General features: G+C 53.5%; 42 protein-coding genes and 1 other RNA gene (2 of these 43 cut by a window edge). 18 read left to right on the top strand and 25 right to left on the bottom strand.

Translation table 11 applies throughout. The annotated features are described in order from the left end of the window. Positions 1-2, top strand: a 2-nt sliver of a protein-coding gene (locus PLIM_RS02975; protein WP_013108839.1) for a CoA-binding protein. The gene continues 388 nt to the left of window position 1, outside the view; a 2-nt sliver of its 390-nt coding sequence is all that appears in the window; the start codon falls outside the window, past its left edge; only part of the stop codon is in view: it crosses the left edge, with 2 bases visible at positions 1-2. Positions 3-46: 44 nt separating this feature from the next. Here PLIM_RS02975 and PLIM_RS02970 read toward each other — a convergent pair whose 3' ends face one another. From PLIM_RS02970 to PLIM_RS02960, 3 genes are all read right to left on the bottom strand, one after another. Next, the gene (locus PLIM_RS02970) at positions 47-3,235 is read right to left on the bottom strand and encodes an efflux RND transporter permease subunit (RefSeq protein ID WP_013108838.1); all 3,189 of its coding nucleotides are present in this window, start codon (positions 3,233-3,235) and stop codon (positions 47-49) included. Then, entirely contained in the window at positions 3,232-4,773 is a 1,542-nt protein-coding gene (locus PLIM_RS02965) for an efflux RND transporter periplasmic adaptor subunit (RefSeq protein WP_013108837.1), read from the bottom strand. The genes PLIM_RS02970 and PLIM_RS02965 overlap by 4 nt, the downstream gene beginning before the upstream one ends. Before the next feature lie 71 nt (positions 4,774-4,844). After that, positions 4,845-5,567 (bottom strand): TetR/AcrR family transcriptional regulator, encoded by a 723-nt coding sequence (locus tag PLIM_RS02960; RefSeq protein WP_052301475.1) that lies wholly within the window; start codon positions 5,565-5,567, stop codon positions 4,845-4,847. 346 nt (positions 5,568-5,913) lie between these two features. On the opposite strand from PLIM_RS02960, the gene PLIM_RS02955 reads away from it, so the two are divergent. Together PLIM_RS02955 and PLIM_RS02950 are read left to right on the top strand one after the other, a co-directional pair. Continuing rightward, positions 5,914-6,690, top strand: a complete 777-nt coding sequence (locus PLIM_RS02955) for a Spy/CpxP family protein refolding chaperone (protein WP_013108834.1) — start codon at positions 5,914-5,916, stop codon at positions 6,688-6,690. Between the two features lie 414 nt (positions 6,691-7,104). After that, positions 7,105-8,289 (top strand): hypothetical protein, encoded by a 1,185-nt coding sequence (locus PLIM_RS02950; protein ID WP_013108833.1) that lies wholly within the window; start codon positions 7,105-7,107, stop codon positions 8,287-8,289. 332 nt (positions 8,290-8,621) lie between these two features. Here PLIM_RS02950 and PLIM_RS02945 read toward each other — a convergent pair whose 3' ends face one another. Continuing rightward, positions 8,622-8,912, bottom strand: a complete 291-nt coding sequence (locus PLIM_RS02945; protein WP_131818374.1) for a hypothetical protein — start codon at positions 8,910-8,912, stop codon at positions 8,622-8,624. 67 nt (positions 8,913-8,979) lie between these two features. Between PLIM_RS02945 and PLIM_RS02940 the strand changes: the two genes are divergently transcribed. The 3 genes from PLIM_RS02940 to PLIM_RS02930 all read left to right on the top strand — a co-directional run bounded on the left by PLIM_RS02940 (position 8,980) and on the right by PLIM_RS02930 (position 11,813). Next, complete coding sequence (locus PLIM_RS02940; protein WP_013108831.1) at positions 8,980-10,029, top strand: bifunctional heptose 7-phosphate kinase/heptose 1-phosphate adenyltransferase; 1,050 nt, start codon at positions 8,980-8,982, stop codon at positions 10,027-10,029. Positions 10,030-10,146: 117 nt separating this feature from the next. Beyond that, the gene (locus tag PLIM_RS02935) at positions 10,147-11,115 is read left to right on the top strand and encodes a sugar phosphate isomerase/epimerase family protein (protein ID WP_013108830.1); all 969 of its coding nucleotides are present in this window, start codon (positions 10,147-10,149) and stop codon (positions 11,113-11,115) included. A gap of 2 nt (positions 11,116-11,117) precedes the next feature. After that, positions 11,118-11,813 carry a hypothetical protein gene (locus PLIM_RS02930; RefSeq protein ID WP_148226953.1) on the top strand — a complete coding sequence of 232 codons (696 nt, stop codon included), beginning with the start codon at positions 11,118-11,120 and terminating at the stop codon, positions 11,811-11,813. 38 nt (positions 11,814-11,851) lie between these two features. Here PLIM_RS02930 and rsgA read toward each other — a convergent pair whose 3' ends face one another. Together rsgA and PLIM_RS22305 are read right to left on the bottom strand one after the other, a co-directional pair. Beyond that, complete coding sequence (rsgA, locus tag PLIM_RS02925; protein ID WP_013108828.1) at positions 11,852-12,979, bottom strand: ribosome small subunit-dependent GTPase A; 1,128 nt, start codon at positions 12,977-12,979, stop codon at positions 11,852-11,854. Positions 12,980-13,045: 66 nt separating this feature from the next. Beyond that, positions 13,046-14,611, bottom strand: a complete 1,566-nt coding sequence (locus PLIM_RS22305) for a flagellar basal body rod protein-like protein (RefSeq protein WP_013108827.1) — start codon at positions 14,609-14,611, stop codon at positions 13,046-13,048. Between the two features lie 384 nt (positions 14,612-14,995). Between PLIM_RS22305 and PLIM_RS02915 the strand changes: the two genes are divergently transcribed. After that, a complete protein-coding gene (locus PLIM_RS02915; protein ID WP_013108826.1) occupies positions 14,996-16,072 on the top strand; it encodes a DUF1559 domain-containing protein in 1,077 nt (358 codons plus the stop codon). 53 nt (positions 16,073-16,125) lie between these two features. Here the strand turns inward: PLIM_RS02915 and PLIM_RS02910 are convergent, their stop codons facing one another. The 3 genes from PLIM_RS02910 to PLIM_RS02900 form a co-directional block, all read right to left on the bottom strand. After that, on the bottom strand, positions 16,126-17,415 hold the full coding sequence (locus PLIM_RS02910) for an RNA polymerase sigma factor (RefSeq protein ID WP_013108825.1): 1,290 nt from the start codon (positions 17,413-17,415) through the stop codon (positions 16,126-16,128). A gap of 58 nt (positions 17,416-17,473) precedes the next feature. Further along, positions 17,474-17,830 (bottom strand): YciI family protein, encoded by a 357-nt coding sequence (locus tag PLIM_RS02905; protein ID WP_013108824.1) that lies wholly within the window; start codon positions 17,828-17,830, stop codon positions 17,474-17,476. A 141-nt stretch (positions 17,831-17,971) separates the two neighbouring features. Beyond that, complete coding sequence (locus tag PLIM_RS02900) at positions 17,972-18,970, bottom strand: aldo/keto reductase (RefSeq protein WP_230849380.1); 999 nt, start codon at positions 18,968-18,970, stop codon at positions 17,972-17,974. 196 nt (positions 18,971-19,166) lie between these two features. On the opposite strand from PLIM_RS02900, the gene PLIM_RS02895 reads away from it, so the two are divergent. Continuing rightward, a complete protein-coding gene (locus PLIM_RS02895) occupies positions 19,167-19,757 on the top strand; it encodes a class I SAM-dependent methyltransferase (RefSeq protein ID WP_013108822.1) in 591 nt (196 codons plus the stop codon). Positions 19,758-19,786: 29 nt separating this feature from the next. Here the strand turns inward: PLIM_RS02895 and PLIM_RS02890 are convergent, their stop codons facing one another. From PLIM_RS02890 to PLIM_RS22295, 3 genes are all read right to left on the bottom strand, one after another. Continuing rightward, positions 19,787-21,076, bottom strand: a complete 1,290-nt coding sequence (locus PLIM_RS02890) for a purple acid phosphatase family protein (RefSeq protein ID WP_013108821.1) — start codon at positions 21,074-21,076, stop codon at positions 19,787-19,789. Positions 21,077-21,487: 411 nt separating this feature from the next. Then, a complete protein-coding gene (locus PLIM_RS22300; RefSeq protein ID WP_013108819.1) occupies positions 21,488-23,305 on the bottom strand; it encodes a serine/threonine-protein kinase in 1,818 nt (605 codons plus the stop codon). Between the two features lie 63 nt (positions 23,306-23,368). After that, entirely contained in the window at positions 23,369-24,067 is a 699-nt protein-coding gene (locus tag PLIM_RS22295) for a peroxiredoxin family protein (protein WP_013108818.1), read from the bottom strand. Positions 24,068-24,120: 53 nt separating this feature from the next. Between PLIM_RS22295 and PLIM_RS02875 the strand changes: the two genes are divergently transcribed. After that, positions 24,121-24,633: a hypothetical protein gene (locus tag PLIM_RS02875; protein WP_196349518.1), complete on the top strand. Its 513-nt coding sequence runs from the start codon at positions 24,121-24,123 to the stop codon at positions 24,631-24,633. Between the two features lie 29 nt (positions 24,634-24,662). On the opposite strand, the gene PLIM_RS02870 is transcribed toward PLIM_RS02875, so the two are convergent. Further along, positions 24,663-25,961, bottom strand: coding sequence for a replication-associated recombination protein A (locus tag PLIM_RS02870; RefSeq protein ID WP_013108816.1), 1,299 nt, complete (start codon positions 25,959-25,961; stop codon positions 24,663-24,665). Positions 25,962-26,300: 339 nt separating this feature from the next. Next, a non-coding RNA gene (ssrS, locus tag PLIM_RS23455) (6S RNA) lies at positions 26,301-26,499 on the bottom strand. Between the two features lie 548 nt (positions 26,500-27,047). Between ssrS and PLIM_RS22290 the strand changes: the two genes are divergently transcribed. The 3 genes from PLIM_RS22290 (at position 27,048) to PLIM_RS02850 (ending at position 31,162) form a co-directional block, all read left to right on the top strand. Continuing rightward, positions 27,048-29,708: a protein-disulfide reductase DsbD family protein gene (locus PLIM_RS22290; protein WP_196349517.1), complete on the top strand. Its 2,661-nt coding sequence runs from the start codon at positions 27,048-27,050 to the stop codon at positions 29,706-29,708. Positions 29,709-29,755: 47 nt separating this feature from the next. Beyond that, on the top strand, positions 29,756-30,472 hold the full coding sequence (locus PLIM_RS02855) for a hypothetical protein (RefSeq protein WP_148226952.1): 717 nt from the start codon (positions 29,756-29,758) through the stop codon (positions 30,470-30,472). Between the two features lie 87 nt (positions 30,473-30,559). Next, positions 30,560-31,162, top strand: coding sequence for a YdbT family protein (locus PLIM_RS02850; RefSeq protein WP_013108812.1), 603 nt, complete (start codon positions 30,560-30,562; stop codon positions 31,160-31,162). Here the strand turns inward: PLIM_RS02850 and PLIM_RS02845 are convergent. Further along, positions 31,109-32,998: a hypothetical protein gene (locus PLIM_RS02845; RefSeq protein WP_041401003.1), complete on the bottom strand. Its 1,890-nt coding sequence runs from the start codon at positions 32,996-32,998 to the stop codon at positions 31,109-31,111. The two genes, PLIM_RS02850 and PLIM_RS02845, sit on opposite strands and share 54 nt — an antisense overlap. Before the next feature lie 369 nt (positions 32,999-33,367). Between PLIM_RS02845 and PLIM_RS24335 the strand changes: the two genes are divergently transcribed. After that, positions 33,368-33,832 (top strand): hypothetical protein, encoded by a 465-nt coding sequence (locus tag PLIM_RS24335; RefSeq protein WP_013108810.1) that lies wholly within the window; start codon positions 33,368-33,370, stop codon positions 33,830-33,832. Positions 33,833-34,050: 218 nt separating this feature from the next. Here the strand turns inward: PLIM_RS24335 and PLIM_RS22285 are convergent, their stop codons facing one another. Then, positions 34,051-34,950, bottom strand: coding sequence for a hypothetical protein (locus PLIM_RS22285; protein WP_013108809.1), 900 nt, complete (start codon positions 34,948-34,950; stop codon positions 34,051-34,053). A gap of 484 nt (positions 34,951-35,434) precedes the next feature. Between PLIM_RS22285 and PLIM_RS02825 the strand changes: the two genes are divergently transcribed. From PLIM_RS02825 to PLIM_RS22280, 3 genes are all read left to right on the top strand, one after another. After that, on the top strand, positions 35,435-36,919 hold the full coding sequence (locus PLIM_RS02825) for a hypothetical protein (protein ID WP_013108808.1): 1,485 nt from the start codon (positions 35,435-35,437) through the stop codon (positions 36,917-36,919). A 330-nt stretch (positions 36,920-37,249) separates the two neighbouring features. Further along, a complete protein-coding gene (locus PLIM_RS02820) occupies positions 37,250-40,168 on the top strand; it encodes a hypothetical protein (RefSeq protein WP_013108807.1) in 2,919 nt (972 codons plus the stop codon). Then, positions 40,135-41,073: a leucine-rich repeat domain-containing protein gene (locus PLIM_RS22280; RefSeq protein WP_013108806.1), complete on the top strand. Its 939-nt coding sequence runs from the start codon at positions 40,135-40,137 to the stop codon at positions 41,071-41,073. The genes PLIM_RS02820 and PLIM_RS22280 overlap by 34 nt, the downstream gene beginning before the upstream one ends. A 47-nt stretch (positions 41,074-41,120) precedes the next feature. On the opposite strand, the gene bioD is transcribed toward PLIM_RS22280, so the two are convergent. From bioD to PLIM_RS02790, 5 genes are all read right to left on the bottom strand, one after another. Beyond that, on the bottom strand, positions 41,121-41,858 hold the full coding sequence (bioD, locus tag PLIM_RS02810) for a dethiobiotin synthase (RefSeq protein ID WP_196349516.1): 738 nt from the start codon (positions 41,856-41,858) through the stop codon (positions 41,121-41,123). 32 nt (positions 41,859-41,890) lie between these two features. Next, positions 41,891-44,572, bottom strand: a complete 2,682-nt coding sequence (locus tag PLIM_RS02805) for a DUF1549 domain-containing protein (RefSeq protein WP_013108804.1) — start codon at positions 44,570-44,572, stop codon at positions 41,891-41,893. A gap of 131 nt (positions 44,573-44,703) precedes the next feature. Further along, the gene (locus PLIM_RS02800) at positions 44,704-45,312 is read right to left on the bottom strand and encodes a sigma-70 family RNA polymerase sigma factor (RefSeq protein ID WP_013108803.1); all 609 of its coding nucleotides are present in this window, start codon (positions 45,310-45,312) and stop codon (positions 44,704-44,706) included. Between the two features lie 323 nt (positions 45,313-45,635). After that, the gene (locus PLIM_RS02795; RefSeq protein ID WP_013108802.1) at positions 45,636-46,955 is read right to left on the bottom strand and encodes a DUF1501 domain-containing protein; all 1,320 of its coding nucleotides are present in this window, start codon (positions 46,953-46,955) and stop codon (positions 45,636-45,638) included. A 117-nt stretch (positions 46,956-47,072) separates the two neighbouring features. Further along, complete coding sequence (locus PLIM_RS02790; protein WP_013108801.1) at positions 47,073-48,953, bottom strand: DUF1549 and DUF1553 domain-containing protein; 1,881 nt, start codon at positions 48,951-48,953, stop codon at positions 47,073-47,075. 573 nt (positions 48,954-49,526) lie between these two features. Here PLIM_RS02790 and PLIM_RS02785 point away from each other — a divergent pair. Continuing rightward, a complete protein-coding gene (locus PLIM_RS02785) occupies positions 49,527-50,675 on the top strand; it encodes a VWA domain-containing protein (protein ID WP_013108800.1) in 1,149 nt (382 codons plus the stop codon). A gap of 630 nt (positions 50,676-51,305) precedes the next feature. Here PLIM_RS02785 and PLIM_RS23995 read toward each other — a convergent pair. From PLIM_RS23995 to PLIM_RS02760, 4 genes are all read right to left on the bottom strand, one after another. Continuing rightward, positions 51,306-51,665 carry a hypothetical protein gene (locus PLIM_RS23995; RefSeq protein WP_148226951.1) on the bottom strand — a complete coding sequence of 120 codons (360 nt, stop codon included), beginning with the start codon at positions 51,663-51,665 and terminating at the stop codon, positions 51,306-51,308. Positions 51,666-51,909: 244 nt separating this feature from the next. Further along, positions 51,910-52,269, bottom strand: coding sequence for a cyclic-phosphate processing receiver domain-containing protein (locus tag PLIM_RS02770; RefSeq protein WP_013108798.1), 360 nt, complete (start codon positions 52,267-52,269; stop codon positions 51,910-51,912). A gap of 327 nt (positions 52,270-52,596) precedes the next feature. After that, positions 52,597-54,054: a DUF1501 domain-containing protein gene (locus tag PLIM_RS02765; protein WP_013108797.1), complete on the bottom strand. Its 1,458-nt coding sequence runs from the start codon at positions 54,052-54,054 to the stop codon at positions 52,597-52,599. Positions 54,055-54,060: 6 nt separating this feature from the next. Further along, on the bottom strand, positions 54,061-57,252 hold the full coding sequence (locus PLIM_RS02760; RefSeq protein WP_013108796.1) for a DUF1553 domain-containing protein: 3,192 nt from the start codon (positions 57,250-57,252) through the stop codon (positions 54,061-54,063). A 21-nt stretch (positions 57,253-57,273) separates the two neighbouring features. Here PLIM_RS02760 and PLIM_RS02755 point away from each other — a divergent pair, with 21 nt between their 5' ends. After that, on the top strand, positions 57,274-57,671 hold the 5' portion of the coding sequence (locus tag PLIM_RS02755; protein ID WP_230849379.1) for an AraC family transcriptional regulator. Its footprint extends 460 nt past the window's final position; 398 of the gene's 858 nt are visible here — the first part of the coding sequence; it begins with the start codon at positions 57,274-57,276; its stop codon lies off the right edge, out of view.

Here is a 57,671-nt window from a genome sequence, read left to right as displayed (position 1 = left end):
GATTCGTGATGGCCACAATCCAGCACGTTTTCTTGGCTCGAGCAGGTCAGACAGGGAATGAGGTGCCCAACCTTTCCGCTGGATCGCTGACAAGATCGGGCGTCTTCGATTTTTGGCGTAATCCCACGGGCCACCACCGTGCCGACAGAATCGCCAGATCATCCCAGATCGAATAGGCGACAGGTGTCAGAAGCAACGTCAACAGCAGTGACAAAGCCTGTCCCCCCAGGATCACTTTCGCCATCCCGGCCCGAGCGGCAGCTCCCGGGCCTTCCCCTAAAGCCATCGGAATCATCGCGGCTACCAGCATCACGGTCGTCATCATGATTGGACGCAGCCGCGTTCGATTCGCCTCGATGATCGCTTCATCACGCGGCACACCCCGTGCCCTGAGCACATTGGTATAGTCCACCTGGAGTATCCCGTTTTTCTTCACAATCCCAAACAGCATGAACAAACCAAACATCGCGTAGATATCCAGGTTAGTCCCCAACAAAATTAAAGACAGAATCGCAAACGGGATTGTGAGCGGAAGTGATAGCAAGATTGTAATGGGGTGGATAAAGCTTTCGAACTGAGCCGCCAGAATCATATACATGAATATGATTGATAGAATAAACGCAATAAAGAAGTATCCCATCGCATCGCTCATATCACGCGCCTGACCAATGAACTCCCAGCGATAATCGGCTGGGAGATCCATCGATTTCACGAATGCCGTCAGTTCATCCACCGCTTTTCCCAGGGCAAAACCTTCGAGGTTCGCCATGACGACGACTTGCCGCTGACGGGAAAATCGTTCGATGGTGCTGGGGCCAAACGCATCTTCAAACCGGGCGACGTTCGCCAGTTCGACAACACCGGTCGATGTCTTGGTGGAAGGAACGGTCAATCGCCCAATTTCCGCAGCGCTGGAGCGATGGTCCCGCTCGGCTCTCAGCCAGACATCGTATTGCTGATCGGCTTCTTTGTATTTGGAGACAGGCAGCCCACCCACGAGGACGTTCCCTGTCGTCGAGATTGCCGCCACAGAGACGCCCAGTTCCGAGGCCCGTTCTCTAAGTGGAATCACGCGAAGTTCGGGCTTACGAAAGGAAAGGCTGGTATCCACATCGACATAATGCTTGCGCTCTTTCATCCAGGCGATGATGCGATCGGAATACTCCTGCAGCTTCTCCATGTCCGGGCCACGTAAATTCAAGTCAATGGCCACCTGCCGGATTCCGGTTGCCTGAATGACCGCCACATCCTGCACGGCGGCCCGTAGATCCGGGTATTGAACGAGCAGCCTTCGGGCGTCACTCATCACATCGAACTGAGAAAAATCTCGCTCGGCAATCGGGAGAATTCGATAGTAAATCGTCGCTTTATTGACCTCTCCCTGACCTTTGGTAATCCGCCCGGTCGTATCGCCAATTGTGATGAACGAATCAGTGATTCCCGGTAACTGGCGAATGCGCAGGTCGAGTTCAGTCAACACTTCATCGGCCCGCTGCAGAGTATAGTCTTCTGGAAGATTGACTGAAACTTCAAACTCGCTCTGGTCATCTTTGGGCACAAAGTCTTTCCCAACCGCCACAAAGAGGACTGGTGTCGAAAAGAGAACCAGAATGGAAGAGGCCACAATCACCCAGCGATGTCTCATCGCCCAGCGGAGAATCGCCACATAAGCAGCCACAATCCTTTGCCAGAACCAGCCGCCTTCCCCATGATGACCGGTTTCCAGCTTCAAAAAGCGTGAGCAGAGCATGGGTGTCATCGTGAATGAAATGAGCATACTCATGAGAATGGAGAAGCCCACCACATATCCGAAGCTGGAGAAAAATCGCCCCACGATCCCGCCCATAAAGATCACCGGGAGAAAGATCACCAGCAGCGACATCGTTGTCGCGACCACAGCCAGTGCAATCTCTGCGGTGGCCGATCGAGCCGCCTCCATGGCTGAGAGCTGATACTCCTGCATGTGGCGAAAAATGTTCTCGTGAACAACCACCGCATCATCGACCACAATTCCGACTGCGAGAATCAACCCCAACATGGTGATGTTGTTGACGGTAAAGCCCATAAAATCCATGAAGGCAAATGTCGCCACCATCGAAGTTGGAATCGAGAGTGCGGCAATCAAGGTCGTTCGCCAGTCGCGCATAAAGAGCAGGATCGTCAGGCTGACCAGAACTGCCGCCAGTACCAAGTGCACCTGCACTTCATGCATCGAGTTTTCAATAAACCGAGACTGATCACGAATCACCTTGAGCTGAATATCCGCGGGCAAAATCGCCTGCAGTTCGGCAATGCGTTCTTTAATTTCGTGAACGACCTTGACGGTGTTCGTGCCGGATTGTTTCTGAATGATCAGGCTGACGGCAGCATCGCCCGCTTGGGAAACATTTTTCCCATCAGCGGCTCGCGTCCACAGCCGACTTAAGCCCCGTGGTTCTTCGATGGAATCTTCCACACGCCCCACATCACTGATGCGAACAGGCTGACCACCGCGATTGGCGATGATCAGGCTCTCAAACTCCTGGGGAGTGGCCATACGGGCCATGGTTCTCAAGACGACTTCGCTTGTTCCGCGATCAACACGCCCCCCGGGTTGTTCCTGATTTTCACGCAGCAAAGCCAGTCGCACATCTTCGATCGTCAGGTTTGGGAACTTCTGCAATCGATCAGGGTCGATCCAGATATTGATCGCTCGCTGTCGGCTGCCCACCATCGCGACTGAGCCCACTCCGGGCACAGTCTCCAGGATTTCCTTCACCTGCCGGCGGGCAATCTCGGTGATTTCTCGTTCATCGCGTTTGCCTGAAATCGCGACCGTCAGTACAGGTGTCGCATCAACGGCGAATTTGTCGATGATCGGCGCGTCGGTTCCTTCGGGCAATTGCGAAAGAATCGTGCGAACTTTCGCATCGACTTCCTGGGCAGCAATATCGCCATTTTTGTCGAGATCAAAGCCAATCACGACTTGAGAAGAGCCTTCTTTCGTCGTCGATTTCAACTCATCGATCCCGGCGACCGTATTGACAATCTCCTCAATGGGTTTGGTGACACCAGTCTCCATCTCCTCCACGCTCGCTCCGCGAAGCGTGGTGGTGATCGTGACCATCGGGACATCCACATTCGGAAACAGCTCCACCCCCAACCTGGGATAAGCGGCTAACCCGAGAATGACAGGCGCTGAAACCAGCATGGTGGTAAAGATCGGACGGCGAATGCAAAGTTCCCAGATGGTCACTGGTGGGCTCCTTTCGCTGGAGCAGCAGTTGCCTCAGAAGTCGTATTCGGTGCAGGCTCACGCAGTGTGATGGCGATTCCATCGACCAGTTGTGACTGACCGGATGTCACGACGGTTTCACCTGGCTGAAGATCACCCGTCACTTCCACATAAGGAACGCTTTTGCCATCAACCTGCTGCTCGATGCGTTCGCCAAGAATCACGAGAACTTCCCGCACTGTTTTTTGCGGCGTCACTTTGAAAAGCTTGACCACCCCGGCAAACCTCACAATCGCTGATTCAGGTACCACGACAGCCGTCGGGCGGTGATCCGTCAGAATCTGAGCGACAGCAAAAGATCCAGATTTCAGGCGGCGATCTTCATTCGGGATCGCCACTTCAACTTCAAACGTCCGGCTGCTTCTCTGAATGGTCGGGTTCACGCGTTTCACCTCGCCGGTGAAGATCTCACCAGGGTAGGCTTCAATGGTTACCCGCACTTTTTGCCCGGTCTTGACCTGTCCCATGACTCTTTCAGGAAGTGATACCTTCAGCTTCAAAGGATGTTCGATCACCAGAAGAAAGACGGGGGAAATCTGAGTCACGACAACATTTTCGCCTTCCGAAGCATGACGCTCGGCCACGGTCAATTGTGGCGAACAGGGAACTTTGACATCACCTTCGAGGCAGGTCAGTGTCGGGACCACCACCCGCGTATCTTGCAGTCGCTTTTCAGCCGTTTTTAGAAGTGCAATTTTCTGGCGAATGGCGGCTATCGTTTCTCCAGCCAGCAATCGTTGCTGGCGAGCCTCGACCTTGGCCACTTCGTAATTTGTTTCGGCTCGTTCCAGGTCATCCTGAGTCGTGACTTTTTGAGAGGCGAGTTGTCGCACTCGCTCCAAAGTGCGAAGAGAATTCAGTTCCAATAACATCGCCTTCTGGACGGCCGGGACAGCCTCGACGTTAAAGTTTTGCCCCGGCGGTTCCTTCAAACCCAGTTTCGAGAGTTCCAGATCCAAAGCACTCTGGCATTCCTTGACCGTCAGCAGGGCATCCTGAGGATCGATCTCCATGAGCAGATCACCCGGTGCGACGAGATCACCCACTTCTTTGTGGATTGCCAGAATTCTCCCACCAACTTGCGGGCTGAGGCTGATTTCTTCAAATCCTTCGAGCGTGCCCACCGCTTTGAGCATCCGCTGCACATTGGCGACCAGGGCAGGGCTGGTCGTGACAATCACGGCCGGTTTTGCCTTCGCGGCCAGATCAGGTGAATCCTGAGGATTTGATCCTGGAGATGCAGCCACAGAGTGAGTGCTTTCCCCCTCACTGAGGCGGGTTTCTTGAGTTACCAATAGCGATTGAGAATCCCGAGGAGTTGTCGTCTTTCCCGAGGAAAACTTTTCTCGCCAAAACCAGTATCCCACCAGCGAGACGACAGCCAGCGTTATGACGATCACGATGCCCCGGGTCAGGGACGATCCCGGCTTTGCGGGAGTTGCCGGGTGAATCATAGCGGGCGGAGGATTCGGATCGGTGATCTGGGCAGTCGCGGTCACGTCAATTTCCAAACAGTGTGGCAATGAATCGAGTTTTGCAATGAATACAGTGTGGCAATGAATGAGGAGACTTAGTTTCTATGTGAGGCTGGCGTTGAACTCGGAGGCTCTTTGTTATCGTTCGGGTGACGTAATGAGCAGAGAGTGTTCATGTGGGTCCTCCAGACCTCCCATCCCTCGCCAGTCAGTAAGCCTCCATAGAGCAGATCCATAATTTCTTGAGCCTGCTCCTGGGGATTGGCGATTCTTCCGGCCATGTAATTGGAAAACATGGTGCCATAGATGAGATCTCCCACGACCCGCCGAACTTTTTCGAGAGGCATGGAGCGCATGACCCCTTGTTCCATGAGTGCTGAAACAAGTGCATCCCAGCGGGCACAGGAGGGATCGTCTTCGAGATCGAAGTACGTGGGGCGTCGATGCTTGAAGTGTGATCTTTCAATCACCATCAGTTCGACGACATCCGGATTCTGCTGAAAGAACTGCAGGTAAGCTTCGATGACGAGGGACATCTGCTCAATGAGAGGAGCGTCGCGTGGTACCATGCTTTCGAGGGTCGTTGTGAATCTCGTAATCTCATGCTTCACCGTAGCGAGAAAGAGGTCCTGCTTCGTGGGGAAGTAGCGGTAGACCGTCCCCTTACCGACACCCAACCTCTGAGCAAGTTCCTGTAAATCGGTCGGCGCGTATCCTTTTTCTGCAAAGAGAGCCGCCGCCGCCTGAAGGATCTCCTCTTCGCGCTGCTTACGCAACTGGGGATTCGCAGGGCGTCCGGGCTTGATGGGTGAGTTCATGGGGACACCGACAGGGAAGAACTTGACGAACAATTATTAAACGGACTCGTCCGTCACATAATATCGCCGATCCGGTTCACGTCAAGAGGGCGTGATCTGCTCAATCACTCCACTAAAGAATCGGAAGCGATTGAGCTCGACAATCGACAAGAGGCAGGAAATCGCAAAAAGCCGAAGAGATCGTCGGAACTTCTGACAGTGACCTGTGTTTGACAGAGAGAGCCCTTGCCCACAGCAGATGTGGCTCGCAACAAGCATGGCGCTGGTTCCTCTGATGATTTGTGTGAATCGTCAGTCAAATAGCGGGTTTCAAGTCAGGTTCTTCACAGGTTTTCGGGAGTGTGTGATGTTGAAGATTGAACAAATTTTGAAGTCAGCGGGCCGCGTTGCCGTAGCAGTGGCTGCAGTGAGCTGTCTGTGGATTTCCACAGCTTCAGCACAGCCTCCAGGCGGTGGTCAGCGTGGTGGTTTTCAGGGTAGCATGGGTGGGGGAATGGGTGGCGGCCCTATGGGTCTGCTCATGATGCCCGAAGTTCAGACCGAACTGAAGATTACCGATGACCAGAAGACTAAATTCCGTGAAACGATGCAGGGGATGCGAGAGGGCATGGGAAATCTTCGCGATATGAGCCGCGAAGAACGCGAAAAGGCCATGACTGAACACACCAAAAAGATGACGGATTCCGTCAAGTCGATCCTCACACCCGAGCAGTTCACCCGCCTCGAACAACTTCAGGTTCAGCGTGCTGGAGTTGAAGCCCTCATGATTCCAACAGTTGCTGAAAAGCTGGCACTGACTGCCGATCAGAAGACTAAGCTCGAAGAAATTCGCACCTCATCGCGTCCAAATCTCGAAGGTATGCGCGATATGAGCCGCGAAGAACGCACCAAAATGATGGAAGAAATGCGTACCAAACGCACGGAAGCTCAGGCGAAAATGATGGAAGTTCTCACAGCCGAACAGAAGACAAAACTCGAAGAACTTAAGGGAGCTTCATTCACCTTCCCCGAAAACCCTGGCTTTGGAGGTCGTGGTGGTGCACCCGGACAGCCAGGTCAGCGTGGTCAGGGTCGCCCCGGTAATCGGCCAGCTCCTGCCGCGGCGCCTGCCGATGATCTCTAAGAATCAATTGTTTATCTCTTCGCCTACCGACTGAGCGACAACCTGAAGCCAGTGGTTTCTCTGACATAGAGACCACTGGCTTTCTCCTTTAACTAACCAACGACACGATTATTCATAAACAGGCTATTAATAACATGACTATTGATAAGCTGATAAATGCCAGCAGCGATTAATAATCAGCCAATACCGTCACCGAAAGTTCTTTCAGTGCTCCTTGCGAACTCGAGGGCAAATTGCTCTAGTTTAGATGTCATAAACTCAAATTGCTCAACATTCGTAAATCGTCGCTTCTTGGATCTCAACCCCGTCATTTTCTACGGGACTATCCGATCAGTCTTCAGCGAGGTTTGCCCATGGTCGTCCACGAGAGCTTCTGGCATTCTGATCACAGGGTAATGATTCTAAGGACACGTGATGCGGCATCGAGCAACTCCACTGGTGATGTTATTGACATTGATCCTCGCGATATCTTCAGCTTCCGCAGAGCAGCGAGGGCGCGGTGGGGAAGGCGGCGGTGGAGATAAGTCGGGTGGCGGCCGCCCGGGTGGATCAAGCTCTTCTGCAGAGAAATCTGGCAGCAAGCCGCCGGGTGGCGCCTGGTCTTCACCTTCAGGTAAAAAGCCTGGCACCAGCCAGGGGGATTTGCCGGGCAATGAGGACAAGAAAAATCCTTTCAATGCCAACAACCCACAGGGGGCCGCAGCGGCAGCTAATAAAAACAAATCATCCAATCCGAGTGGTGCTGAAGATGCAGCCGCAGGTGCTGCCGCATCACGTCGAAATCAGCCCACGGCTTCTGGAGCGGAAGGCGCTGCCGCTGGTGCGGCTGCTGCCAATAAAAATCAGCCGACAATGTCCGGTGCCCAGGGAGCTGCTGTTGGCGCTACGGCAGCTAAAAACAATCAACCAGCCGTATCCGGCGCAGCGGGCTATGCAGCTGTGAGGGATTCCTTCGATCATCCCAGCCTTTATACACCCGAATGGCATGGAGACAATCAGGCGGCATGGACAGCGTCGAACTGGCCAGCCAATGCCGCCTATACCAACGCCAGCCACGCGGCAGTGGCAGCGCACTGTGGCTACCAGACGAACGCTGCTGTCTCCTACGGATACGGCGACAACGTCAATTATGAAAACCAGATGGTTGTCGTGAATGGCCAGGTGGCAGGGAGTGCTGCAGCATACAGTCAGCAGGCAGCGCAAATGGCCAACAATGGACGAAACGCGACGACAACACCTGCTGATGACTGGTTGCCGTTGGGCGTCTTCGCCCTGGTTCCTTCTGAAGACCAGCAGCCTCAGTTGACAGTGCAGCTGGCGATCAACAAACAGGGAGTGTTACGAGGTAACTATACAGAACTCGTTTCCGACCACACTCAGCTGATTCATGGAATGGTTGATCCACAAACACAGCGGGCTGCATGGACTGTCGGTGATTCCGAGGGTTTCTATATGGAAGCGGGCCTTAAGAATCTGACCGATGGTGATGCTCCCGTTCTCATTCATCGACGTGGCAAGACCGAACGCTGGGTGCTCGTCAGTTTGCCTCAACCGCAAAGTGCAGCAGCCAATTCCAACAATCCGGGAAATGGAAACTAAGCGGCCGATCATATCGAGCGTCAGGCCAGCCCTTGAGAACGCTCACCCACTGACGGCTTATTGAATTTTTGATCCGAGTAATCCATCTCCCGGCACCCAACTTTGCGAGGCTGCCGGGAGTTTTTCGTTTCTAGCATTCCCGGGAGGCAAAGAGTCTTTTAAGTGGCCGTGGGTTCTTCCATGCGTGAACTATCAACCAGACCCGCCTACAGGTTAAAGATCTATGGGCAAAAAACATGCAGCATCCATCACTTCGCTCAGCAGAGTGTCGCTCAACGAAAGTCCTTGGGCCGATCCTGCCATAAAGTTTCTTGAGCTCTCAAAATGGCAGTTCACTCCCAGCGCCATGGTTCGATCACACCGGCAGCCAGCAGCCCACCGATCAGTGCAAAGCTCATGGCAATCAAGCGGACAGTCATCACGGCTCGATCCTCACCCAGACGACTCTTCAGCCATTGACCCTTTCGGGTTTCAGCCACAATCCACACAGCGCGCTGCAGGAAGAAGAGGCTCATCCCGATCAGTGCCAGACCCATCGCCAGTTCTTGAGAAATCACGCGGTCACCTTTCCGGGATTCTGCTGCTCCGATTACCATAATCGAGAGCAATCCGTTAATCTTCACGCATATCTTGCGCTATTTGATGTGGATCCGTCATCCATCGACAGTCGCCTTCATTCGGAATTGAAATATGAACATCGAGGATCTCCAAAAGCTCTTTTGCGAGTTCCCCTTGCGGCGTATTGCAGTTCTGGGAGATTTCTTTCTCGATAAGTACCTTGAGATTGATTCCGGCCTGTTAGAAACAAGTCAGGAAACAGGTCGCAAAGCCCATCAGGTGGTGGGAGTCCGCCGTAGCCCCAGTGCTGCGGGGACAGTGATCAACAACCTGGCCGCTCTAGGTGCCGGGGAACTTTATGCCCTGGGAGCCATTGGTGATGATGGCGAAGGGTACGATCTCCATCAAGGGTTGAGGAAGCTGGGTTGTTCGACAGATGGCCTGCTGCGTTGCCCTGAAATCCGCACTCCCACCAGCATCAAGCCGACAGAAATTCATATCCCGGGCCTGCAGGGAGAAATGCACCGTTACGATGTGCGAAATCGTCATCCGACACCGCAATCGGTCATCGCCCAACTTACGGCGGCACTCACACACATTTTGCCGCGAGTCGATGCGTTGATCATTATGGATCAAGTGGAAATTCAGAACACAGGCGTCATCACATCGTCGATGCGAGATGTCCTTGCTGAGTTGGCACTACGGTTTCCCAAAGTGACTTTCTGGGCCGATAGCCGACGGAATGTGCGCCACTTCCGCAATATCATCATCAAGCCCAATCAGTTCGAAGCGGTCGGACGATTCAAGCCACTCCCTGGCGACGAGCTTGATGAGAAAGATTTGATTCCGGTCGTCCCTCGCTTGCGGGCCGAAACCGGTGCGACCGTTTTTGTGACTTTGGGCGAAAAAGGGATCATCGTGAGTGATCCCAAACAGCAGCTCATCCCGGGGTTGAAGGTCACAGGTCCGGTTGATCCCACAGGTGCAGGCGATGGGGCCACAGCGGGTGCGGTGCTGACTCTGGCTTCTGGTGGTTCTGTAATCGATGCCGCCATTGTGGCCAATCTGGTGGCGGGGGTGACTGTCCAGCAATTGGGAGCAACGGGAACTGCGACTCCTGCACAGGTTCTCGCAGCATTTCGTCAATGGCAGGAGCAACACGGCTCACTTTCGTTCAAATAATTTGGATTCGCGACCCGCTGGTTGTCATACTTTGACTGGTCAAATGCGTTCTTTGCCGTTTGTACGATGGAAATCTGCAGGTTCGCTCACACTGAAACATCACCAGGGAATACCCGCATGCCAGAAAACCTCCCCATTTCTTCCCGCCGGCAGTTTTTTGGCGATTTCACACATGGTTTGACAGTCGCTGCGGCTACCGCGGCTGGCTTGTCTGCATCATCAGGTTCACTCCTGGCCAGCGAACCTGCGGTTCCCGCCAATGAGCTGCTCAAGAAGAAGACCCGCTTGTCGCTGGCGGCATACTCCTGGAATGCCCGTCTCGCGAAAGCCTGGGATGAAAAGACTCCTCCCAAGGGAGCGACGATCCCGACGTTCATCGACTACTGCGCTTCGCTCGGCCTCGATGGCTGCGAATTGACAAGCTACTACTTCCCCAAGGATGTCTCGCCTGAGTACCTCTACGCCTGCAAAAACCAGGCATTCCGTAAAGGCCTTGATATCACGGGGACAGCCATTGGGAACGATTTCTGCCTTCCCGAAGGCCCGGCTCTCGACGCCCAGATGGCGATGACAAAGCAGTGGATCGACAACTCCGTTCTGCTGGGGGCACCGGTGATTCGTATCTTCGCCGGGAAAGTTGCTAAAGGAGACACCGAGGAAATTGCCTTCGAACGCTGCGTGAAGGGGATCACCAAAGCGGTCGAATATGCTGCCAGCAAAGGGGTTTGCCTGGCACTGGAGAATCATGGCGGGATCACTGCCACACCCGAACAACTCCTCAAAATCTACCACGCTGTTCCCGCTTCTCCTTTCTTTGGAATCAATTTTGACAGCGGGAACTTTCGGACGGCGGATCCTTATGCCGATCTCGAAAAAATTGCCCCCTTCGCCATCAATGCGCAGCTCAAGGTGGAGATGTTCAAGACCGACGGCAAGAAGGAACTGGCCGATATCCCACGCATTCTTTCCATACTGAAGAATGCCGGCTATCAGGGCTATCTCATCCTCGAATACGAAGCCGCCGAAAGCCCCGACGAGGCCATCCCCCGCTACGTGGAGACACTCCGAAAACTGCTGGATGCCTAGATGTGAAGGTATGGGGCACACTACTAGGTTTTGGATGGATTTGTACTGGGCTTTTGCGACGTATCTTCCTGAGCATTGAAATGCCAAATCCTAACCACTCATCTCTTAACATCGATGATCTACTGATCGATAGTTTCACACTGAAACAAGATCTGCCTCGTTTTGTCATCCAGAAGCCGCCGAGCGTGAATGATGCCTGTTCTGGCTACCAATTGGCAGCCGGAGGGAAGAGTCAGTCTTTGAATCTTCTTTTTTGGTGCATTGTTCTGGCAGCTGCGATTTCATTCATCGCCATTCAGTTCAGCTCAATTGCTCATTTCGAAAGCCGGATTCTGTTTTTTGTTTTAACAGGTATCATGGTGATATGGATCTTTCTGCCAAACCGTAGAAACAAAAAATATTTCACGATGATGGCAGAAAAGGGGCTAGGCATATTTGAGGTTGGAACCACTGTTATTGCTGATGAAGCTGTCTGGCTCATCTATCCGGACTCTACTTCACGATTTGCATGGCAGCGATTTGATCTTTTTCAATCGAACCGGGATGCTATTGCACTAAGAATTCGCGGTGGACCTACATTTGTAATCCTGACACGCTCCCAAGTGGATCATCCAGAGGACTGGGAAGGCCTCTCCAATTTCATTGGCGGGCAGTTTCAGAAATACTCTTCCAAGTCGAATATGACAGCGACGAGTTAATGAAGGTTTGCAACGGCTCACTTCTGCAATCAAGTATTTCAGGCGTCGTCGCCGAGCATCATTCGCAGATAGCTCTCGTAGCGTACTCGTGGGATCAGATCCATCTGCACAGCCCGGATCACGGCACAATCTTCTTCCCGATAATGGCGGCAACTGGGGAAGCGGCACAGCGCCACAAAGGGGCGAAACTCGACAAAATAGCCTTCGATTTCTTCCGGTCGAACATCCCAGAGTTCCATCTGCCGGATGCCGGGCGTATCGACAACCCAGCCACCTTCAATCAGTGGCAAGAGTTGTGTGTACCGCGTTGTGTGTTTGCCTTTCTGCGTGACTTCACTCACCTGGCCGGTCTGGAGAGACAATCCGGGCTGAACAGCATTGAGCAGGCTCGATTTCCCGACACCGCTTTGCCCGGCGAAGACCGTCTGTTCATTTTTGAGCAGTTGCCGCAATCGATCCACACCGTAGCCAGTGGTCACGCTCGTCATCACGACGTCGCAGCCAATCTGGGAATACCAACCCAAAAGTGAGACCAACTCGACGGGATCAACCAGGTCGATTTTATTGACGCAGACAATCGGGTGTACGCCTCCCTTACCGGCACTGACAAGAAAACGATCGATGAGCGCTGGCTTCAGATTCGGCTGCGCTGCCGAGCCCACAATGAGCATCTGGCTCACGTTCGCCACCAGAATGTGTTCGCGATTCTGGTGCCCACGGGAGAGGACTCCTTCGCGGGGCTCGACTCGCTCGATCACACCCGTTGTCTCATCAGAGGCTGTGATCCAGACCTTATCGCCCGCCACGACGGCATTCCGGGTTTCGCGGGCGACTGTTCTGACAATGCGCCGGACACTGCACATGAATCGGCGGCCATCTTCAACCTGGACAGTGCATTGAGTCGATCCCACAGAAGAGAGGACTCGACCATAAAGTGCCTTCTCGGGATCAATCTCGAGCACAATCCGGTTGCCATCCAGCGTGGCACCGCTGATGGTGCGTTTGCGGCTCATTTCATTGCGGCCGCGAACACGCTCGCTCGATTTCAATTCAAAAACGCGGTCCGCATCGACTTCCACATCTCTGGTGAAATCATTCTTGCGTTGCCGCGTGCTGCGATTCTTCAGCAGGTTGGCCCGCAGTTGAGGTTTCGGCTTTTTGGCCATAAGTGGCAGATCCCGCAAAAAACCGATCTCTATGAATTCACTCCACAGAGGAACACAGGGGTAGATTCATTCATTTCTTGACCAGTTCAATCTCGACAACGATTCTTCCCAGGCAGTTCGCAGCAAACTGATCTGATCATCCAGATCCCGATGAAACTGCAATTCCAATTCGGAGTTCACGTTAGATTGTTCCAACCGGCCAGCAATCAGTTTACCAGATCGAGCCGTCTCAGCGGTATGGAAGGTCAAGTTTCCCGATTTGCCAGTTGTTGCAAACAAGCCGGGAAGTTTTTCCAGAAGCTGAGTCGCATCGGGGACTGTGGCCATCGTGATGACACCCAGCGATGAAAGCTCACTCCCCGCTGTGGCGGCTTGAACGTTGCCAGTCTCTTCAATCAGCAGTTGTGTGCAGCCTTCAGGCGCGACGATGGGCGGGTCCAACGGATAAGACCTTGTGCCAATCTCGATAGCGAGCTGCCTGTTTTCATTCCAGACGAGATGGCCCACCCGTGTCAGCAGTTGTTGTTGATCATGTCGCACAACAAACCAACCGTAGCCTTGAATCGCGAGGTCCAGGGGTCTTTCGGTAATGATCCATTCGCCGGGTGTTGGGTCGATGGTCGTACTCAAAGTCGGCACTTGATCTGCCAGTGGAGTGCCATGGCTTTGGAGTTGGACCACCCGGCGGCGATAACCAATTGTCTTCGCCTGAGCCATGTTCTGGCGGTGAATGTGCTGTGCTGCGCGAAGGACTCGAATTTCTGGAGCCACCGCTTCGATCACATCGGCTGTGCGCAAGACCTCACCGCTGGAAGGAGCAGGAATCTGGTGGCTGCCAAATTCTCCGGGAAATGTTTCATCGGGCTGCGATGGGATCGCATTCGAGTCCCGGCCCGACGGTTGATCCGAGTTTCCGGGAATCCCAGGATTCTGAGAGCCGATTTCCAGGGAAGATTTTGGCAATCCCACAGGGAATTGCTGCCTCAGCCGAATGAGATCTCTCAGCGATTCCACAGGGACGTCCTGGAACTGCTCCACCCAGATATTGAGTTCGTCTTCGCTGGCGTTCGGCAACTCCTTTTTGATGACGTCGAGACGTTGTTGGCGAGCCGCCATTTCACGTGGTGAACGAGGAGCGCTGTGATCCAATGGAGCTTTAGGAGCTTGGGAAGGTGAATTCGGCACTTGCACCGGGGTCTCCAGAGGAAGATCCGGCAAGGTCGCGGGTTCTTTCAGCGGTAATTCATTGGGAGGGCCACTGTCTGCCTGAGACAGAGGCAATGGCGATGCGTGAGGTTGGAACGGCGCAGGTTCGGAAATGCGTGGTTCGGTTCCGCCAGAGGAATGATTCGTCCGCGATCCCGTACTGGCGAGCAGTCTGCTGCCAGAAAGTGCCGCCTCCTTCTCCGAGAGCTTTGCCGCCTGACGGCTTTCAGCAAACGCTGCGGCACGCGCGTCCTCGGCTGGTCGATGCCTTGGGGGAAAGCTCTCGGCATGAGGCCATAGATTCAGCAACGCAATATGCACCCCAATTGTGGATGCACAAACAACAAGAACCTTCGTCAACATCGACGATTGGGAAAACTGGGTAACCGGAGAGGAATCTTGTGGACTCGGTGATTCGTTGCTCATGCAGGGATTCTCCGAGCAGATCTATCAGTTCAGGTCGTTGGCAGAGTCTAAGGATTTTGATCAGCACGGGAATCAAATGCAGCGCTGAGTCAATATGAAAACACGGAATTCTGTGGTGACAATTCGCCGTAAGTCATTTCCCGAAAGAATCTTTCGCCAATAACTCTCACGCATTTTAGCAATTCAATCAACATTGATGAAGGTCGAAGTTCCTGCAATCTGCGACCTCCCATCAGGGAAAACTCTCAAAATGCCAGCAAACACACCGACACATTTTGATGTTTTCGCCTGTTGAATTGTCGTGGTTTCCGATACAATAGGTTAGTGGTTCTACGGCTCTTCTTGCCGACTTCTCTTTTAATCCCATCGACAAAGGCTAGTTTCATGTCAAGACGTTCTGGATTTACGCTCATTGAACTCCTGGTGGTGATTGCAATTATCGCCATTTTGATTGCCCTGCTGCTTCCCGCTGTCCAGCAAGCCCGAGAAGCAGCTCGCCGTACACAGTGCCGTAACAATTTGAAGCAACTGGGCCTGGCACTGCACAACTACCACGATGTTTTTGGCTCTTTCGTTTACCGCAAAGGTGGCACACGCGGAAACGGCGATGCTTCTCGAAACGACGGAAACTACAACCGTCGTACGGGCATGATTTCCTTACTTCCATACCTCGACCAAACTCCATTTTACAATAGCATCGAAGCAGGCAATCCAGCTGCCACCCCTGTTCCGGTAGCACCTGGAGGTGCTGCACCCTGGGCAGGCTGGAGTGGTTACAACATGAATATCGCGGCACTCAAGTGCCCATCAGATCCATTCGAAGTTCGTCCCCGTGGCACAGTGAGCTATGCCTTCAACATGGGTGACTTTATCACCAACAACCGAGACGAAACCCGCACGAATGGTTTGTTTGCCTGCAATGCAACGTACGGTGTTCGCGATGTTACAGATGGTACGAGCAATACTCTGGCATTCGCCGAGCGTTGCATTGGAAACATTGACTGGCAGTCTCAGAATAGTGTCGATGTTCGGCGTGGTACTTTGGGTGGGGTAGCGACGATTACCACAAATCCTGGCTCGTGTGTGACTTCGGTTGCTGCTGTCAGTGCGAATCGTCGTTTTACAACGTCGACCAACGTCAAAGGGAAGTTCAGCTCATTCTGGGCTGATGCTCAGGCTGAGAATGTGGGCTTCACCCCGATTCTCTCTCCGAACTCCCCTTCTTGTACAAATGACACCAACACCACGTCTGATGCAGCCAGCAGCGTTCTCTCTGCCAGCAGCTATCACACAGGTGGTGTTCATGCTTTGATGGCTGACGGTGCTGTCCGATTCATCTCCGATAACATCGATGCTGGTGGCCTCGGGGCCAACGCCAATACACTCGGCGGGCCCAGCCCACATGGCGTCTGGGGTGCACTGGGAACTCGTGCTGGTGGCGAAGTCACTGGTGATTTCTAATTAGCGACTTCTAATCGCCGATTTCTAACGTGACACTCAAGTCAGTCTCACAATTAGAGATTGGCGGCCTTCCTGGCCAGAAAATCTTTCACTGCGGCATCTTCCGTCAGGCCCATGGCGATCATGAGATCACTGTGGGCCTGACTGTTTTGGCCTTGCCGTCGAGCGAGTTCCGCTGAAACCACCCACCAGGGCTGATAAGTTCTGCATGCCTCGCGCGGAATCAGAGCGAATCGTTCCTTCGCCTGTTCCATCTGGTTCGCTTGCAGTAAAGCCCCGACTTGAGCCACTCTCGCACCCAGAGAGGGTGCAAAGCTCAGCAATCCCTCATAGAGCACGGCAATCGCTGGCCAGTCCACAACCGCCTGCCCCGAAGTAAAGTGCCGCCGGGCACAATGGGCCGATTGAATCGCCGCTTCCCATTGAAATCGACCCGGGGCTTGTTGTTGAAAAGCGGCACTTAGAGTGGCTTCGGCTTCATCGAGCATTGCCCCGTCCCAGAGTTCCGGCGATTGTTCGAGCAGCGGAACATACTGGTCTTCGCTTCCACGCCTGGCGTCACGCCGCGCCTCACAGAAGAGCAGGAGTGCATACAGCCCTGCCGCTTCGGCAGATTGAGGTAATATTTTTTGAACCACTTGTGCCAGCCAGATGGCTTCTCTGGCGAGAGCTCGGGTACCAGACTGACCAGACATCGTTTCATCGAAGGCCGTTCCGTAGGCCGCATAGATGGCACTGAGAACATCATCCAGTCGATCCCGCCATTCGTGCTCAGGTGGCAATTCAAAGGGAATTTTTGCCACTTTCAGTTTGTTTTTTACCCGGACGAGACGCTGACTCATCGTCTGCGGATTGATCAGAAACGCCGAAGCAATTCGGCTCGCATCGATTCCCAGAACGGCCTGCAAAATGAGTGGCGTTCTCATCGAAGGTTCGATCGCGGGATGAGCGCAGGCAAACATCATGGCCAGCCGATCATCCTGCAGAGGAACTTCGGTCGAGTGCATTGCCGATTTCTCCTGCAGGAGAGCCATGACCGGGCTGATGACTTCGCGGAGCACACGATCTCGCAGTTGCGTATGCCTGGTCTCATCGAGCCATTTCCGCTGCGCGACTCGAATCAGCCATGCTTCAGGATCGACTGGTAACCCGCTGTGTGGCCACGTTTCCAGTGCGGTCAGCAGAGCGCTCGCCAGGGCATCTTCTGCAGCGGCCAGGTCATTCGTCTTCCGACAGATGATGGCAATCAGCCGGCCATAGCTCTCGCGGGCCACGCGTTCGACCGCCAGATGCCATTCCCCGGAAGTCACGCGATAATCAGCAGCATTTTGTGAACCACTCATCGCGTCTTCCGGCCTCGAACTTTTGCGATTCGACCTCAATTGCGTACACAAAAACTCATTATCCGTTCATCGGCAGGATCGGTCGCACTTCTGCTGAACCCGTTAGAGCCGCAGGACAACGTGCTGCCCATTCGAGTGCCGCTTCGAGATGAGGCACATCGATCACGAACATCCCACCTAACTGCTCCTTGGTATCTGCGAAGGGACCATCCTGCACATCGCGCTTTCCGTCACGAATTCGCACCGTTGTCGCAGTGCTGATGGGCTGTAAAGCATTACCGCCCGCCATGACACCCGCTTGAACTAGTGCATCCGAATAGGCTTTGTAGGCTCCCCAATAAGCACCTGCCCGCTCTGGATGATTGCGAGCTTCTGTTTCATGAGCTGTTTCATAAACCAAGACGGCATAAAGCATTTTCAGTTCCCTGATCTCTTGGCGAGGCGTTCGAACGCCATCGCCTTCAGTCAATTCTCTGGCGAGATCCACGACCTCACTCAGCAAGATGACGATTGGCGGATGGCCATTTCGACAGGAATTTGATTTTTTTCGAAATGTTTATGGCAAATCGCGACGGGCAATCGCGGACTCAATCTCCATTAACGTTTCATGGTTGAGTTTTCCCGCCATCGCGAACGCGTTTTCCTGAATCTGTTCGGGCCGGTGGGCTCCGCACAGGGCCGAGGTAATCCCCGCCTGCTGAATCGTCCACTGGAGCACCAGCCGGGCGACCGAAAGCTCACACCGCCTGGCAATCGCCTTCAATTCATCCAGCAAATCCTGGTTCCGTTGCCACTCTTGCCCCTGAAAGACGGCATACTTATGGCGGCTGTCTGTCGGAGGGAAAAGATGCTCTCGCGGATAATGACCCGCCAGCAAGCCTTTCATCAGCGGCCAGTAGACAATGCACGAAACGTGGTTTTCCCGGCACCACGGCAACTGAGACTGTTCGATTTCCCGTTGCACCATGTTGTAGCGCGGCTGATATGCCGACAGGGGGCACACCCGATGAAACGCCGACAACTGTTCCAAAGTCGCATTCGAAAGACCGGCACTGCGAATCTTCCCCTGCTCGAACAGTCGTACAAATGCCTCGGCAGAAATCTCGACGGGAACCTGTGGATCCGGGCCGTGGAGATAGTACAAGTCGATGACATCGGTACCGAGTCGCTGAAGACTCTCTTCACATTGCCGGACGATGGTTTCGGGTCGCCCATCTTTCACTTGAACTCGATCTGCACTCCATTGAATGCCACCTTTCGATGCGATCACAATTTTGTCTCGCACATGGCCTAAGGCTTCCGTAATCAATCGATCCGACTCTCCCTCGTAACCGTAGCAGTACGCGGTATCGAAGAAGTTGATCCCGGCATCAAAAGCCGCCTGAAGTGTGGCGAGACTTCGAGGTTTCGTCACGCCTTGTGTTGTAATACCCGCAATTGGCCAGCACCCCATCGCAATGCTCGTGACCCGAATATCGGTGGCACCCAGCGTTCTTAACTCTGGCAGCATGGGGCCTGGCTGTGAGGATACGCTCGAATCTGTTGGTGCTGACATATACTGCTCAACCTCTGGAAAGCGAATCGTGAGAGGCCATCGTAATGAAAATGACGGAAGACCTGACTTCACTTTAAGGAAGCGACGATGCCGCCAGTCTATCATTCGAGCAGCCTGAGAACTCCTGAGTCATCGCGTCGATAGCTCGGATATCTTTCTCTTCTCATCAAGTCAGCGATCCGTCCGAAAGTTTTTCATGCGACCAGTGCCGCTAACCACCCTTGCCCATGAACTGCTCAGGCAGCATCTGCAGCCGGGAGATTTTGCGATTGATGCGACTGCCGGGAATGGCCATGACATGGAGTTTCTCGCCAGAACGGTCGGCCCGGCAGGGTTGGTATGGGCCTTCGATGTTCAGGAGCAGGCGATCGCTGCCAGTGAATACCGGCGGTCTCAAGCGGGGGTGAACTGGGTGCAATTACAACAGGTTTCGCACAGCCAGATGAAAGCCGTGATCCCCGAAAAGTATCATGGGAAGTTGGCCGCCGTCATGTTGAATCTGGGCTATCTCCCCGGAGGCGATAAGTCCATCACTACCACGGCGACGGAGACGATCGCGGCACTGGAACAGGCCTTGATGCTGCTTTCTGCGACCGGCCTGCTGACGGTCATGCTCTATCCCGGTCATCCGGCGGGGGCAGCGGAAACCCAGGCTGTGAGGGAATGGGCTCAAGGTTTACCTGCGTACTTCGAAGTAAAGACCCAGCAATATGCGGAACGTGGCCCCCTCTCAGCAATACTGATGACCATTCACAAACGACCAGAGTCAGCTCTCCACACTCTATGAATCCCGTCACGATGATCAATCGTTGAAGATCATCCTCTTCGGGCAGCACGTTTATTTCTGGTCATGCAGACATCGGCAATCCGGCCATTCTCTTCAAGTGCGATATGAAACCGTTCGTCTCCTTCGAGATGATGCGCCGTCATATGGTATGACGAACTGACCTTGGCCAGGTAGGGCCGCAACTCGGGTTCTTTGAGGGGCCGCAACATCCCCCACGAACCATCACCTAAGTAAGGGACGCCATATTTATCTTTTCTGCCATCGGTTAAAGGATGTGACCGTTTGAAGAGATGGTCGTGATGTTCCAGAACGACATCGACGTTGTAGCGTTCAAAGAGCGGGCACCAGAGTTTTCGCTGGGCAGCCCCCGTTCCCGGCTTATCGCTGTCGATATTGGCAGCTCGATACGATGGATAAGCGGGGACATGATTGGCCACAAAGAGATGTTTTTTGTCTTGTCGTGCGGCCAGTGTTTTTTCGAGCCATGACGTCTGTTCCCCTTCGATGGGCGAAATATGATCGGTATCGAGCAATACAAGGCTGAAGTCATCACCGATATCGTAGACACCGTAGGTCGTATCCGGAAAAAAACAGTCGAAGACCGAGAGGTAGGAGCCCGCCTTTTCACGGGGCTGTTTATAAGCACCATCGACTTCATGGTTTCCTGGACAGGCCAGCAGCGGAATGAGCCGGCCCTGGGGGTCAACCATGTGAGCTCGGTAGTTCTTCAGGAATTTTATAAAGGTTCGGGGCGATTTACCGTTGTCGTAAGCGAGATCGCCGGCAAGGAGAGCAAAGTAAGGTTCCTGCCGGGCTGCAAGTTGATTAGTTCCGATTGCATGGCTGCCTGTTCCCGCATCACCACCTGAGACAAAGTGAAAGGTATCAGTCAGCTTTTTGGGCATGGTTCGAAAGCGGAACGTGGGAGCATCGGCCCCCATACGAAATCGATACTCTGTCCCCGGTTGAAGTGACGAAATACTGGCACGGTAGACTTTATCTTTCGTCATCGGGAAAGGCTTTGTTGTGACCTTGGCGATCTGCCAGTTGTCACTTTCCAGTGGAGAGTAGGCGATCTCAAGTTCGTTTCCGTGATCCTGATCGACCCATTGAATGCAGATGGTCGATGTCGGATCTCCCGGCCATGTGAGAAACATCGTTTCCGGCCCCTCGACCTGCGGTGAGACAGGCATCCCGTCCGCACCGAGAACTTTGCCGTGGGCATAGCGGTCGTCGAATGGGAGTAGATTTGAGGCAGCACTGAAGGCTGCCGCACTGAGCGTTAAGCCAAGAAACTGACGACGATCAACAACGTTCATCGAGAAGACCTCTGGCAGAGAATCTGGTGGGAAGTATCAAGGCCGTTACAGATGGTGGGAACCTGTGGGCTTCTATAGCCGCAATTGAAACAGGCCACAATTCGAGCAAAAAGTGAAGACCTGCTTCAGGAATCTTGCCGAGTTCATGAATTCCGTGCCAGTCGAAAGACTTCAGACGCATGAAGATTTAGCAAATTGGATTGATGATATGCGACTACTCTTTACACAAAGCCCGCAACGACCCGGGCATCTCAATGGAACCCATCCCATACTTTTCAGGATCGAGAACGACCTGATTCATTTCGCTCGATGAGTCGCTGAAGTACGACCGCCTCATACCCGCGTCCGGTGGGTGTGTAATAGCTTCGGGGCTCCGTCAGGTAATCCTGCTTGACCCGGCCACAGGGCGTGTCAAATTGGCGGCCCGAGTTCCTCCAGCAAGATGTCGCTGAACCACGCCGCCCCCTCGGCGTCACCCGGATCCACTTCGGCGACCAGACGGAACTCATTAGATGGCAAGGGGCCGGAAGGGGAACTCCCGAAGAGTTGTCCGTCGAGGTACGCCAACCACTCCCCACCCTGGAATTCGACGCGCAGTTCGTGAACCGAATCGGCGGGCAGAGTGATGAACCGCTCCGCGAAAACTGTCTCCAGACTTCCTGTCGGGAGCATTCGACGGCCCCAGCGGATCGAGTCGGGAGTCGCTTGAAAGACCATCGACCGGGTTTCGCCGTGCCGGGCCGACGGCTCCTCCGGAAATTGCAGCTCAACGATCTGCGCGCTCTGTCTCTGCCATAGGACGGAGAGGCGAAAGCCGTCCAGTCGCATCATGCCACCGTTCACAGGTTTGGCGAGGGGATATCCCAAGGCACCTCTTCCCGATAAGACGAATCCTCCTTCCTCATCCTTCGCGCCGGGTACCCAGGCTCCACGAATCGTACGCCATCCATTGAGCGACGCACCATCGAAACATTGTCGAACCCAGCCCGTAGCTTGCCAATTCCTCGGCCCGGTCAATTTGGGGTTGATCGGCAGAGACCACCAGAACCCGGCGGCGATGGCAGCCAGCCCGACGACAATCGCGGAAATGGTCATCAGGCGGCGAGACCATGCAACGAGTGAATGGCGGTATCGATCCGGGGAGGTTCCTGGTGTGGCAGATGACCTCTGTGGGATCGACGCCGACACTCCGGCAGGGTCTGTCGACTGTTGGATTGTGTCGATTCGATGGAGCAGGGTCGCGTAGTCGTTGGGCCGCTCGGTCTCTTCACGGTGAATCATCCTCTCGACGAGTGAGACCGAATCGGCGGAAAGTCCGGGGCGGAGTTCCCTCAACGCCGCAGGATCCCGAAGCATTTTTCGCGAATAGATCTGCGTCAACGTGTAGCCATGATAGGGGGGGTGGCCGCAGAGCAGATGATAGGCCGTGGCTCCCAGCGCATAGATGTCGGACTTCAAGCCGACCTGGGAACCCATGATTTGTTCGGGAGACATGTAGTGTGGGCTGCCCACGGCGGCGTTTTCCCTCGTCAGGCGGGTTTGCGCGTCAAAATCCTCCTGCAGGAGGGCGAGTCCGAAGTCCGCGATTTTGACGAACGGAACACCCTCAGGGAGGGGATATCCGCTCGGCGGCGTCACCAGCAACAGGTTCGCCGGTTTGATGTCGCGATGCGTGACTCCCCGCTCGGCGGCGTACGCCAAGCCTGTCGCGACCTGACGGATCATCCCCCAGACGATCCTTTCGGGGAGAAACCTTTCCTTAGGGATGAAGACCTCAGCGTCTTGGCCATCAAGATACTCCATGGCAAGATACAGTCGACCGGCATGCTTTCCCGAATCGAAGGCGGTCACGATATGCGGATGGGAAAAGCTGCCAATGGTGCGGATCTCATTTTCAAAGCGGGCGACCGCCGTACTTGAAGCAGATCCGCTCCGCACGAGCTTCAGGGCTACGATGCGGTCGAACGCTAACTGCCGAGCCTTGTAGACGACGCCCATGCCTCCCTGTCCGAGGAGCGACAGCAGCTCATAACCCGGAATCTGATCCAAAGGACTTCTCAGAGCTTCGATGACATCGATCTGGTCATGTGAAAGTCGGCCGGCGTTGAGTGCTGCTTGTGCCGAAGAGATGCCAGAGCTTGCCGACAAAGCTCCCAACTGGTCAGCAACGACTTGCTCCAACAAACCGTTCCGAACCGCGACTGCAAGGAACTCGTCATCCAGTGGCATCTGGCATCAACCTCGCGGAGCTTGCATCGTAGCGATGTCTGGTTCGGAGAAAGCGGTTTAACGCTATGTGCCCACCCGGGCGGCGTTCGTCATCGATGTGTTGAGGGTATCCAGTTGCCGCAGGATCGCCTGGACCGAGGGACGGTCAGCCATACTCTCGCCCACATAAGCAAAGCGAATCGCGCCGGTTCGATCCAGAATGTAGGTCGCGGGTTTCGATAAATCCTGGCGAATACCCAAAAGGTCGACCACTTTCAGCCCCACATCTACTAACAAGGGGAAGGAAGGTTGAGCGCCGGGAGCCAACGCGACCCGTTTGTTCGCGGCTGCCAGAAATTCGCCGCTGCGGGAGCGATCGTTTTCACTGCCGAGCGGATAGATCACTACGACTTCGGCACCGCGCGACTTGATCGCCTCATGGTTGGCGATGAACCTCGAAGTCTGTGTCGAACAGACCGGACAGATCGAACCGGCGTAGCCGCTCGTGACTACGACCACAAGATTGCCAGTTTTAAGAAAGTCACTCAACCGAACGGGTTTCCCGTCGGGCGTCGTGAGTTCGAGGCTTGACAGCTCCACAACCGGGGTGTCCTGACTGATGACCTCGTCGTGGAACGTGATGACGGAGGAATCAACGTCGGCCCCACCCTCGTGGGTTGTCACCGTGGTGGAGGAACGCTCAGGTGCAGTCTCTTTGATCGCGCCACAACCGTAGCCCATCAGCGATATGAAGGTGATCATTAGCGCCAAAACCGCACGCATGGCAGATCCTTCTCATCTGTTGTCGCATCAGATCGTTCTCGTACCACTTGATCGTGTCTGACACTTGTTGTCCCGGCCACGACCTGAGAAGGCTAACGTCTGCCCGTCGTGGTGGCCAGCAGGGGATGTTACTCTTTGGATACATGCGGAACGTTCCACGTTGCGGAGAAAACTGGAATTCGCAGAAAATTGTTGTCACCTGCTTCCGCGTCCAACAGCGGCGAGCCGACAAGACATCACTCGTTCCGGGGCAACCTGCCCGACCCGTGATCATGCAGAGCGGCACCCTGGCAGGCACCCAGTCCGGTGCAGGTCTGTCGGGCGAGGATGTCGATCTTGATAAAGGCCGCGACGGAGTCTTCACCGGCAGGGACAACCGCCGGAGCGGGCGGATCGGCGAAACACGCCTCTGCCAGGACGCTCCCTACGTTCAGAAAGATGATCATCCGCAGCAGGCTCTCCGATGTCATGCAAATCTCCGGCAACGTGGTTTCCAGGCCGAAGTGACGGCCGCCACTCAACAATTTGAACGCGGATCGCAGTGCGTGGCAAAAGTGAAATCTTGATCGGTAGTAATTCTCCGCACCAAAGATGTTTAGTCGCCTTGCCGTTGCCGACGGCGAGAAACCTCCTGTTCATAGCCGCGATCCGTGGGTGTGTAATAGCTTCGAGGCTCCGTCAGGTAATCCTGCTTGACCCAGCCGTCTGGGGCATCGTGAGGATACTGGTAACCTTCACCATGGCCCAGGCGTTTAGCACCGGGATAGTGGCCATCCCGCAAATGATTCGGGACTGGCAGAATGTATTGTTTCTGAATGTCGCTCAGTGCCTGGTTGATCGCATTGTAAGAGGCGTTCGATTTTGGAGCCGTGGCGACATAGATCGCCGCTTGTGCTAAAGGAATTCGGCCTTCTGGCATGCCGATCATCTCGAGTGCCTGAGCGGCAGCCATCGCGACAACCAGTGCCTGAGGATCGGCCATGCCCACATCTTCACTGGCGGCAATCACAATCCGGCGGGCAATAAAGCGGGGCTCTTCTCCAGCTTCCAACATGCGGGCCAGCCAGTAAATTGTCGCATCGGCATCACTGCCACGCATGCTCTTGATAAACGCACTGATGACGTCGTAGTGATCATCACCACTTTTGTCGTAACGAATGGCCTTCTTTTGCAGCGATTCCTGTGCGATTTCGAGGGTGAGTTCCAGAACCCGGGAATCTAACGATTCGACAGCGATTTCGAGAGCTAAAAGCGCCCTGCGTGCGTCGCCATCGCTACTGGCTGCCAGGAAATCAAAGACTTCTTCGGGAACTTTCAGGTTTTTCTGGCCGTAACCTCGCGTCTCATCGGATAAAGCCTGACGTAGAACGGCTTTGATTTCTTCCGTAGAGAGCGGCTTCAATTCAAAGATCTGGCTACGGCTGAGAAGCGGAGCAATCAGTGCGAAGAAGGGATTGGCCGTCGTGGCAGCCACTAAGGAGACAACTCCCTGTTCGACATCGGGCAACAGCACATTCTGTTGCTGCTTGTTGAAATGATGCAGTTCGTCGACAAAGAGCAGTGTTTTCGTGCCGCTCGATTTGAGCCGCTCGCGGGATTCATCAAGAGCTTCTCGCAGTTCCTTGACACCGGTGGCAGCGGCATTGAGTGCGATGAATCGCCGCTTTGAGCTTTTGGCGATGAGTTCAGCGAGAGTTGTCTTTCCGACGCCGGGCGGGCCATAGAAGACGACAGAATGAATGCGATCGGCAATCAACATTCGCCGGAGGAGCGTCCCTTCTCCCAGGACATGTGACTGCCCGATGAACTCGTTGAGGTTCCGTGGACGCATCCGGGCAGCGAGTGGCTTGGCATCCTCAAGATGCGACGCCTCAATACTGGCAAAGAGAGACATGGATCACCTGGCATGTGGAAGACTTGTTCCCTCGCCATTATGGCATGGTCAGTGGAAGAGTCTATGGTGAGGCTTCACGCCAGAGGTGGAGTGAGTAACAAGTGTTGAGGAGCAACTGAATTGGTGGATTAGCATCCACCCAACAAAGACTTGCCAGACGCAGGCCCCACAAACAAAACCAGAGGCTGCCGGTTGAGAGTCATTGGTTGATGGAACTCCCGTTGACCCTGCGTCGGAGGCGGCCCTGCAAACTGAACCAGGGGCTGCCGGTTGAGAGCGATTGGATGATCAATGTTGCCATCAACGCCGCCTCAGAGGCCGCCCCGCAAACAAAAAAGTGCAACCTCCGCGCGAGCCGTGTGAGCACTGATGGTTATCTGAACCCTTAATGTTCAGGTGGATGCCGAACGCCCGGGTTGTGTGAGCCGAGAGGCTGCATTCGCAGCATCGGATATACACGCGGCCAGACGGATCCGACATCCGAAACAATGATTGTAGGGTCAACGCATTCGGCTCATCACGCACACCGCAGGGGATGCACAAACCTTTGCAGGCTGCGAAAATGGTAGCGCGCTGAAGGAGTGCTGACAAGTTCTATCGACAGGCGAAACATGATCTTCTTCAAAAGTTCGATTCTGGTTGAGTTCAAATGAACCGGCTGCAGATGCGGATGGGATCAATTGGCACAACTCATGCATTGTTTGTCGGAGAACTTGTCAGAAACCCAAGGGTTGAACCCATTTTTTGTAAGGTTTACGCTAAACTGAAGGAAATATTGAAAAGTCTGTTCCCGGATTTTCAAACAGAGATCTAACCGGGGGCAGACTGTCATTTTTCAACCTGCCCCAATTGACACATAATCGCTGCTGCCCTCCCCCCATTGCTGAGCGGATTCTGAATATGCCCTATGCCGCAACATCCCAGCCTGCCCAGACTGATCACTGCGATTCAAAGCACGCGGATTATTCCAATCACTCGGAAATTGATTGCCTTGATTTCCATCGACCAAGTGTCGTGAAGGGCCGCCATAACACCAGCCATGGGCTCTGGCAGAGCCTTTGGAAATTGTCTGCCGTGGTTCTCGCGGTGCTGGTTTTCCCAATCACGGCACAGGCACAGTTTGATGATCTCTTTGGCGATTCGGCAGGTGATTCGCTATTGGGTGGAGCTGCCGCCAAACCGGAAGTCTCAGCTCAATTGATACTGCTTCCAGAACAGGCGAGCGGACTCCAGGCACAACACCTCCAGGCACAACTCAGTGTGACCGTCGTGCTGCCGGAAGGGCACTATATTTACGATGTGCAAGGCAAGTTTGAGGGCCGCACCCAGATTCGTACCAAGCTTCCAGAAGGGGTAACTGCGGCTGGTGCATTTGTCTCTGCAAAACCACCACAGAAGATCTTTGAACCACTCTTTGGAGTCGATCTTTTCAAACTTCACGATTCAGCGACATGGACGCAGGTGTTGAATATCGCCCCGACTGTCGATCTCAAAAACCTGGTCATCAGCGGTGGGCTCGAAGGACAATACTGCAGCGCCGGTGAAGGTGGGCAATGCCTGCCAATTATTCCGGCCATCAAATTCTCGACTAAGCTCGAAGGAAACATCCCGGAGCGCATGGCGGCTAAGGCGAGCACCACAACCACAGTCGAACAGCCCGCCCCAGCACAAATGCTTCCTTTTCGTGTGACCGAGCGACTTAAGCGTGGCGTGAAGCCTCAGCCAATCGAATTCACTGCACAGCTGACCCCGGAAAATGCCAAACCGGGCGAGAAGGTCGAACTTGTCCTCACCGCGAAGATCGATCCCAAATACCACACTTTCTCAATGACGCAACCCGACGGATTTGGAGGCTCGGCCACAGTTGTTGATTTCGAACAATTGAATGGCCTTTCGGAAGCGGGCCCGTTTGTGGCAGATCATCCCCATGAAATCGAGCCGGGAGCCGGTGGGCCACTGGAGGTTTATCATGATCGCGTCACCTGGACGAAACCTTTTGTGGTCAACGCAGGGCAAACCCCCGGAGCGTATGGCTTGAAAGCCATTGTGCATTCACAGGCCTGTACTCAGGGCTCGTGTGTGCCCATGCCCAAGTTCAAACTGGCTCTGGGAATGCAGGAACCATCCCGCGCTGGTGTCGAAGCCTTGCCTCAAGAACGCGGCTCTCCTGCTGAAACGGGGAATACAAAAGCACCCGTTCCACCCGAGGAATCCACTCGCGAATCCACGACGGGGACAGCAGAAACCAGCGCCAGTCAGGCGGGTGCTTTAAGTGGAGTGACCTTCTGGGAAGATGATGGCGATGCTCAGGAAGAGTCATCCGCAGCGGCAGGGACTTTGGGTTACCTGTTGACAGCCTTTCTGGCGGGATGGCTGGCTTTGCTGACCCCTTGTGCATTTCCGATGGTGCCGATTACCGTCGGATTTTTCCTCAAGCAGGGGCATGGGAAATCGGTTGGCTTAGCCGTCGTTTACTGCCTGGCCATTATTGGCACCTTTACGTTACTTGGCGTTGGCCTTTCGCTGATCTTTGGAGCCACATTCCTGACACAACTGGCTAATAATCCCTGGATGAATTTTGCGATCGGGGCGATCTTTGTCGCTTTTGGTCTGAGCATGCTGGGATTGTTTGAAATTCAGCCGCCATCGTGGCTGCTCACATACACCGCCAATCAGGAAGCTGCCGGTGGGTATCTGGGTGTAATCTTTATGGCGTTAACCTTCACGCTGACATCGTTTACCTGCACCTTTCCCGTGGCAGGGACAATTCTCGTGGCGGCATCTCAAGGGAACGTGTTCTGGCCGATCCTGGGGATGCTGGCTTTTTCGACGGCTTTTGCGATGCCGTTCTTTCTGCTGGCACTCTTCCCGAGCATGCTGCGCAAGCTTCCTAAGAGCGGCGGCTGGCTCTTTACGTTGAAGGTGGTGTTGGGGTTTGTGGAAATTGGGGCGGCAATCAAGTTCTTCAGCGTGGCGGATCTGTCGCTGAATCCACAGCCGATGCTCTTTGATTTTGCCTTTGTGATGGTGGCCTGGAGTGTGCTGGCCATTACTGCGGGCTTGTATCTGCTGGGGATATTCCATCTGTCGCATGATCAGCCACAGGATCGAATTTCTCCCTTGCAGGCGTTGGCCGGGACAACGTTTCTGGGGCTTTCGCTTTTTCTAATGGTGGGCGTGCTGACTCCGGAAAAATCAGGGGGTGCCTTGATGCCGCAGATCCTGGCCTTTGCACCGCCTCAATTAAAGCAAGGCTTCAAAGAGACTGAGGAACTCGGCCCGGTGATGGTGCATGATGGAATTCCGTTTGCACTCGATGTGAATCGTGCGCTGTCCTTGGCGAAATCGAAGCAACAGCCGCTGTTCTTTGACTTCACCGGTGTGAATTGTGTCAATTGCCGACTGATGGAGCAGAAGATGAAGCTACCGGATAATCATTCCCGACTGGAGCGATTTCTGGCGACGCAATTGTTTGCTGATCGCGTACCACACATCACCGATGCGGATTACGCCGAGAGCCTGCGCGATCGCAATATCGATCTCCAGGTGAAGTGGTTTGGCGATGTTTCACTGCCATCGTATGCGGTGGTTTCGCCGGATGGAAAAACCATTCTGGCGGTCTATAAGGGTCTTGAACGTAAAGAGGGTGAGTTTGCTGCGTTTCTTGATAAGGGGTGGAATCGCTTCGAGAAGTGGAAAGCGAAGCAGGTGGCGAGCAAAGAACCTGCATCTGTCGAACGGCGATAGATTTTCCGCTGAGGATCTGCGTCGTATCTGGAATCAAACGTCTGTGTTTGCTCCCTGGAACAACGGCTACAGTTCGTAATGAACTTTCTCGCAAGGTTATCCTCGGACAAATTGTCTCACTGGTGACGAGTCAGCAATCTATGGCCCGGCAGGAAGCAGATCACGACGATCTTTTCTCTGAAGCGATTGCACTGACATCACGTGCGCTATGGAAGCGCATTCGACCGGATCACCCGGCGAATTGTCAGCACAGTGATGATCTGGATGATCCTGCACCCGCTCGACTTCAGAGCGTCAAAGAAATTCTTATCGGAACGCGGGCTAACGACTGGCTCTCGATTTATTGGGATCAATCGTGGATGGTGCAGTTCAATGAAATGAATCAGCTTCGCCGTGCGTATGTTGAACCCTGTCTGTATCGCGCTCAGGGTGGGACATTGTCTCGCTTGACACGTCATAGAAATCCGCATGAGACATCACTGCTGCGTCATGACCTTAACGAGGCAGAACTTCACAGTTTTCTGGCAAGCAATTCGCAGCAGTTGACGGAGACTTTTGCACTGCTGGATTGCCTTGAATCTGGCGAGTTCAAGACGTTTCAACTGGCTTCTTTTGTGCACCCCATAGATTCAATTCAGCCGGAAGTTGCTGAACAACCCGAGACAATTCATTCAACTTTGACGGCCAGATCTCTGGTGGCCCGTCTGGGCCAGATCTGCATGCAGAAACTGGTCATTGCCGAGCCTCCTCGCGGACGTCACTGACTCTCTCTGCGAAACGAATGCCATCGAAACAATGATCCCGTTTCCTCCCGGCAGGCTTGCCCGATGGGCAGGATTTCGGGAGACTCAATGTGGAATCAGTTTCGTGACGAGATCTATGCACTTTACCTTTTGTCACTCAAGTGTCTGATGAACTCCCCAACTTCCAATTTTTCCACAGATGACGAAGAGCGACTGGAGGCGGTCTATCCTTCCATCGCCTGCACCACGATTGGAAAATACCTGGGAAAGTTGTACGAGAGCCTGCCACATATCACACCCAGAATCCGGCTGTCGTATCTGGTGTGGATACCGCCGACCTGGCCCATCGCCATCATCGCGTATGTATGGCTCAAATTGCGGGGAGTTCGCTATGTGGTCACAACCTCGGGCGTGGTCATTGAAACCATACTCACACGGCACATCGTGACGCAGATCCCCTGGAGTGAAGTCACTGAAATCCAGGTCGATCCAGCGAGCTTTCAATCGTTTTATCGATCCAGCGATATCGTCATCAGGTCACGAGCGGCTGCAGAGCCACTTCGATTGCACGCCGTCCCTTTTGCAGACCGTTTCAGGCAATTATTGCAGGAAGCGTATCGGGCCGATCAGAACACGGCACGGGCACAAGCGCAGATCTCAAACCGAGCGAGAGCCCGGCAACTGGCGTCCGCCATACCACCACAAGAGTGAGAAAACGCTCAAAGCAACAGCTGCCATCATCCAGCGGTGTCTCACGGGGTGGCTTCTCAGCCAATGAATGGCAGTCTCCACCAGTCGAGCCTGGCTCGACTCTGATTGAGCTGTTGACTCAGCGACAAGACTCGAGTTATCCCGGAGGTTTTGTTCGTGAGTATGCACCACCACTTGTGATGCCCACGCCCGATTCGCTACGGATGAAGTCACTACCGGCTCGCTCAACGGCTGCGCATTGACAACGGTGCGGTTCGTCGAATCTGTAGTACTTGACGCAACAGCGATTACGCTGAGAGGTGATCGAGATTCTTGATCTCCCTCAGGACGCAAAGCGGCATACTGATCACCCGCCATTGAACTTCCAGAGACCTCATGGCTTGAAGGAATTGCCGTCGGCGTGACCTGACGCGAATTCGATGTGAGGGTAATCGTGCCTTGGGCAACGTGATCAACTTGCCTGGCTTGGCTGTTGATCAAGCGGGGAGCGTCAAGAATTCTTGTTCGCAGATCACGAGTGGCAGCTGCAGCCATTTCGACCTGCATACGCAATAAGGGATCCAGTCGAGCCGGCTGGTGAATGTCCATCGGCGTGATCTCACGCCAGCCGGGCAATTGTGCTTCGCCGACCACTTCTCGCAAGCTCACCACTTCGGCTTGAACCTGAGGCGGTACCGGAACAGAGCGAGAGATGTTTTTTGAGCTGGGACCAGCAGGCGTTTCCTGATCAACCGTTGACGTTCCAAAATCGACGGAAACACGAGCCTCCTGCTCTTCGTCAGGCTCGGCAGCCAAGGCCCATGCGGGAAGATCGTGGGCAGTCGGTAAATCATTTTGAACTGGCTTCGAGGTGGCTTTCTCCAATTTGGCTGCCACTTGCTCAGGCTGTTCGCTCTGGAAATCCATCGAGCGAGATGTGCTGGCCGATGGGACATCCTTTGGGGAATTTTTGTGAGTCACCCCAGAGTTCTGATTCAGCGATTTCAAATTTTCTGCCAGAGGTGCTGTTTTCTCTTCAGCGGCCATGGAAGCCTCTGCCAGTCGTTCGCCTTTGCCTTGTGCCGGTCGAACATCCTGTGCCCAGTCAGGGAAATCCGTGCCTGGCTCTTCTGTCTTTACTTGGAAATTCTCTGGGCCAGAGCGAGTGACCATCGTCTTCGAACTTACGGAAGAACTGGAGATCGACTCCATCACAGGAGCGGTCGATTGCAATAACAGATTCCCTGTACGCAAGCCCTGATCGGCATCGATCTCAGCGCTTGGCACAACGGCGGCTTTGTCTGCAGAGTCCTCGCTTTTACTCGCTGTTGCGACTTGAGTTTCGCGAGGAACCTCACTGGTTTTAACGGACACTGCAGTTGGTGCAGGTTCAGTTGTGGCTTTCTCTGAGTGTGTTTTCCCTGCATCGGGAGAAGTCTTGGGAGTCGCTGCTACCTGAGGTGACTTCGAGGCTTCTTGAACAGGTAGAGACTTGTGTTTTTCTTCCAGTTGGCGAGTGATTTCCACGACAAAGCGGGAAGCTGTTCCTTCCAGTTCATTAGGTTTCCCGGCGACCTGCTGAGAGGCTTTGGCGAGCTTTTCAGCTCTTTGAGCCAGCCTCAAGGCTGTCGAGAGATCTCCTTTCTGATAGGCCGCGTGGGCATCCAGAAGGAGATTGCGAATGCCGGCATTCAAGCTCCCTGCGTCAGGAGGTGGAGCCTGGGGATGATCTTTGGGCTTCGAGACTTCTTCCTTTTTCCGCGACCAGGGCCAGATCCCGGCCTCTGCCGAAGATATTCCATCGAATCCCACCATTAACCCTGCGAGCAGCATGACGAAGCCTGCGTGCAAAGGCATGGATCGCGTTTTTTCGGAATGGGGGAACGATGGTGAACTTCGCCTGATGTTCATTTCGGACATGACGCGTCTCCTCAGCCGGAATACTCACTTCGTGAAATCGAGCCGGACTGGCAGACAGGTTGAGGTAAAAGAGCTTTCGATAGAGCTGGAATGTTGGGAGTATTTGTTACCAGCCGTGAATTCCACCTAAACCTCCCAGAGTTAAGAACACTTAGCAGTGACCCCCTGTACACCATCGCGGAAGATTGACTGTCACGATGGATTCAAACCGAGGAAATCATTACGATCTGTGATTCTTGGCTGCACGATGACTCGTTGAGTGATTGGTGCGGCTTCATCGTTTTGAAAACTCGGGAGTGATACTCAATGGCCGGGCGTCGTTTGGATCAGCGTCGGATGGCGGAAGCCGCCGAAGCACGAGGGGTAGACGAAACCGCAGCACCCAAGAAGCGAGCGACCAAAAAGGCAGCCGCAACTCCTCGGGTGCGGAAGGTCAAGGAAAAAGTCCAGGCCCGCAAGCGATTATTGTGGGTGGTCTTTAATGGCAGCATGAAGGAAGAAGCCCGCTTCCCTTACGATCAGTACGCCGAGGCTGAAGAACGTCTGGAAGCACTTCGCCAGAAATCCAAGAAGCTCTATTTCATCCAGCCAGTGAAGGAACTGATTGGTGATGGTGCTCCAGTGGCTTCTGGCGCACTGGCGATTTCCGATGATCCGGAACAGGCCGCTGCTCTGGAAGAACTGGAACTCGAAGACGAAGAAGAACTCGAACTGGAAGAAGAGGAAGATGAAGAGGAGGAGGAGGAGGAGGAAGAGGACGACGATGAATAGTCGTTCGCCTTCAAGAACTCTCTGAATCGCCGGACAATACGAATACAATGGGCTCAACGAGACCCGTCGCAAACCACAAATGACAGCTCCCGAACTGAGAAACAATCGTTCGGGAGCTGTTTCGTTTTCGAACAGCTTGCCCCCCAAGCTTCGTTGAACCTTCGATTTGTTTGGCCTCGAAAACTTCTCACTTGAGGAGTGGACTCAGGAATAAGTTTTTATCGCAGAACGTGAGTTGAGGACGCGTTGGCTGCTATCAGGGCGGACATCTCCAGCCATTGAAGCAACCGGCCATATCGCTGTTCTGGCAAATCGTCCTCGGGAAACTCCTCCCAGCGGTACAGGAGAGTCGCCTGATTCCAGGAACTGACTGGTGTGTGAGAACTCTTCTCAGGAAATGCTGCATTGGCCACGGGAAGCAACTGTTCAAGTTCCTGCAGAAGCCGGTGCTTCGAAATGCGGCGGAACCAGTAACTGGCGTTGCCCGGGTCGGGTTCCCGGCGGTGATGAATCGCATGCCAATAGTCGCCATGAGGCGGTTGCCCCAAGCCTTCGATACTCTGGCTTTCCTGGTGACTTTCTTCACTCAATCCCAGGACTTCCAGCCACCCGGCACACAGAGCCACCTGCTGAACTTGAGGGGACTCGGGCGGAATCGCAATCCTGAGGAAATCTCGAATCGATTGCCTTAAGGCAGATCGTTCTTGAGGCTTGAGCGGATGTTCTTTTTGCTGGATTTCATGAGTTAAGGCGAGCCAGTACTCTGCCGGACAGATCGCCGACAACGCCCAGTCATCACATTCGATTCCCTGAACTTCCACCATGGGCTGCGTAGTCTCTAGCCGGCCTGCCACTTGATGGCCATTCGCCTCGATCAGGGCTGCCATCCACGATTGCAACAGAACTGTTCCTTTTGACCAGTTTGCAGAACTTCCTGGTGGGATCTCCGCCGCAGAGATTTCAGAACAGCCTAAGGCTGTCGCAGGATGAACCGCCAGCCAGGCAGCGGGTGGCACGAGATAGCCGTGGCTGGACTTTTCCCAGTTTCCGAGTTGAGCAAGGACTTCAATCCACCTCTGGGGAAACTTCAACACCATGCGGTGGGATGACGGCGGCATGCGGTGAATCCTGCGGCTGACTTCGCTCAATCTAATAAGGTACCCAGCTTACCCTGCATCAATCTCATGATGAACTCATTTCACTTGACGATTTTGATGCCTATCAACCCGAAAGATTGTCAATTCTACACATTCCGAAGCATTTGGCACATAATTAGCGTCGCAATTTCGTCAGTCTGGTGTTGCGGTTCTTTCAGAGAACCGTATTCTACTAGGGGTTTGATCCGAATGAGGTTGGCTGGGGAGCTTGACCCTCATTCATTTCGAGTGGGTTCGGAATACAGCCAATGATGGCTGTCGCTTTTGCTGATTTCAGTAATCCAGTCGCGATGACGCGAAGAAAATGATTCTGTCAGTGTCGCTGAGCAAGTGGCACAGCAGAGCGATTTCCAGCAGTTATCGGTACAGGAAAGGAATATGCTGAATTCTGCGAAGGCAACCCTTATCTCACACGCGGGCACAATTGCCCACGAGGAGAGCTGGGATGGAAGCAATTCTCCGTGGCTACGACGTCAATGAGCCGACATGGTTTTACCTGTCGCTGCTGCTCATCATTGCTGTCTTCTTCAAATTCGACCGCATCTGGTCGTTGAGAAATTTTGATCTCGCACTGCTGCTTTTGTTGGCACCTGGCCTGCTTCTGGCCAGATATTCCGAAGCAACAGTGGCCTTTGGTTACGCCTGGCTCTTTCTGGTGACGGGAATTCTGTTAGTTAGGCTTTTAGCGGATGGGTTCTTTACACGCCGTCCGCGTCTTGAACAGAATCTGAACGTCTCCGGCATGGCGTTCCTGTGTGTTTCGGCACTGGCCTTTCAAGCCACCAAGGTGATGACGTTAGAGCCTCACGCAGCGGTGATTGAAACTGCCCATCGCGCTGATGGCCTGTTAAAGCGGCAGGATGGCACAGGCGCAGCAGGCTCCACCAGCCTCGCTTCATTGAATGACGATTTATCTCCTGGCCATTCTTCCCATCAAATTTCGCCTTCCAATATCAACCCAGACACTCGCACACAGCCAGAGAACTTGTCAGAGTCCAACAGTCAGAACCAGGCAGCAAAGACCGAGCTTGCCGAACAGGATCGTGAGGACAAACCTGTCGAATCCGGGCCGGCCAGCATGCTGCTCGCCACTCCGATTGTGCAGATGACAGGTGGCGTCACAATCTGGACGACTCGAGTCCTGGCCATTCTGGCACATCTGGCGACATGCCTGGGACTCATCGCTGTCGGTCGCTGGCATTTTTCCGATACCCGCCTGGGACTGGCCATGGCCACGCTCTATCTGCTTCTGCCTGTGACTGCTTTCGACGTCAATAAAGTCACCCATCTGCTACCGGCTGCACTCGTTGTCTGGGCCTTTGCCAGCTACAAAACGCCGAGTGTTGCGGGAGTTCTGCTGGGGCTGGCCTGTGGTTCACTCTTCTTTGCGATCTTTCTGCTGCCGGTCTGGATTGCCTTTTACTGGAAGCGCGGAGCCGGGAGATTCTCGATTGCCCTGGGTGCGGTGGCCTGTGTGATGCTGCTCTGCCTGATGATGACTGCGGCCGATTCGCATTCTCTCACCCGGCAGATTGTCGGTTCAATTGACTGGTCTGTTCTGAAATTTGATTCGGGAACTGGCAAAGGATTCTGGAGTCAATATGACCAGGCCTATCGTATTCCTGTCTTTGCAGCATTCATGATCATGCTGACAGTGATCACATTCTGGCCATTACGCAAAAATCTCGAACATCTGATGGCGCATTCGGCTGCGATTATTGTCGCCACGCAATTCTGGTATCCCCATGAGGGAGGGGTTTACATCCTGTGGTATCTGCCCGTGATGCTGATCGTCATGTTCCGCCCACGACTGGCTCATTTGCCACCCCGTTCCCACGAGGAAGTTTCACTTCTGGCGAGTGACAGCACGCCTCGCTCGCGATCGGAATCAGCAGCGTCTGTTTCCTGGCGCTCTCAACTCTATCGGTAGTAAGATTCGAGTTGATCCCGGCAGATCTTGTGAACCTCACAACGCTTGACCCGCGTGCTGCCCAAAGAGCATGCGCGATGCCGAACCAGGCCAAACGCTACAGGTCAATGATTTTTCTGAATGCCCAGTGTGCCACTGAACTTCTTCGATTTTTGCGAACCATCGATTTCTGACTGGCACTGCTGGCCATTACTGAGGACGATCAAAGCCAGTGAAATCGACGACTTCACCAGACTTGCATCCCTCGATGGCCTTCCGAATGATTAACGATGCCACCTTATCGATCATTCACCAGAAAACGTCCGCTTCGATACCCTGAGCTAACGACGCATGAGTTTCGATCTACGACTTTTCCCGCTGACGTTTTGCATTCTGATCTGGAGTCATGCCGCCTCTGTGTGGGCGGCAGAAGCCGAATTTACGGCTCGCTGGAGTGATGGCAGTACCTCTCGACCGGCTCAACTCCGGGACTGGAACGATCCAGCGGCTGAACCCAGGCTGGGAGATCTGCGACTCTTCGAGCCTTCGAATCCGGTCGTCAGTCTATGGCGATCGCCAGTTCCCCCCGCGGCTCGTCGAGGCATTCGCGTCGAACTGTCGGGAGGTGATCGACTGGCCGGCGAAGTCCTGGGCTGGTCGAACGGGCTGGAAGATCCCTTCGAAACGATGCCCGCCTATTTTCTGGTGCGCCCGCTGGCACCAGTTTATCCCCCTGAAGCTCGGCACCAACAGACCATCCGCGTTCAAGCCAATCACGTACGACGCATCGTGTGGGAGGCCATGGCGGGAGAAACTTACCAGCCCGGAACAGTCTGGTTGAGAAATGGTGGCCGCATCAGCTTTCGCACATGCCGCTGGAGCAACTCGGCGGTGAACCTGCTGGCGGCGACAGGTCTCAAAGAAATTCCCCTGTCAGACCTGGCGGAAATTCATCTTCCCTTGGATGACGAATGGCAGAGATTTTTTGAAACCGCAGCCGCATTAACGCCCAATGGTAAAGGACGATGGATTCGTCTGGAGACGATGGATGGCAGCCTGTTAACCACATCGACACAGCGCTTACAGGGACGCCATTATGGCGACCGCAATCGACAAGCTGACTGGTATCAGTTGATCCAACCGGCATGGGCTCTGGATCCTTTATGGATTCGATTTCCGCAAGTTATCGGCTGGCAGACATGGATCGTTACTGAACCACCTTTGAGCTGGTTTTATCCCGCAGAGATTGTCTACTCACCAGCCTTTGGCAAAAGCTGGTCACCGAATTGGAACAGCAGTGTCAATGGGACTCGATTGACCACAGGTGAAAATTTCAGCCAGAACGGGTGGGGAGTCTTCGGCACCAGCCAAATCACTTTTCAGATTCCCGATTTTGTCGAGGGCTTGCGCACCGCGTGGGGATTCGATCCTGCAGCGCAAAAGCGAGGCTGTGCCAGCGCGACAATTCGTGTGCGTGCCGGTGAAACAACATCTACGTTGTTTGAGAGTGGGGAGAAGTCGGGAGCTGAGTCTGCCGTCCATACCGACTGGATCTCGATACCCACATCAGCCGGTGGTCCCCGCCAGTTAGTTCTGGGAACTGACATGCAGGCCAACTCTTCCACACCCGGAGCCGATCCACTCGATCTACGAGACTTTACGAACTGGATGGAACCCCAACTGAGGCTGAACGCCACGACGGCTGGCGAAATGACTTCAGCCGCAGCCTATCAGCTCATCTCCGGCTGGTCGGGATGGAGTCTGACGGGATGGAACCAAAATGGCCGGGTGGCAGCTCCTGTGGCTGTGCGAAATCAACTGGAGAATTGGAATACAAAAGAACCTCGCTTTCGCAGTCTGGCCCGGCTTGGTGGTGAGACGCTGCTCCTCACGCGTCGGCTTCAGCTCAAATCGACCGATCGATGGATTGTCATTCATGCGGCCCGAGAAGCTGAGACACAGGCCCAAATCTATTGTGCAGTTCGCTTGAACGGAGAAGGGGTTGGCCTGGCGACATTACCCAAGCGTGAAGGGGCCATTGATCCACAGCCTGTCATGTTCCCAATACCCGCGCTGGCAGGCCAGACAGCCTCATGTGAAATCGTACTGTTCACTGACGACAAGGCGGCTGAATTTGACTTTCGTGGAGTCGCTTTGACACCCCACCAACCGGGAGTTCTTCCTGTCTTTGACGAACAAGCGGAGTTCGCCTCGCTGTTAACGTCCGGAGAAGGAACTGCCCGGATCAGTCCCGATCTTCCCTATTCGGGACAGGTCAGCCTGGAATTACGCCCCACAGATCGCAGTGGCCCAACTCTTTACAACCAGGAAATTCCCATACGCGAACATCCGAAACTGGGTGAATTCCGTTTTATTACGTTTGCCTGGAGAAAAATCGACGACGACAAAAAATCCCGCGAAACCATCCGGCTGATGATTGCCCATGAAGGTCGCCTGGGAAATGAAATCGCCGAAGCGGCGTTAGATCGTCTACGTGGCCGACCGGCTATCACTCGAACTGGGGGAAAACCACTGGAAGATCGCGGCATGCGACATGGCTACACCTATGATGCCGGTGATGCCAAGCAATCAGCAGGAGCACCACTGCGAGTCGACTGGTCTTTGCCTCGAAACTGGCAATGGGTCTCGCGCGATCTCTTCAGTGATTTTGGCAGTATCTCACTGACAGGATTTGGATTCGCCACGACGGGTGAAACTGCCGCGTATTTTGATTCCATCACTCTGGCCCGGACTCCCGACGATGTCACTCGCATTCGGCAAAAGCTCCAGGCTTCCAAAGAATCTCCCAAACTCCCGGAAGGGATTCAGGAAATTGTCACTCAGGAAGAAGACTACAGCAGGCTACTCAAGTTGGTCGCTCCCCAGTTTGTCGCCATGAATTCTCAAGGTGGTCTCCATTGGGCGAGGCAATATGCAGGCGAAAATGATGTCGTCCGGTCACATCCGCTGGAGGCCAATCGACCATTCCGTATGTTCGCCCATGTCACTCGAACTGGAAACCGCCCCGTCACGTTGACAGGCAAAGTTCGAGCCGAAAATGACCGCGATTTCAAACTCGTGATTCTCGTTCAAGGACGCTCAATTGAAGAGCGGATCATCTCTGGCAAAGATCAGTGGGTCGAGCTGAACATTGACCTCACACCTTATACTCAAGAAAAACTGCCGCTCTCTGTCGAAGTACGACATGAAGGCCACAACTGGGATAATGAATCGGCATGGTGGAAATCACTTCAAATCCAGGGACTTTAACAACGGCTCGACTCGCATGGCTCGCTTTGACTTTGCAGCTCCTGGTGGTCCTCCAGCCCGGTTGCGGCAGTTCGAAAACCGCAGCCGATCATGAGACCATGCCCGATCCTCCCTCACAGGATGTGGCGATGGCCCCTTTGGCACCCGAGCAACCCGAAGATCCTTTGCAGAAGTTTCAGCGGGATCTCAAAGCCCGAAATCCATTCCTGCGTCTGGAGAACATGCGCGCCGAACAAGAAAACGGGAAGATTGTTCGAGCCGAATTTGAGAATGCCGATCTGGTGGATCTGTCACCGCTGGCCTCCACAAAATTGGAAGCCTTAGGGATTCGGAACAGCCTGATTCAGGATTTGTCACCACTGAAAGATTTGCCTCTCAAGGCCCTTTACCTGGAAGAATGTCAGGTAAAAGATCTTTCTCCACTGGCGAATTCTTCAATCAGCACTTTGTGGGTTACCTACGCTCCCCTGGTCGATATCAAACCACTCGAAGGTCTCCCCTTGAAAGAATTGAACCTGCTGGGAACACAGGTCACGGACATCACTCCTCTCGCCAAGTCCCCATTGGAGATGCTCTGGCTCAATGAGACAAAGGTGTCCGAGATTGCACCCTTGGCAGGGCTGCCTCTGGTGAGCCTGACTTTGCATAAAACACCGGTCAAAGATCTTTCACCACTCGCGAAAAACACCTCTTTGAAGCGTCTGCATATCGGAGAGACGGCCGTCGAAGATCTGACACCTTTAGCCGGCCTGAAACTCGACCGGCTAATCTTCACACCGGAAAAGATTCAGTCAGGCCTGGAAGTGATTCGCCAGATGCCCTCTTTGAAAGAGTTAGATACTCATTTTGGACAAACTCCACTGCGCACACCAGCACAATTCTGGGCCGAAGCCAACCGGCCATGAAATGCGGCAAACAGTGAAGAGAGTCGGCTTCATGAAAGCATTGATTTTCATTCGCCAACTGTAGGCTCATGATGAGTCAGGTTTCGAGAGTGAGAAAAGCAGTCTGCGGGATCGATCGTCACGGGCCAGGGTCGATCAGGTTCTATCACAGCGAGAACTGGCACTCCTGAGCGGGCTGTGATTTCTTTGATGTTCTCCATCACCGATGGCTGGTCAAAGGGCGATGCCGACGTCATCACCACGCCAGCAATTGGTAACCCCCGCTGCCGAATGGCGGCAATTGTCAGCAGTGTATGATTAATGGTTCCTAAGCCCGGGCGTGCGACAATCAGCATGGGAAAGCCGAGATCGACAGCGAGATCCAGGACTACATCCTGCTCGGAGATCGGGGCAAAGATCCCTCCCGCCCCTTCGATCAGGAGCAGATCGACTCGATCCAGCCACCAATCGACGCCAGAACGCAGCTGCTGAGCCGACACTGTGCGACCTTCCCGGGCAGCAGCTAAAGGTGGTGCCAGTGGCTCTAAAAAGCATTGTGGGCAAATTTGCGATTTCGGAAACCGCTGGCCGGTGGCACTCCATAACTCATTGACGTCATGCCATTCGGGCTGAGAAGAAGGCGCCAGACTGGAGACAATGGCACCAGAGCAGGCGGGCTTATAGGCACCCACGTTATGCCCAGTATTCAGCAGGGCCTCAATGATCCTACAGGAGACATAGGTCTTGCCCACATCAGTGTCGGTTCCGGTGACGAACAGACCTCGGAGATTTGAGAGTAAGGCCATAAATTGCATGCGTGGATGTGGCAGATAGGGGCCTAGTGATTCATGCGAAACTCTGACGAATTCAGCAGAGCCCAGGCAAAATCACGCCAGAGATCAAGAGTCAGCACTTCGGCATTTTCACCATTTTTGACTTTGCCCACGATCTTCGTCAAAGCAGTTCGAAGAATGGTCATTTCCGTTTCAGTCGCTTTGCGGGACACAATGGCCATCGTGAGAGCATTTGCACGATCGACATCCTTTGTATATCGCTTCAATGTCTCCGCCAGAAGCGTCCCTGATGTGGCAGAAAGCAGATCTTGAGTCAGATCGCCGTTCATCAGTGTAAGCACTTCCTGTAATGGCGAAGCATAAAGACTCGTCTCAAGATTCTCTTCAGTTGGAAGTTGTTGAATAAAAGGTGCAATCCATTCCTGACGTTTTTCAATGGCTTCCATCCAGAACTGCTGTTGCCCAGGAACAGGACTTTTCATGATCAGAAAAGAATCAAAGATCTGCTCAGGAGAAAGGGGCCTGGCACGCATGAATTCAAAAGTCGTGGACTCCTCCTGAACCGCTGACTCACTCCCTGTGGCATTCGACAGGGGCCTGGGAGCAGAATCTAACTCCATGATCGAGGCCAACTGGTAAGGTCTCGAGTTCACCATGCAACGGACCAGTTCCCGAATACTGTAGTTTTCCTGAACGAAATTGCGCGTCAGCAACTCAAGCAGTTCGGGATGGACTGGCGGCTGGTGAACCCCCATATCATCCACCGGAGTCGTAAACCCTCGACCGAAGAGCTGACTCCACAGGCGATTCACGAAAGCACGTGCCAGTTGATGATCATGATCTTCAGCCAGAATACGACCTAACTCCACCCGCCGACGCGTTGTGGCAGAATCATCAACCTCTTGCCCTGCCCAGCGCGGAAAAGCAGCGACAGATGTCTGATTCGTCGTCTCAAAATAAACCGGGCCAGCGACAGGCAGATCATATAACTCGTGAGCCACCTGCACCCGTTTTCCCGTCTGCTGATCGAGCACGAGAACGGGACGACTGCTGGCCTGACGGAAAAAGCTGTTCAATTCCCAGAATTTTGCCTGACGGGCATCGTCAAAGGGATGCTGGTGGCATTGCACGCAGTCGAGGCTCTGCCCGAGAAACAATCGGGAGGTTCTGGTGGTGGCTGCTAACGCATCTTGATTCAAGTTGGCCAGCAGAAAATTCGTCGCCCCATTTTCGTGGGAACGCCCACTAGCCGACACAAGTTCCTCGACGATGCGGTTCCATGGGCGATGTCCTGCAAAGCTGACACGCAGGTATTCATGCAAAGCCTGTCGATCGGCTGTCTCCAGCTCATGCCGACCGACGAGAAGATTCGTCCAAGTCGTCGCCAGATATCGGGCAAATCCAGGATCGTCCAGCAATCGGTCCACCAGCCGTTCTCGACGCCCTGGAGAACGATCCGACAGATAGGCCTCGGTTTCTGCTGATGTGGGAATATGGCCGACAAGATCCAGATAGATTCGGCGATGCCACACAGCCTCGCTCGCCAATGGAGCCGGCGTAAGGTTCTGCTCTTTCCAGGTCTTCGTCAGGTACTCATTCACTTGAGAGACGACTTGGACACTCGATAACCGACCCTGAGGATAAGTAAAGGCGATCGACGGCTTGGAGGGCGACTTAACAAACGCACTGACAGATTCCGAGAGCGACTTAATCCGTGCAGCCTCTTCAGCCATCGCCTGCTGCTCTTTAAGAGCCTGAGCTCGCTGTGCAATCAGTTCCTCTGTCGGATTGGCCTGCGAAACTCCCTGAGGCTTATCGAGTGTTGAAAGTGGCAATGCCACCGGTGTTCGACCGTTCGTTCGAGCTGTCGCTTCGGAATTGGAACGATTGAGCGGCCCATTAATCTCAGCAGCAGGATGTGCCGTGGTATCTCCCTTTGTTTGCAAGCCGGCCGGATCCGATGTCGACAGATCCGAATGACTTGCCAGTGGCGAATCAAGCTTGGCAGCCGGCTTCCACAAGCTCCCCAGAAATTGGCCGCTCTGTCCAGAAATCGGTTGCCAGTAAGCGACCGACAAACACACCAGCAGCACAGCAGCAATACCTGCATATGCAGAGCCCGTTGATTTCACCCATTTCCTTAGGCGTCGACTGCGTTGCGACTTGCGATTTCCGAACATCCCACTCAGCCAGGAGATCGAACCTGGAGTCGATTTCCCGGCAGGAGACAACTGAGATGCGGTTGGCACCGCTTTAACAGCCGTTAACCTCGAGGGGAGTTCCTGCCAGAGATAACCTTCGGGCCCGAGAGTATCTTTCGTCTCCGGTAGAGCAACTTCCGTATCGGTCGATACTGACACCAGAGGTTCATTTTCTGAAATGTTCTCGACCATTAGTGATGAGAACTGCTCCCAGGTCAACTCACCCGGGCTCTCCTCAGATTGCAAACCTCGATTAACTTCAGCATCGGTATCGTCAGAACCAGCTTCAGCAGTTGCAGCCAGCAAGGAGTCTCCATCAGCCGTTGGAGAAACTTCGTCCTGCCGAGCACCAAAAGCCGCGTTCCAATAGAGTGAGCCATGCAGGTCGATGTATCGAATATAAAAGAGCCTGGCTTCTTTCGACGAGAGAACAATCTGCTCCAGCCGCAAAAGCTCATCGGCATGTATGCGATCTTCGCACAATGCTTCGAGCAGTTGCCAGAGTTCATCATTCCAGGTCGACATACTTCTCAGTTCTCTATGTCTCGATGTCTCTACGAGATCAGCCTCGATCAGATCAATCTCTCTATCAGTTCACAGGTTCTACAGGTAATTTCCGATGCATACCTCGGGATAAGCAAAACGACAGATCGAACTCAATGAAACTCAACGGCCAGTTGCCGCTGAATGCATTCCATGAGTGTACGGCGAATTCTTCCCAATGATTGATAGACCGAATTGGCTGGTCGCCCAATCTGGCTAGCCAGATCTTTACCACGCTCACCAGGAGCATAGCGGGACTCAATCAGATCTCGGTCTTTATCTCTTAATTTTCCCAGACAATGTTTTAAAGCCAGCCGACGAGACTCCAGTTCATCCACCTGTTCGACCACCTCACTGGCCACCTGCTCAATAAACTCATCGCTGAATCTGAGTTTCGTTCGCTTCTGCCGACTGCGATGCTTAAGTATCTCCAAGTGGGCGATTTGACAGACCCAGGCAAAAAAATTACTGCCACTGCGATACTGAGACGATTTTGTCCAGGCGATCACATTGGCTTCCTGCAGAATCTCTTCAGCTTCAACCGGATGCGGCACCTGGGACAATATATATAAGTACAATCGTCTTTGAGATCTTGTAAACAGCTGCACAAACTCAGCCTGTGAAGCTGGTTCAGAGCCGTTGTCCTTCTGAAAAGTCAACGCCTCAACCCCCTCACCAGGATTGACTTGAGGCTCAAATTGCTCAGACGGTGAAGTACTCATGCCGCATTTTCACGGACTGGATGTGGATGGACTCATGACATCGACATTTCAGAGATAGCAAGAGCAGACAAGCCAATGAATCAACCCGGCACCACGAAGGCAGAAAATCCTTTCAGGCAACTGTCTCCGTCGTGATTCGCCGCCGCCAGCCGTTCTTTAGCTTCCCGGAAAATCAGCCGGGCAAGACACAGGCGGGGAGCTCGGCCATGCCTCACTCCCCGCAATTGAACTATGTATTGATTCACCTGAATCAGCACCGAGCTGACGTTAACTCACATCAACCAGCACCTCTCAAGCTGAAGCACTACAACATTCAGCGTCAACTAGGAAATCAATTCCTTGATTGGTGTTCCACCGTTAGCAATTTTCATCGGGCGTCCACGCTTCGAAGTGTGCACGGTATCCAGAGGAATCCCCAGAGCATGTGCTGCTGTGGCCCAGATATCTCCGGGCAGGTAGCTCTTGCCGCTGGCTACTGCAATGCCGTCACTGTCGGTCTCGCCAACAGCCACACCACCACGCAGACCACCGCCACCAATCATCGTGGACCAGCTGGCTGCCCAGTGATCGCGACCAGTGTTCTGGTTGATTCGAGGTGTACGACCAAATTCACCCATCCACACAATGACGGTATTATCGAGCATACCACGCTCTTTGAGGTCTGTGACCAGAGCGGAAATCCCGGCATCCAACTGGGGCAGCATACGATTCTTCAGCGAATTGAAGACATCGTTGTGGAGATCCCAGCCGCCGAAATCGACTTCCACAAATGGCACGCCGGATTCGACCAGGCGACGGGCCATCAGGAGACCACGGCCAAAGCCACTAATCCCACCCATACCACCACCCATGGCATTACCATTAGGTGTTGGACTGTAGCGAGCCAATGTTTCAGGCGATTCCTGAGCCACCTTGAAAGCGTCCATCTGCTTCGAAGTCATCAGATTCACAGCCTTCTGGTAAATCTCCTTGTGAGACTGACCAGACTCACCACGCTGTGAGTTGATGAAACCTTCTTCAACAGAACCCAGCATATCCAGGCGGCGACCCAATTGACCGGCTGACACGCCATTCAAGTCAGCATTGCGAATGCCGCCGTTCGAATCCACCACGAAGGGAGCGTTGGACATCCCCAGGAAGCCTGGGCCTGTTCCTTCACGACCGCCGCCAATCGAGACAAAGGCTGGAATTTCCAGCTCTTTCCGCTTGGTTCCCAGTTCGTAGCTCACCACCGAGCCGAAGGATGGATGCACGACAGTCGGATTTGGAACATAGCCCGTGTGCATGAAATAAGTGCCGCGACCATGGTCAGCTTCGCGGGTGCTCATGGCACGCACGACTGACAGATGATTCATCACCTGAGCCGTCTTGGGCATGTGCTCACTGATCTGCAGATCGCCCTTCGTCGAAATGGGCTTGAATTCGCCACCATTCTTGGAGCCAGGCTTGAGATCCCAGATGTCGATGGTGGGGGGGCCACCACTCATCCACATGAGGATGCAAGACTTCTGGTTCTTCTTCAGCTCTGCTGCGTTGGCCCGCACATGAGAGATGAATTCAAGAGCCGGAATTGTTGCAGCTGTCGCTGCCAGGTGCCGCACAAAGTGTCGGCGACTCATACCGTCAGGCTGGAAAATTGACATAAACTGATCTCCGACTCTCAATTTGACAAATTGAACTTGTTTGAAGAACTCGACTGACTGACTCGACTGACTTTGTAGATTTCTCTACTGAATAACGCACTGAAACCGCGGAATGTTCTAGTGAATGAAGATAAATTCGTTCGAATTCAGCAAAGCCCAGAACATATCCTGATAAACCGGAATCAGGTTTCCGCCCGAACTCGAAGCATATTTCTGGAATCGAGCCCACTCGGCCGCAGTCGGCATCCGACTGAGAACCGACAGATAGAGGATATTGAGCTTCTGTCGCTCATTCCCTTTACCTGCAAGAACTTCGGCCAAATGTGAGCCAGGCTTCAAAGCCACTGCATCACGCGTCAGCGGCCCGTTCATCATCATCAGGGCCTGAGGAATCGTACCGTCAAAACCACTTGATTCTTCGTTATCGTCAGTACCAAAAGCCTGGACGAACTGTTGGAGCCATTCCTGCCGCTGCTCTTCCGATTGCTCCCAACCGGCACGACCGGTTTTATGAGCATTCGTCGCGACAATCAGCGAGTCATAGAGCTGCTCTGCCCGCATTGGCTTGACGTAAATATGGCTGAACAAAGGAGTTTCGCCAGCGGCTGGGTTGTCTCGTTCGTTCTTCTTAATCCCCCGGCTCGTCAGGCTGTAGGCCTCGGCATTCGCAATCCAGCGAATGAGCTGCCGAGAGTCGTAACCACTTTTGACAAACTCATCCGACAACCGATCCAGCAGTGCGGGATTGGAAGATGGATTATGTGGGCCCATATCATCGACAGGCCGGGTAAACCCGTAGCCAAAGAAGTGCCCCCACATCCTGTTGACGTAAGCTGTTGCGACGAGAGGCTTTTCGCCAGACGTCATCAGCTTGGCCAGTTCTGTTCGGCGGTCAACTCCTTCGCTGGCATCAACTTCCGCTCCGAGATAAATCGGATAGGCCACCTGCATCAAACCACTGCGTTTCTCAAAAAACACCGGCCCGCTGAAGTCACGGAAAAGAACTTCAGAGTAATCATCCACCTGCCGCCCGGTTCGAGGGTCAAGCTTCTGATGATCCATTTTGCGGACTTGACGGAAAAAGCTGTTGAACTGCCAGAACTGATCCTGTTTCCATTCGTTAAACGGATGGTTATGGCATTGTGTGCACTGAACCTGCATCCCCATGAAAAGACGAGTGGTCTTGGCTGTCAGCTGGACGCCATCATCGTTGTCCTGCATTTGCGCCAGAATGAAATTCGTCGCTCCATTCTTCTCGAAGTGACCTTCAGCTGAGACCAGATCAAAAACCATCTCGTTCCAGGGGCGATTCTTGGCAAATCCTTCTCGGAAGAATTTCTGCATCCCCGTCCGGCTGACACGGCGAGGTGTTCGCTGACCAATGCACAGGTTCGTCCAGATGGTCGTAAAGTTCCGCACATAACCCGGATCTTCCAGCAGAGCTTCAATCAGCTCCGATCGCTTGGTCTTGCTTTTGTCTGCCACAAAATCCTGAACTTCTTCAGCCGAGGGGATTCTCCCGACAATATCGAGGTACACCCGGCGGATCCATTCGGCATCATCGGCCATCGGAGAAGGCTCAACATCGTTGTCCTTCCACCCCTGGCGAAGACTTTCATTGATGAATTGCACGACAGGATCGGCCGCTGCAGTACGCACACCCGGCTTATTCGTCGCAGGCTTAACGCGGGCAGGAAGATCATCACCGCCACCAGCAGCCTTGGGTCCCGAAGCTTTCATGGCAGGCCCATCCATCGCCTCCATGTCACCCTTCATCTCTGCCGCTTTCGCACCCGGCTTCAGCATCCCCGGCTTATCGGACATCCCCGGCTTGTCAGACATCCCCGGCTTGGCTTCCATCTCCTGAGCCAACAGGGCCCCCTGAGCGAACAGAGAGAAACCGGAAAACGCCGAAACTGCCAGCGACAGCCCACAGGCCAGCACACCAGCTTTTCGCCAGCTTGAACCGACTTTTGCCTGAGAATCATTGTTTGTCATAGGTTTTCCGCCCAAATCAAGGCTCTAAAGTGAACGGCCGACTTCACAGCTTCCTGCAAACGACCAGCATATTTCTGAACAACTCACTCAGCTCAACAATCACCAACTCACACGCAGAATCGACGACAGTCGAGAAACAGAATCATTATTGACCACAAAAGCTTTTTTGAAAAACACACTTTTCCATCGTCGCGAACTTGCACCTCAGTCACAACACCAAAAAACCAACTGAACTGCAAAATTTTCAGGAGGTTACGCTAAGGACTACTTCCCCACCCCTCCGCTGCTACCCGCTATTTTTTCCACACGAAAGCCGATGCCCGAGACAATGCCAATAACACACTCTGTTGGTATTACCTGAGAAAATGAGTCGAGGTTCGTGGAAATCCCACTCCACACACACCAATTGGCCGAAACACTGTTATTACGTTCACACTTTCGTAAAGCAAGTCCCTGTCGTTTTGCTCCCAAAAGAAATGCACGCCCGCAGCCTCAACTCGCCTACAATACAGCCAAGAGTCGCAGTATCAGAGACTGGTCAGCTGGTCGATTGTTCCGTCGTGGGAAAAACTCATGGATTTTCGATACTCACGCTATGACGAAAACAACGCGTTCTCCCCGCAATCGGCCGACGAACTCTTCGACCAACTCTCCGAGTATATGTTGCAATACGGCGACGAAGTCCTCGACAACCTGAGTGACTGGGAAGAGCAACAGCCCGATGTCGTCGACATGCTCATCCGCCAGGGTCTCGTCGAGAAAGACCGCGAAGGACGGTACTCCGTCACCCCCAAAGGTCTTAAACGCGTCGAGAATCGGGCCCTCGATGAACTCTTCCAGGTCCAACGCAAAGATTCCTTCGGCAAACATCAGGTCGATTTTCGCGGCCCGGGCGAAGTCTTGCAGGATGAATCCAAGAAATACGAATTCGGAGACGCCATCTCCAATCTCAACCTGCACGAAACCATGCGGTCTGCCATGTCTCGTCACGCCCGGGAAGGCAAACTTGCTAACCGGCAGATCCACATCCAGGAAGACGACCTCGTTCTTTACGATCAGCAATATCAGACCAACTGTGCCACAGTCCTCCTGGTCGATATGTCCGGCAGCATGACTCGCATGGGTAAATACGGGTCGGCCAAACGCGTCGCCATGGCTTTACAGGCCCTGATCAACGGGCGCTACCAAGGAGATTTTCTCCAGATCGTCGGATTCTATACTTACGCCAGCCCATTAAGCTCCAAAGAACTCTTTGCCTCGGCCCCCAAACCTGTCAGCATGTACGACCCACGCATCCGGCTGCGCATTTCTCTGGATAATTCACCGGCATTCGTGCCACAACACTTCACGAATATCCATGCAGGGCTGCAATTCGCCCGCAGAATTCTCAATAAGCAGCCCACTCAGAATCGACAGATCCTCATCGTCACCGATGGCGAGCCCACAGCCCATGTCGAGGGCAGAGATCTCATGCTGATCTACCCTCCCAGCGAACAGACCGCGCTGGCTACTTTAGCAGAAGCCAAACGCTGTGCGGCAGAAGGGATCAGCATCTCCAGCTTCGCACTCATTGAAGATTACTTCTACCTCGAACTGGTCAACTTCGTTCAACGCATGGCCGAAGTCACCGGCGGCATTTCAGCCTACTGCAACGCCGGCGACCTGGGAAACCTCGTCATTGAGAGCTTCATTAAAGGCCGCAAAAAACGCATGGCGAGGTAAGACGTCTATTGAGTGAGATTTTCTTCAGACGCACAACCATTCGTTCCATAGACTTATCAACGGCTTGCCTGAGGCCGACTGGCATACTCAGCATTCAGGCCACCCGTGCCATGCTCATAGCTTTGGATGAGCATGCCAAGTGCACGAATGGTGTTGGTCAACCATACTCTCACAGAATATGCTTTCCCCGGCACCGTCACGAGCATTGCACAATGGCTGCGATGCACAGCACTCATAAAAGATAATCAGCATCTAAGGTTGATCTCCTGAAGAGAACATAATTCTATCTCGGGAGACTCGAAACCTTTCAATAATATCATAAATGAGAGCGTATTCGGGCAAAGAGGGACTAGGATCAACATGACACACTCTCTTGGAAGTAAAGCCATGCTGAACAACATCTGCCAGAGACATCGAGTCATTAAATACATCTGATGCTCTCACCACGACTCCAGCATTATAAAAATCTCTACTTGCAGTCTTATATTTGCCTTCAGGGGATACATCACGAAGCAAAATTACCAAGTAATTGGGTTCGAAGCGGATGATGTTCGGCTTATCCGCGAGCCAGTCATTACGAAATGAACCATCTGCGTCATATACAGCAGTTTTCCCGGAGAGATAGGCTCTTCAAAAATCTTGACGACATTTCCTTGCTGCCGCCAAGATCTGTGCTGAAACGCCTGCCTGATCTTGATATCGATTCGTATCATAATTCCAGACGACCAATCCATAGCCAGGGTAGCGGTGAAGATCAGTGGTGTAGTGTGCGCCAAATGTTCTTGGAAATTCAGGAGATGTGGGTCTGACAAACCATTCGGATTTATCCTGACTCTGTTCGGCCATACAGGATACGCCGCTAAACGACGGAATAGACAGTATCGCAAACACGACAATATTTTTTAATATCATAGGTAATGCACTCCTTTTGATTATGGCAGAACACAGCGTGACCCATTTTGAATTTCCGTTTTTTTCGGGAAGATACATCCAAAGGAGACTTTAGGCAGCAACCGGAGGCACACTCAGCTTCCAAACCACCCGTGGCATACTCATAGCTTTGGATGAGCATGCCAAGTGCACTTAGGGTGTTGGTCAATCATAATCTCACAGAACATGCTTGCCCGGCAACGCCGCAATTATGGCTTTGATGCAGTTTCGCATAAGACGGCCAGCAAGGAAATGGTTGACCAGAGATGCAATAACGAAACGTGCGATATATCGTCTCTGCTGCTCAAAGAGACGACTCTGGCTCAGATGCATTCCGTTCGTGATCGATCCAATAGCGGTCGGCATTTTCCATGGCGCGGCGGATGGCACTTGCTCCGACGGTGTTGGCTGAGTGGACTCGCCAGGCGAGGCGAGGGAGTTCATTGTGGAAGGCCCGCTGTTCGATCCAGCAGGCAAGATCGTAGCCCGTCGCGGTTGTTCCCAGATCGTGATCCAGCGAGATGAAGCCGACATTCCCTTGCCGCAGTCGGGCCATGGCCGCATCGACGGTCTTCACCCAGACCATGCCCGCATCGGCATTGAAGAGTTCCTGGACCCGAGGGTCTTCAGGATCGCGCTCGTCATCCAGCCAGAGATCGATCATTCAGAGCTGTCCTTGGAATACAGCGTCAATCGCCAACAGAGCCTCCCTCGCAGGGTCGCCCCGATAAACATTCCGATTTATTGCGGGCTGGCAAAACCACAGCAGACCTGAATCCTCCATCGGTGACCATTCTATTCAGCATCTTTTACGGTGAGGAGATCAAGGTGGCTGGTCCATTCTCACTCGTTGCTCTTCGATTTCCTACGTGTGAGCCAACGGACAACGAAACCCACAAACAAGGTTTTGTTGCCAGAAATCCTTTTCTGGAAATCACTATGACCTCAGTTGGAACTTGGGGTTCAATGAAATCTACGAAAAACCCGGAGCCTATTTCAGAATCGCCTTCACCACCTGGCCATGAACGTCGGTCAAACGAAATTGCCGACCCTGGAATCGGTAGGTCAGACGCGTGTGATCAATCCCTAAGCAATGCAGGATCGTCGCCTGTAAATCATGGATATGAACGGGTTGATTGACCACATTGAATCCAAAATCATCGGTCTCTCCGTAGCACATTCCCGGTTTGATCCCACCACCTGCCATCCAGATTGAAAACGCTTTGCCGTGATGATCCCGGCCATACGCATCCAGCCTGGCACTTCCTTGAGCATAAGGAGTACGCCCGAACTCACCACCCCAGATGACCAGAGTCTCATCCAGCAATCCGGCCTGCTTGAGATCCTTCACTAATGCAGCACTTGCTTGATCGGTATCTTTGACCATCGGCGGCAGTCGATCATGAATACCACCATGATGATCCCAGTCGCGGTGGTATAGTTGAATGAATCGCACACCTCGCACAGCTAATCGCCGAGCCAATAGACAGTTACGGGCAAAGCTGCCAGGAACGTGTACATCCTCGCCGTAACTGTTCAGCACATGCTCGGGTTCGTTATTAAGATCCATTAAATCGGGGACACTACTTTGCATGCGGTAGGCCAGTTCCGCCTGAGCAATGCGAGTTTCAATTTCTGGATCACCGATTCTGGCGAAACTCTGCTGATTCAGTTCCTGAATTCCATCAAGCATCCAGCGACGGTTTTCTCGACTGATTCCCTTGGGGTCGCTGAGATACAGGACAGGATCACCCGAGCCGCGAAACTGAACTCCCTGATGTTCGCTCGGCAAAAATCCGCTGCCCCACAATCTGGCCAGCAACCCTTGCCCGGGCCGCTCCTTGTTGACAGAAATCAGCACCACAAAAGATGGCAAATTTTCGTTGGCACAACCTAAACCATAGTCTGTCCAGGCCCCCATACTCGGACGCCCAGGCAACTGGCTGCCCGTCTGAAAGAAAGTAATGGCAGGGTCGTGGTTAATGGCTTCGGTGTGGACTGAGCGTATCAAACAGATGTCATCAGCGATGGTCCCGGTATGAGTCAGCAACTCACTCAGTTTTGTGCCACTCTGGCCACAGGGAGAAAAGTTCCATTTACTGGGCTGGCAGGCGAGCCTGGCTTGCGAGGCCACCATCCCTGTGATGCGTTGCCCCTTCCGAATCGAATCCGGGAGATCTTCGTTAAATCGCTCGCGAAGCACAGGCTTATCATCAAAGAGATCCAGATGAGACGGCCCACCCGATTGAAATAAACAGATCACTCGTTTTGCTGTCGGTGCAAAATGAGGCAAGCCAGGCAGCCCAGGCTTTGTGGATCGATCGGCTGGCGAGCCTTGCACCTCGGGCTCGCCCAACAGGTGCATCAGCCCCGCAGCACCAATCCCCAGGCCCAGCTTCGATAGAAAATCACCACGCGAAATATGCTCATAGCCAGGTATTCTGTGCATGGTCACTCAATTCTTGGTAATGGTTTCATCGAGATTTAAGATCATATTGGCGACGGCCATAGCTGCCGCTAAATCCGTCGGTGCGATGGATTGATCGACCGGTGAGGCACCCATTTGAATAAACGCTGCCGCATCTGCCGGACGACATTCAAAATCATTACGCAACCGCTTCAGCGTCTTGACCAGAATCTCTGACTCAGCCGCAACGGGCAAACGACCTGTTGCCAATTGAAAGGCGAAGGAGACTCGAGAGGAATCTTCGTCACCACCTTCTTTGATCATGCGGGCACCAAGCTTCCGGGAGGCCTCCAGATAACCGGTTTCATTCCACAGCAAGAGAGCTTGCAAAGGCGTATTTGTTCGCGAGCGACGGGCTGTACAGACTTCACGATCTGGTGCATCAAACGTCAGCATGGCGGGATGGGTGACAGTTCGTTTCCAGAACGTATATAAGCTTCGTCGATAGAGATTATCTCCTTGACTCAATTGCCACCTGGAGCCCGGATATTCAGTACCAACCACAATACCGTCATAGAGCTTATCTGGCTGATAAGGATACACACTGGGGCCGCCGATTTGAGGTTTGAGTAACCCGGATATGGCTAATGCTTGATCTCGGATTAACTCAGCAGGTAATCGAACACGTGGCCCGCGTCCAATTCGCCGATTCTCAGGATCCCTCGCCACCGCTGTCGGTGTCGTTTCACTGCTCTGGCGATAAGAGGCTGAAAGCACCAGCGATTTCATGAGCGATTTGACGTTCCATCCTGAATCGACAAAATCACGGGCCAGCCAATCGAGGAGTTCAGGATGACTGGGCCACTCACTCTGTGACCCGAAATCCTCGACCGTCTTCACAAGGCCAACTCCAAACAGTTGAGCCCAAAATCGATTCACAACGACTCGTGAAGTTAAAGGGTGTTGCGGCTGGGTCAACCAGCGTGCCAGACCAAGACGATTTCGCGGCGCATCGATTGGCCAGGGAGCCAGTAAAGTCTCCAGTGCCCCCGGGTCAACTTCTTCCCCAGGTGCGTCATAATTGCCCCGGGTGAGCACATAGGTCTTGCGCGGTCCCTGAGAAAGATATCTTTTGCGGTATCGATTGCTGTATCGATCGCTATATTGATCCAGGGGAGCATGCATATCCTGGGCTTCGCCGAGTTCTTTCATAACCATAGTGGTTGGCAACTCCCGGCGTAATGCGAGATGCTCCTCCCATAGCCTGCACCGCTGATCAATCAGCGTTCTTAACTTCGCGTGAATTAATGATCTTGCCGTCATTAACCACGATTGAGAGGTTTCGCACTTCGGATGAGATCGTGCATAGGGGATCGCTTCATTGAGAAACTCGTCGCGAATCTCTTCGCTCGTCGGTAAGCGTTGGCTCCAGCGCAACTCATCGATCTGACCTAGAAATCGAACACTGTCTTTGGCATTGTCTCTACCGATCAACACATCTTTATCAGGAGCTTCATTGATCAGACCGTCATATAAACTGTGCGTAGCGACTTCCTGCCCATTGACAAAAAACCGAACCGCAGCAGCGTTGTTGTCTCCCCCCACGATGACAACAATCTGGCTCCACTGTTCCGGGCTGACTGACGCCCCTTCTGTAATGACGATTCGTGAATAGACTGGGAGGCGACTGCTCTCACGCCATTCCAGCTCTCCATCCACCAATCGCAGTTCACGCCCTTTTCCATATTGAGTATCAGCGGGGGAGCCGCCGTAATCGATCGAGGAAAGGATGGCCACCTCGTCTGAATTATCTGAATTCGGCTTAATCCACAGCGAGAGAATGGTCTGCTTATGTTTGCTGAAGGGGAGGTTTTTTGCCGCAATTTGAATCAGCGGCTGACTGGCGTTGAAAGAAATTCCATTTCCCACCTGACGATCTCTCGCCTCGCCAGATTCCAGCAACCATTGCCAATCATCATTGGTTTCTTTAGAGGTCGCTTTGGACTCGAAGAGATCACTTGAGTCTATCAAGAGCTCCGGCGATTTCTGCAAATCGGCAATCTCAGCATCCAGCAATCGCAATCGATCTCTCTGATCTGCCAGTACTCTTTGCTGCTCGCGAGTGGGAGCAGGAATCATCGGCACAGCATTAGCCGTTCGCCCGTCCTCGCCATGCTCTGCGACATTGTTAAAGAAGGCGAACAAACGATAGTAATCCCGTTGAGAGATCGGATCGAACTTATGATCATGACAACGGGCACACTCGGTCGTCAAACCGAGCCAGGCAGTACTCATAGTACGCACTCGATCAGCGACATATTCGACACGATACTCTTCGTCGATGATGCCCCCTTCACTGTTGATCACATGGTTTCTTGAGAAACCCGTGGCAATCTGTTGCTCAAGTGTGGGTGCAGGGAGCAGATCGCCGGCCAGTTGTTCGAGTACAAACCGGTCATAAGGCATATTGTCATTGAAGGCGTCGATAACCCAGTCACGCCATCGCCACATGCTCCGCAGGCCATCGTTATTGAAACCGTGGGAATCGGCGTAGCGTGCGATATCCATCCACTCCATCGCCATGCGTTCCCCGAAATGAGGCGATTGCAGCAGACGATCAACGGCATGCTCGTAAGCCGCTTCCTGTCGCTGAGCCACATCATTTACAAATGTGCGGATCTCGTCTGGAGTGGGGGGCAAGCCAATTAAGTCAAAACTCACCCGCCTCAGCCAAACTTCGGGTGACGATTCGGCAGATGGAACGATCCCCTGTTTTTCCAGGCCAGACAAAATCAATCGATCAAACGGCTGGCGAGGCCAGGATGGATTTTGCACCTCAGGCAGCTTCAATTTCTGCGGTGGCAGGTAAGCCCAGTGGATCTGGTAACTGGCCCCCTCTTCAATCCAACGCCTGATGGTTTCTATCTGCTCTTTGGTCACCAGCCGATTCGAAGCTGGCGGAGGCATTTTCTTGTCGGGATCATGGGAGATCAGCCGAGCCACCAATTCACTGGATTCCGGCTTTCCCGGCACAATCGCTCGGTAGCCTCCCAGGTCTTTAATCGCTTCTTCACGCACATCCAGTCGTAAATCAGCTTCTCGATGCTGCGGATCCTGCCCATGGCACTGGAAACAATTCTCAGAAAGGATCGGACGAATGTCACGATTGAACGAGAGTTCCTCAGCCAAAAGACTCGGACTCATCGCGACAACCAGGAGCCAGACAGAGATGGTTTTCATGGGAGACTCACCGGGTAAATCATGAAGAAACAACTTTCAATCATCTGCAAGCCTAGCACCCAGAAGTGGAAAGTCTTGTATTTCCGCTTCTGGCCGTGGTACGTTTTGACCATGGACCACGATGCCGGCCAATTCCAAAAAGCATTTTTCAGTTGCCAGCCTTTGGCCGAGTCGCTCATGAGCCTGTTCGACTCGATGCCTCAGACCTACTTTTACGCCAAAGATCGAAACAGCCGGTTTGTCAAAGTCAATCATCTCTTCTTGGAGAAACATGGACTCTCTCGCGAGTCTGAGGCGATTGGTCGATCCGACTTCGACTTTCATCCACCGGTCATGGCTGAGGCCTACATTGCTGAAGACCAGCGCGTCATGGAGAGTCGTAAACCGTTAGGTGGCCAGCTCTGGCAAGTCATTCACAG

Origin of the sequence: Planctopirus limnophila DSM 3776 (genome assembly GCF_000092105.1) — a bacterium.
GTDB lineage: Bacteria > Planctomycetota > Planctomycetia > Planctomycetales > Planctomycetaceae > Planctopirus > Planctopirus limnophila.
The sequence above is the reverse complement of the archived record's forward strand: the minus strand, read 5'-3'. Positions and strand labels throughout refer to the sequence as shown.

What these genes read in the sequence shown, in the direction of transcription:
- PLIM_RS02960 (WP_052301475.1), bottom strand. Translation starts at nt 5,567, where the DNA reads ATGAACTCACCCATCAAGCCCGGACGCCCTGCGAATCCCCAGTTGCGT.
- PLIM_RS02955 (WP_013108834.1), top strand. Translation starts at nt 5,914, where the DNA reads ATGTTGAAGATTGAACAAATTTTGAAGTCAGCGGGCCGCGTTGCCGTA.
- PLIM_RS02950 (WP_013108833.1), top strand. Translation starts at nt 7,105, where the DNA reads ATGCGGCATCGAGCAACTCCACTGGTGATGTTATTGACATTGATCCTC.
- PLIM_RS02940 (WP_013108831.1), top strand. Translation starts at nt 8,980, where the DNA reads ATGAACATCGAGGATCTCCAAAAGCTCTTTTGCGAGTTCCCCTTGCGG.
- PLIM_RS02935 (WP_013108830.1), top strand. Translation starts at nt 10,147, where the DNA reads ATGCCAGAAAACCTCCCCATTTCTTCCCGCCGGCAGTTTTTTGGCGAT.
- rsgA (WP_013108828.1), bottom strand. Translation starts at nt 12,979, where the DNA reads ATGGCCAAAAAGCCGAAACCTCAACTGCGGGCCAACCTGCTGAAGAAT.
- PLIM_RS22305 (WP_013108827.1), bottom strand. Translation starts at nt 14,611, where the DNA reads ATGAGCAACGAATCACCGAGTCCACAAGATTCCTCTCCGGTTACCCAG.
- PLIM_RS02915 (WP_013108826.1), top strand. Translation starts at nt 14,996, where the DNA reads ATGTCAAGACGTTCTGGATTTACGCTCATTGAACTCCTGGTGGTGATT.
- PLIM_RS02910 (WP_013108825.1), bottom strand. Translation starts at nt 17,415, where the DNA reads ATGAGTGGTTCACAAAATGCTGCTGATTATCGCGTGACTTCCGGGGAA.
- PLIM_RS02905 (WP_013108824.1), bottom strand. Translation starts at nt 17,830, where the DNA reads ATGCTTTATGCCGTCTTGGTTTATGAAACAGCTCATGAAACAGAAGCT.
- PLIM_RS02900 (WP_230849380.1), bottom strand. Translation starts at nt 18,970, where the DNA reads ATGTCAGCACCAACAGATTCGAGCGTATCCTCACAGCCAGGCCCCATG.
- PLIM_RS02895 (WP_013108822.1), top strand. Translation starts at nt 19,167, where the DNA reads ATGCGACCAGTGCCGCTAACCACCCTTGCCCATGAACTGCTCAGGCAG.
- PLIM_RS02890 (WP_013108821.1), bottom strand. Translation starts at nt 21,076, where the DNA reads ATGAACGTTGTTGATCGTCGTCAGTTTCTTGGCTTAACGCTCAGTGCG.
- PLIM_RS22300 (WP_013108819.1), bottom strand. Translation starts at nt 23,305, where the DNA reads ATGCCACTGGATGACGAGTTCCTTGCAGTCGCGGTTCGGAACGGTTTG.
- PLIM_RS22295 (WP_013108818.1), bottom strand. Translation starts at nt 24,067, where the DNA reads ATGCGTGCGGTTTTGGCGCTAATGATCACCTTCATATCGCTGATGGGC.
- PLIM_RS02870 (WP_013108816.1), bottom strand. Translation starts at nt 25,961, where the DNA reads ATGTCTCTCTTTGCCAGTATTGAGGCGTCGCATCTTGAGGATGCCAAG.
- PLIM_RS02850 (WP_013108812.1), top strand. Translation starts at nt 30,560, where the DNA reads ATGTGGAATCAGTTTCGTGACGAGATCTATGCACTTTACCTTTTGTCA.
- PLIM_RS02845 (WP_041401003.1), bottom strand. Translation starts at nt 32,998, where the DNA reads ATGCCTTTGCACGCAGGCTTCGTCATGCTGCTCGCAGGGTTAATGGTG.
- PLIM_RS24335 (WP_013108810.1), top strand. Translation starts at nt 33,368, where the DNA reads ATGGCCGGGCGTCGTTTGGATCAGCGTCGGATGGCGGAAGCCGCCGAA.
- PLIM_RS22285 (WP_013108809.1), bottom strand. Translation starts at nt 34,950, where the DNA reads ATGCCGCCGTCATCCCACCGCATGGTGTTGAAGTTTCCCCAGAGGTGG.
- PLIM_RS02825 (WP_013108808.1), top strand. Translation starts at nt 35,435, where the DNA reads ATGGAAGCAATTCTCCGTGGCTACGACGTCAATGAGCCGACATGGTTT.
- PLIM_RS02820 (WP_013108807.1), top strand. Translation starts at nt 37,250, where the DNA reads ATGAGTTTCGATCTACGACTTTTCCCGCTGACGTTTTGCATTCTGATC.
- PLIM_RS22280 (WP_013108806.1), top strand. Translation starts at nt 40,135, where the DNA reads ATGGTGGAAATCACTTCAAATCCAGGGACTTTAACAACGGCTCGACTC.
- bioD (WP_196349516.1), bottom strand. Translation starts at nt 41,858, where the DNA reads ATGGCCTTACTCTCAAATCTCCGAGGTCTGTTCGTCACCGGAACCGAC.
- PLIM_RS02805 (WP_013108804.1), bottom strand. Translation starts at nt 44,572, where the DNA reads ATGTCGACCTGGAATGATGAACTCTGGCAACTGCTCGAAGCATTGTGC.
- PLIM_RS02800 (WP_013108803.1), bottom strand. Translation starts at nt 45,312, where the DNA reads ATGAGTACTTCACCGTCTGAGCAATTTGAGCCTCAAGTCAATCCTGGT.
- PLIM_RS02795 (WP_013108802.1), bottom strand. Translation starts at nt 46,955, where the DNA reads ATGTCAATTTTCCAGCCTGACGGTATGAGTCGCCGACACTTTGTGCGG.
- PLIM_RS02790 (WP_013108801.1), bottom strand. Translation starts at nt 48,953, where the DNA reads ATGACAAACAATGATTCTCAGGCAAAAGTCGGTTCAAGCTGGCGAAAA.
- PLIM_RS02785 (WP_013108800.1), top strand. Translation starts at nt 49,527, where the DNA reads ATGGATTTTCGATACTCACGCTATGACGAAAACAACGCGTTCTCCCCG.
- PLIM_RS23995 (WP_148226951.1), bottom strand. Translation starts at nt 51,665, where the DNA reads ATGTATCTTCCCGAAAAAAACGGAAATTCAAAATGGGTCACGCTGTGT.
- PLIM_RS02770 (WP_013108798.1), bottom strand. Translation starts at nt 52,269, where the DNA reads ATGATCGATCTCTGGCTGGATGACGAGCGCGATCCTGAAGACCCTCGG.
- PLIM_RS02765 (WP_013108797.1), bottom strand. Translation starts at nt 54,054, where the DNA reads ATGCACAGAATACCTGGCTATGAGCATATTTCGCGTGGTGATTTTCTA.
- PLIM_RS02760 (WP_013108796.1), bottom strand. Translation starts at nt 57,252, where the DNA reads ATGAAAACCATCTCTGTCTGGCTCCTGGTTGTCGCGATGAGTCCGAGT.